47 protein-coding genes (1 of these 47 only partly in view) are annotated in these 57,447 nt (G+C 72.3%); 29 read left to right on the plus strand and 18 right to left on the minus strand.

The features are described from left to right. Positions 1 to 661: 661 nt before the first annotated feature. Positions 662 to 3,724, plus strand: a complete 3,063-nt coding sequence (locus AB0I21_RS15155; protein WP_360561475.1) for an EAL domain-containing protein — start codon at positions 662 to 664, stop codon at positions 3,722 to 3,724. Between the two features lie 23 nt (positions 3,725 to 3,747). Continuing rightward, entirely contained in the window at positions 3,748 to 4,998 is a 1,251-nt protein-coding gene (locus AB0I21_RS15160) for a pyridoxal phosphate-dependent aminotransferase family protein (RefSeq protein WP_360561476.1), read from the plus strand. Positions 4,999 to 5,509: 511 nt separating this feature from the next. Here the strand turns inward: AB0I21_RS15160 and AB0I21_RS15165 are convergent. Further along, positions 5,510 to 6,733 (minus strand): ROK family transcriptional regulator, encoded by a 1,224-nt coding sequence (locus tag AB0I21_RS15165; protein ID WP_360561478.1) that lies wholly within the window; start codon positions 6,731 to 6,733, stop codon positions 5,510 to 5,512. Between the two features lie 113 nt (positions 6,734 to 6,846). On the opposite strand from AB0I21_RS15165, the gene AB0I21_RS15170 reads away from it, so the two are divergent. The 4 genes from AB0I21_RS15170 to AB0I21_RS15185 all read left to right on the plus strand — a co-directional run bounded on the left by AB0I21_RS15170 (position 6,847) and on the right by AB0I21_RS15185 (position 9,933). After that, the gene (locus tag AB0I21_RS15170) at positions 6,847 to 7,842 is read left to right on the plus strand and encodes a PAS domain-containing sensor histidine kinase (protein WP_360561480.1); all 996 of its coding nucleotides are present in this window, start codon (positions 6,847 to 6,849) and stop codon (positions 7,840 to 7,842) included. A gap of 23 nt (positions 7,843 to 7,865) precedes the next feature. Then, entirely contained in the window at positions 7,866 to 8,399 is a 534-nt protein-coding gene (locus tag AB0I21_RS15175) for a YciI family protein (protein WP_354892742.1), read from the plus strand. An 80-nt stretch (positions 8,400 to 8,479) separates the two neighbouring features. Beyond that, a complete protein-coding gene (locus AB0I21_RS15180; protein ID WP_344498082.1) occupies positions 8,480 to 8,833 on the plus strand; it encodes a GlsB/YeaQ/YmgE family stress response membrane protein in 354 nt (117 codons plus the stop codon). Between the two features lie 107 nt (positions 8,834 to 8,940). Beyond that, the gene (locus AB0I21_RS15185) at positions 8,941 to 9,933 is read left to right on the plus strand and encodes a universal stress protein (RefSeq protein ID WP_360561482.1); all 993 of its coding nucleotides are present in this window, start codon (positions 8,941 to 8,943) and stop codon (positions 9,931 to 9,933) included. Between the two features lie 37 nt (positions 9,934 to 9,970). On the opposite strand, the gene AB0I21_RS15190 is transcribed toward AB0I21_RS15185, so the two are convergent. Next, entirely contained in the window at positions 9,971 to 11,110 is a 1,140-nt protein-coding gene (locus AB0I21_RS15190) for a monooxygenase (protein ID WP_360561484.1), read from the minus strand. A gap of 196 nt (positions 11,111 to 11,306) precedes the next feature. On the opposite strand from AB0I21_RS15190, the gene AB0I21_RS15195 reads away from it, so the two are divergent. Further along, positions 11,307 to 12,668 (plus strand): condensation domain-containing protein, encoded by a 1,362-nt coding sequence (locus AB0I21_RS15195; RefSeq protein WP_360561486.1) that lies wholly within the window; start codon positions 11,307 to 11,309, stop codon positions 12,666 to 12,668. A 270-nt stretch (positions 12,669 to 12,938) separates the two neighbouring features. Here AB0I21_RS15195 and AB0I21_RS15200 read toward each other — a convergent pair whose 3' ends face one another. Beyond that, positions 12,939 to 14,261 (minus strand): CoA transferase, encoded by a 1,323-nt coding sequence (locus tag AB0I21_RS15200; protein WP_360561488.1) that lies wholly within the window; start codon positions 14,259 to 14,261, stop codon positions 12,939 to 12,941. 55 nt (positions 14,262 to 14,316) lie between these two features. Between AB0I21_RS15200 and AB0I21_RS15205 the strand changes: the two genes are divergently transcribed. After that, positions 14,317 to 14,661, plus strand: coding sequence for a hypothetical protein (locus AB0I21_RS15205; RefSeq protein WP_354892732.1), 345 nt, complete (start codon positions 14,317 to 14,319; stop codon positions 14,659 to 14,661). A gap of 60 nt (positions 14,662 to 14,721) precedes the next feature. Continuing rightward, positions 14,722 to 15,636, plus strand: coding sequence for an SDR family oxidoreductase (locus AB0I21_RS15210; RefSeq protein WP_344498094.1), 915 nt, complete (start codon positions 14,722 to 14,724; stop codon positions 15,634 to 15,636). 693 nt (positions 15,637 to 16,329) lie between these two features. Here the strand turns inward: AB0I21_RS15210 and AB0I21_RS15215 are convergent. Together AB0I21_RS15215 and AB0I21_RS15220 are read right to left on the minus strand one after the other, a co-directional pair. Then, a complete protein-coding gene (locus AB0I21_RS15215) occupies positions 16,330 to 17,472 on the minus strand; it encodes a YafY family protein (protein WP_360561490.1) in 1,143 nt (380 codons plus the stop codon). Positions 17,473 to 17,475: 3 nt separating this feature from the next. Beyond that, positions 17,476 to 17,832 (minus strand): hypothetical protein, encoded by a 357-nt coding sequence (locus AB0I21_RS15220; RefSeq protein WP_360561491.1) that lies wholly within the window; start codon positions 17,830 to 17,832, stop codon positions 17,476 to 17,478. Positions 17,833 to 17,933: 101 nt separating this feature from the next. Between AB0I21_RS15220 and AB0I21_RS15225 the strand changes: the two genes are divergently transcribed. Together AB0I21_RS15225 and AB0I21_RS15230 are read left to right on the plus strand one after the other, a co-directional pair. Further along, positions 17,934 to 18,338 carry a transcriptional repressor gene (locus AB0I21_RS15225; protein ID WP_033358852.1) on the plus strand — a complete coding sequence of 135 codons (405 nt, stop codon included), beginning with the start codon at positions 17,934 to 17,936 and terminating at the stop codon, positions 18,336 to 18,338. Between the two features lie 228 nt (positions 18,339 to 18,566). Beyond that, positions 18,567 to 19,157 (plus strand): TMEM165/GDT1 family protein, encoded by a 591-nt coding sequence (locus AB0I21_RS15230; protein WP_360561494.1) that lies wholly within the window; start codon positions 18,567 to 18,569, stop codon positions 19,155 to 19,157. 632 nt (positions 19,158 to 19,789) lie between these two features. Here AB0I21_RS15230 and serS read toward each other — a convergent pair. Continuing rightward, positions 19,790 to 21,082: a serine--tRNA ligase gene (gene serS, locus AB0I21_RS15235; protein ID WP_360561496.1), complete on the minus strand. Its 1,293-nt coding sequence runs from the start codon at positions 21,080 to 21,082 to the stop codon at positions 19,790 to 19,792. A 150-nt stretch (positions 21,083 to 21,232) separates the two neighbouring features. Between serS and AB0I21_RS15240 the strand changes: the two genes are divergently transcribed. From AB0I21_RS15240 to AB0I21_RS15250, 3 genes are read left to right on the plus strand one after another with little or no spacing between them, the layout of a single operon-like run. After that, entirely contained in the window at positions 21,233 to 21,634 is a 402-nt protein-coding gene (locus AB0I21_RS15240; RefSeq protein ID WP_360561497.1) for a PadR family transcriptional regulator, read from the plus strand. 4 nt (positions 21,635 to 21,638) lie between these two features. Next, a complete protein-coding gene (locus AB0I21_RS15245) occupies positions 21,639 to 22,304 on the plus strand; it encodes a hypothetical protein (RefSeq protein ID WP_360561498.1) in 666 nt (221 codons plus the stop codon). Positions 22,305 to 22,314: 10 nt separating this feature from the next. Continuing rightward, positions 22,315 to 22,995, plus strand: coding sequence for a TetR/AcrR family transcriptional regulator (locus AB0I21_RS15250; protein ID WP_360561500.1), 681 nt, complete (start codon positions 22,315 to 22,317; stop codon positions 22,993 to 22,995). 897 nt (positions 22,996 to 23,892) lie between these two features. Here AB0I21_RS15250 and AB0I21_RS15255 read toward each other — a convergent pair. Together AB0I21_RS15255 and AB0I21_RS15260 are read right to left on the minus strand one after the other, a co-directional pair. Next, a complete protein-coding gene (locus AB0I21_RS15255) occupies positions 23,893 to 25,404 on the minus strand; it encodes a DHA2 family efflux MFS transporter permease subunit (RefSeq protein ID WP_360561502.1) in 1,512 nt (503 codons plus the stop codon). Positions 25,405 to 25,487: 83 nt separating this feature from the next. Beyond that, on the minus strand, positions 25,488 to 26,855 hold the full coding sequence (locus AB0I21_RS15260; RefSeq protein WP_360561504.1) for a cytochrome P450: 1,368 nt from the start codon (positions 26,853 to 26,855) through the stop codon (positions 25,488 to 25,490). Positions 26,856 to 26,945: 90 nt separating this feature from the next. Here AB0I21_RS15260 and AB0I21_RS15265 point away from each other — a divergent pair, with 90 nt between their 5' ends. After that, positions 26,946 to 27,413, plus strand: coding sequence for a GNAT family N-acetyltransferase (locus AB0I21_RS15265; RefSeq protein WP_360561506.1), 468 nt, complete (start codon positions 26,946 to 26,948; stop codon positions 27,411 to 27,413). On the opposite strand, the gene AB0I21_RS15270 is transcribed toward AB0I21_RS15265, so the two are convergent. Then, a complete protein-coding gene (locus AB0I21_RS15270) occupies positions 27,400 to 28,035 on the minus strand; it encodes a dihydrofolate reductase family protein (RefSeq protein ID WP_360561508.1) in 636 nt (211 codons plus the stop codon). The two genes, AB0I21_RS15265 and AB0I21_RS15270, sit on opposite strands and share 14 nt — an antisense overlap. A 177-nt stretch (positions 28,036 to 28,212) precedes the next feature. Here AB0I21_RS15270 and AB0I21_RS15275 point away from each other — a divergent pair, with 177 nt between their 5' ends. Together AB0I21_RS15275 and AB0I21_RS15280 are read left to right on the plus strand one after the other, a co-directional pair. Then, positions 28,213 to 29,076 (plus strand): metal ABC transporter substrate-binding protein, encoded by an 864-nt coding sequence (locus tag AB0I21_RS15275; RefSeq protein WP_360561510.1) that lies wholly within the window; start codon positions 28,213 to 28,215, stop codon positions 29,074 to 29,076. A gap of 17 nt (positions 29,077 to 29,093) precedes the next feature. Next, complete coding sequence (locus AB0I21_RS15280) at positions 29,094 to 30,530, plus strand: M1 family metallopeptidase (protein ID WP_360561512.1); 1,437 nt, start codon at positions 29,094 to 29,096, stop codon at positions 30,528 to 30,530. Positions 30,531 to 30,533: 3 nt separating this feature from the next. Here the strand turns inward: AB0I21_RS15280 and AB0I21_RS15285 are convergent, their stop codons facing one another. Then, positions 30,534 to 32,183: a substrate-binding domain-containing protein gene (locus AB0I21_RS15285; protein ID WP_360561514.1), complete on the minus strand. Its 1,650-nt coding sequence runs from the start codon at positions 32,181 to 32,183 to the stop codon at positions 30,534 to 30,536. Positions 32,184 to 32,352: 169 nt separating this feature from the next. Continuing rightward, the gene (locus AB0I21_RS15290) at positions 32,353 to 33,387 is read right to left on the minus strand and encodes a phosphatidylinositol-specific phospholipase C domain-containing protein (RefSeq protein WP_360561516.1); all 1,035 of its coding nucleotides are present in this window, start codon (positions 33,385 to 33,387) and stop codon (positions 32,353 to 32,355) included. A gap of 147 nt (positions 33,388 to 33,534) precedes the next feature. Here AB0I21_RS15290 and AB0I21_RS15295 point away from each other — a divergent pair, with 147 nt between their 5' ends. From AB0I21_RS15295 to AB0I21_RS15320, 6 genes are all read left to right on the plus strand, one after another. Further along, the gene (locus AB0I21_RS15295; protein WP_360561518.1) at positions 33,535 to 34,539 is read left to right on the plus strand and encodes a hypothetical protein; all 1,005 of its coding nucleotides are present in this window, start codon (positions 33,535 to 33,537) and stop codon (positions 34,537 to 34,539) included. Then, a complete protein-coding gene (locus tag AB0I21_RS15300; RefSeq protein ID WP_360561519.1) occupies positions 34,536 to 36,164 on the plus strand; it encodes a VWA domain-containing protein in 1,629 nt (542 codons plus the stop codon). Before AB0I21_RS15295 ends, AB0I21_RS15300 begins: the two co-directional genes overlap by 4 nt. A gap of 57 nt (positions 36,165 to 36,221) precedes the next feature. After that, positions 36,222 to 37,109 carry a polyphosphate kinase 2 gene (ppk2, locus tag AB0I21_RS15305; RefSeq protein ID WP_360561521.1) on the plus strand — a complete coding sequence of 296 codons (888 nt, stop codon included), beginning with the start codon at positions 36,222 to 36,224 and terminating at the stop codon, positions 37,107 to 37,109. Between the two features lie 40 nt (positions 37,110 to 37,149). Then, positions 37,150 to 37,974 (plus strand): MEDS domain-containing protein, encoded by an 825-nt coding sequence (locus AB0I21_RS15310; protein ID WP_360561523.1) that lies wholly within the window; start codon positions 37,150 to 37,152, stop codon positions 37,972 to 37,974. Between the two features lie 135 nt (positions 37,975 to 38,109). Next, entirely contained in the window at positions 38,110 to 39,849 is a 1,740-nt protein-coding gene (locus AB0I21_RS15315; RefSeq protein WP_360561525.1) for a 4-alpha-glucanotransferase, read from the plus strand. Positions 39,850 to 39,900: 51 nt separating this feature from the next. Further along, positions 39,901 to 41,271 (plus strand): SPFH domain-containing protein, encoded by a 1,371-nt coding sequence (locus tag AB0I21_RS15320; RefSeq protein WP_360561527.1) that lies wholly within the window; start codon positions 39,901 to 39,903, stop codon positions 41,269 to 41,271. Positions 41,272 to 41,277: 6 nt separating this feature from the next. Here AB0I21_RS15320 and AB0I21_RS15325 read toward each other — a convergent pair whose 3' ends face one another. After that, on the minus strand, positions 41,278 to 41,871 hold the full coding sequence (locus AB0I21_RS15325; RefSeq protein ID WP_344498139.1) for a GNAT family N-acetyltransferase: 594 nt from the start codon (positions 41,869 to 41,871) through the stop codon (positions 41,278 to 41,280). 67 nt (positions 41,872 to 41,938) lie between these two features. Beyond that, the gene (locus AB0I21_RS15330) at positions 41,939 to 43,003 is read right to left on the minus strand and encodes a family 43 glycosylhydrolase (protein ID WP_360561529.1); all 1,065 of its coding nucleotides are present in this window, start codon (positions 43,001 to 43,003) and stop codon (positions 41,939 to 41,941) included. A 160-nt stretch (positions 43,004 to 43,163) separates the two neighbouring features. On the opposite strand from AB0I21_RS15330, the gene AB0I21_RS15335 reads away from it, so the two are divergent. From AB0I21_RS15335 to AB0I21_RS15350, 4 genes are all read left to right on the plus strand, one after another. Beyond that, a complete protein-coding gene (locus AB0I21_RS15335) occupies positions 43,164 to 43,505 on the plus strand; it encodes a metalloregulator ArsR/SmtB family transcription factor (protein WP_360561531.1) in 342 nt (113 codons plus the stop codon). Next, positions 43,498 to 44,364, plus strand: a complete 867-nt coding sequence (locus AB0I21_RS15340; protein ID WP_360561533.1) for an SRPBCC domain-containing protein — start codon at positions 43,498 to 43,500, stop codon at positions 44,362 to 44,364. The genes AB0I21_RS15335 and AB0I21_RS15340 overlap by 8 nt, the downstream gene beginning before the upstream one ends. A gap of 74 nt (positions 44,365 to 44,438) precedes the next feature. Next, positions 44,439 to 45,008, plus strand: a complete 570-nt coding sequence (locus AB0I21_RS15345; protein WP_360561535.1) for a HEAT repeat domain-containing protein — start codon at positions 44,439 to 44,441, stop codon at positions 45,006 to 45,008. After that, positions 45,005 to 45,139 (plus strand): hypothetical protein, encoded by a 135-nt coding sequence (locus tag AB0I21_RS15350; protein ID WP_360561537.1) that lies wholly within the window; start codon positions 45,005 to 45,007, stop codon positions 45,137 to 45,139. Before AB0I21_RS15345 ends, AB0I21_RS15350 begins: the two co-directional genes overlap by 4 nt. A 1,031-nt stretch (positions 45,140 to 46,170) precedes the next feature. On the opposite strand, the gene treZ is transcribed toward AB0I21_RS15350, so the two are convergent. From treZ to glgX, 3 genes are read right to left on the minus strand one after another with little or no spacing between them, the layout of a single operon-like run. Continuing rightward, the gene (gene treZ, locus AB0I21_RS15355) at positions 46,171 to 47,883 is read right to left on the minus strand and encodes a malto-oligosyltrehalose trehalohydrolase (RefSeq protein WP_360561539.1); all 1,713 of its coding nucleotides are present in this window, start codon (positions 47,881 to 47,883) and stop codon (positions 46,171 to 46,173) included. A gap of 3 nt (positions 47,884 to 47,886) precedes the next feature. Continuing rightward, complete coding sequence (treY, locus tag AB0I21_RS15360; protein WP_360561540.1) at positions 47,887 to 50,118, minus strand: malto-oligosyltrehalose synthase; 2,232 nt, start codon at positions 50,116 to 50,118, stop codon at positions 47,887 to 47,889. A 5-nt stretch (positions 50,119 to 50,123) separates the two neighbouring features. Then, entirely contained in the window at positions 50,124 to 52,229 is a 2,106-nt protein-coding gene (glgX, locus tag AB0I21_RS15365) for a glycogen debranching protein GlgX (protein ID WP_360561542.1), read from the minus strand. Positions 52,230 to 52,470: 241 nt separating this feature from the next. Between glgX and AB0I21_RS15370 the strand changes: the two genes are divergently transcribed. After that, positions 52,471 to 54,507 carry an amylo-alpha-1,6-glucosidase gene (locus AB0I21_RS15370; protein ID WP_360561544.1) on the plus strand — a complete coding sequence of 679 codons (2,037 nt, stop codon included), beginning with the start codon at positions 52,471 to 52,473 and terminating at the stop codon, positions 54,505 to 54,507. A 100-nt stretch (positions 54,508 to 54,607) separates the two neighbouring features. After that, positions 54,608 to 56,020, plus strand: a complete 1,413-nt coding sequence (locus AB0I21_RS15375) for a glycosyltransferase family 4 protein (protein WP_360561546.1) — start codon at positions 54,608 to 54,610, stop codon at positions 56,018 to 56,020. Between the two features lie 409 nt (positions 56,021 to 56,429). Here the strand turns inward: AB0I21_RS15375 and AB0I21_RS15380 are convergent, their stop codons facing one another. Both AB0I21_RS15380 and AB0I21_RS15385 read right to left on the minus strand, forming a co-directional pair. Then, the gene (locus AB0I21_RS15380) at positions 56,430 to 57,047 is read right to left on the minus strand and encodes a DUF2461 domain-containing protein (protein ID WP_360561547.1); all 618 of its coding nucleotides are present in this window, start codon (positions 57,045 to 57,047) and stop codon (positions 56,430 to 56,432) included. A 10-nt stretch (positions 57,048 to 57,057) separates the two neighbouring features. Beyond that, positions 57,058 to 57,447, minus strand: partial view of a DJ-1/PfpI family protein gene (locus tag AB0I21_RS15385; RefSeq protein WP_360561548.1) — the 3' portion only. It continues 249 nt past the right edge of the window; only the last 390 of its 639 coding nucleotides appear in the window; its start codon lies beyond the right edge, outside the window; its stop codon occupies positions 57,058 to 57,060.

The following is a 57,447-nucleotide window of genomic DNA, read 5'->3' on the forward strand; positions in this document are numbered from 1 at the left end:
GCCCCCCGCGCCCCCCCCCCGCCCCCCGCCCCGCCCCCGCGCCGCCCCCGCGCCGCCCGCGCCGCCCGCGCCGCCCCCGCGCCGCCCGCGCCGCCCCGTGCCGTCGCTGCGTCGCCCGCCGTGCCGTCCCCGCGTCGCCCGTGCCGTCCCCGTGCCGTCCCGCGCCGTCCCGCGCCGTCCCGCGCCGTCCCTGTTCCGCCCCGCGCCGTCCGCGCCGTCCGCGCCGTCCGCGCTGCTCGCCGTCGTGCCGGTCGTCGGTGCCAGGCGCCGGGAAGAGCCGGGAAGAGCCGGGAAGCGTCGGGAGGCGGCGGTGGTGGGGTGGCTGGTCGGCGGGGAATATGGCGTGAAAGTTACCTTTTGCCGAATAAAGTGAATGAATTCGCGAACGGATGCGCACCGTAGAGGGGGTGATCGCAGCCTGTACGGGTGCGTGTGCGGCGAACTTCGCAAAGCGCTCGAATGGCGCGAAGCGGCTGGTCAGGACGTGACGGCAGGTCCTTGCAAGGTATTCCTCATTAGGCAGCAAACAATCTACGGTGAGGGCAGGCCGATGGCTCCCCTCGCCAAAAAGCCTAAATAGGACCTGCCCCATGCCGATGGGGCGTTTACGGGTGTCACTGGGTAGCGTCGGGGCCGCCACCGTGACGGTCGGGAGGGATGCGTGTCGCCGCGTAGGGTGCTGGCCGGCTACTGCGGGATCATGGCTGCCCTCGTGGTGGCCAACTTCGCGCTGCCCGCGCTGCACCTGATCCTGTGGTCGGCGATCGGCCTCACCAGCGTCGCGGCCATCCTGATCGGCGTCCACCTGCACAAGCCCCGCCGCCGCGCGCCGTGGTTCCTGCTCGCGGGCGCCGTCGCGTCGTTCATCACCGGCGACCTCATCGCCGACGTCCTCACGGTCGTGCTGGACAAGCGTGGGTTCCCGTCCGTCGCCGACGGCTTCTACCTCGCCGTCTACCTGCTGATCGCCGCCGCCATGGTGGGGCTGATCCGCATGGGTGTGGCCAGCCGCGACCCGAACGGGCTCTACGACGCCGTCACCGTCACCGCCGGGCTCGGGCTGCTGTCGTACATCTTCCTGATCCGGCCATACGTCGAGGATCCCGCGCTGTCGGTGCTGGAGAAGAGCATCTCCATCGCCTACCCCCTTGCCGACATCCTCGTGCTCGCCGTCGGTGCGCGGCTGATCACCGCCGTGCGGCGCGGCTCCGCGCTGCTGCTGCTGGCCGCCGGCGGCATCGGCCTGCTCACCGCTGACGTCGGGTACGGGCTGAAGCAGCTCAACGGCGTCTGGGAGACCGGCGGCCCGGTGGACCTCGGCTGGGCCACGTTCTACGTCCTGTGGGGCTTCGCGGCGCTGCACCCGTCGATGCGGGACCTCACCGAGCCCAAGGTCCACCGCGCCGGCGAGGAGCACTTCGGCCGCCTGCTCATGCTCGGCCTGTCCCTGTTCATCGCGCCGTGCGTCCTGTACTTCGAGATGCGCGGCGGCGAGGTCCGCGACGCCACGGTCATCGCCGGCTCGTCGGCGCTGCTGTCCGGGATGGTCCTGCTGCGCCTCGGCCGCGCGATCAACGTCCAACGGCGGGCCGCGCAGCGGGAGCGGCGGCTGCGCCGGGCCGGTGCGGCACTGCTCATGGCGACCGACGAGCCGGGCGTCACCGCGACGGTGCGGACCGCGATCGCCGAGCTGCTGCCGCTCGGCCGGCCGCACCGGGTCGTGCTCGCGCCCATGGGCGACACGACCGGCGCGGCCGACAGTGCCGTGTCGATGCCGTACACGCGGAGGCTGGCCCCGGCGCTCGCCGAGGAGCTCGGCGACTTCGAGGTCACGCTGTGCTGCCCCCTGGCGCCGGTGGAGGGCCGCGAGTCCGGGCGGGCGCTGTACGTCGCCGCCGACGAGGTCACGCTCGTCGGCGTGCAGGAGGCCGCGCAGATCCTCGCCACCCAGGCCGCCCTCGCCCTGGAGCGGATCGCGCTCGGCGAGGAGATCGGCCGGCGCAACAGCGAGGCGTACTTCCGCACCCTCGTGCTCAACACCGCCGACGTCATCCTCATCGTCGGCGACCACGACCAGATCCGTTACGCGAGCCCGTCCGCCCACGCCCTGTTCGGCAGCGACGAGCTCGACGGCACGCCGCTGCCGATGGCGTTCGCGAAGGAGAGCGTCGTCGAGGTCGACCGTCGGCTGCACGAGCTGCGCACCCGGGGCGTCGACCGGCCCGGCGACGACCTGCGCGTCGTCGGCGCCGACGGTCGGCCCGCGCTGGTCGAGGCGACGTTCCGGGACCTGCGCGGCGAGCCGACCGTCGGCGGCGTCGTGGTCACCCTCCGCGACGTCACCGAACGCAGCCGGCTGCAGGCGGAGCTGTACCAGCGTGCCACCTTCGACGCGCTGACCGGCCTGCCGAACCGGGAGGTGTTCCTCGCCCGGGTGCAGGAGGCGGTCAGCTCCGGCGCGGAGAGCGGCGCGACCGTCGGCGTGCTCATCATGGAGATCGACGACTTCAAGGTGGTCAACGACACCCTCGGCCACGGCGCCGGCGACGCGCTGCTCGTCGCGGTCGGCAACCGGCTCACCGAGGCGCTGCGGGCCGTCGACGGCTCCTACGGCGCGGCCGGCACCGTCGCCCGGCTCGGCGGCGACGAGTTCGCGGCCCTGGTCCGCCGGGCCGGCAGCGCCGCCGACGTCGAACGCGTCGCGGAGAAGGTCCTCGCCAGCTTCGCCGCGCCGTTCGAGCTGCCGCACGGGGAGGTCACCGCGTCCGCCAGCATCGGCGTCTCCACGACCGCGGAGGCCGCCGACGCGCAGGACCTGCTGCGCCACGCCGACCTCGCCGTCTACGTCGCGAAGGACGCCGGCAAGGATCGCTGGCGGCGTTACGAGTCGTCGCTGCACAGCGCCGTCGTCGAGCGGCACAAGCTGCGCGCCGACCTGGACCGGGCGATCGCCGACGGCGCGTTCCTGCTGCACTTCCAGCCGATCGTGGCGATCAGCGACGGCCGTACACACGGCTTCGAGGCGCTCGTGCGCTGGAACCACCCGACCCGCGGCATGGTGTCGCCGGCCGAGTTCATCTCCGTCGCGGAGGAGAGCGGCCTCATCGTGCCCCTCGGCGCGTGGGTGCTGCGCAACGCCGTCGAGGCCGCCGCACAGTGGCGCCTGCTGCACCCCGGCGAGGAGGTGTACGTGTCGGTCAACGTCTCCGCCCGCCAGTTCCGCGGCCGCGAGCAGGGCTTCGCCCGCTGGGTGCTCGACGAGATCGACCGGATGGGCCTGCCGCCGGCGAGCCTGCTGCTGGAGATGACCGAGAGCCTCCTGCTGCACGACGACGGCGACGTCACCGCCGAGCTCGCCGCGCTGCGCGAGGCCGGCGTGCGGATCGCCATCGACGACTTCGGCACCGGCTTCTCGTCGCTGTCCTACCTGCGCCGCCTCCCGGTGGACGTGCTGAAGCTCGACAAGAGCTTCATCGACACCATCGCGTCGTCGGCCGAGCAGCACGCCGTCGTCGACATGATTGTGCAGCTCGCAGCGATTCTGCAGTTGCAGATTGTAGCTGAAGGAATCGAGACGTCGGCTGAGCGTGATCTCCTCATGACGATGGGTTGCCATCTCGGCCAGGGGTACTTGTTCTCGCGGCCGTTGAGCTACGGTGACGCGAGTCAATGGTTGTTGGAGGAAGCGTCGGGGCTTCAACGGGGAAGTCAGACGGCGGCCTAAGCACCACGGCCCTCGGAGGATTTGTGCTCGAACACCTCGCCGCCGCTGTCGATGACGACCCCCGGTTCAGCGGTATCGCCCACCTGCGCGCCAGCAGTCGCTACTACGACGCCGTCATCGACGAGATCGACGGCCGGCGCATCCGCGTCGGGGACCACTGGCTCACCGACTGGGCGTCGTGCAACTACCTGGGCTTCGACCTCGAGCCGCAGATCATCGACGCCGTGGAGGCGCAGCTGCGCCGCTGGGGCACGCACCCGAGCTGGTCCCGGATGCTGGGGAACCCGGCGCTGTACCCGCAGATCGAGGAGCGCCTCGCGGACCTGCTCGGCGCCCCGGACACCCTGGTCCTGCCCACCATCACCCAGATCCACCTGTCGGTCATCCCGGTCCTGGTCCAGCAGGGCACGATGCTCGTCGACGCCCGCGCCCACAAGACCATCTGGGACGGCTGCGTCCACGCCCGTGGTCTCGGCGCCACCTTGAAACGGTTCAAGACGATCGACGAGCTCGCCTCGCTGCTCGCCTCGGACCTACCCGGGCCGGTCCTGGTCTGCATGGACGGCGTCAACAGCATGACCGGCAACATCCCGCGCATCGCCGAGTACCTGTCGCTGTGCCGTGCCCACGGAGCCGTGCTGTACGTCGACGACGCGCACGGCTTCGGCGTCATCGGCTCCCGCACCGCCGACGAGACCTCGCCCTACGGCTCAGGCGGCAACAGCATCGTGCGCTACTTCGGCGAGTCCTACGACGACCTGGTGCTCGTCGGTGGCTTCTCCAAGGCGTATTCGTCGCTGCTGGCGTTCCTCGCGGTGCCGACGGTCCTGAAGAACCGCCTGAAGGCGTCGGCCGCCCCGTACCTGTACTCCGGCCCGTCCCCGACCGCGTCGCTCGCCACCGTCCTGGCCGGCTTCGACGTCAACGCCGACCGCGGCGACAAGCTCCGCGCCGACCTGTACCGCATGTCCACCCGGGTCCTGCAGCACGTCCGCGGCCTGGGCATCTTCACCCCCAACGTCGACGACACGCCCATCATCGAGTTGCCGATCGCCCTGGACCGCGACCTGGTCGAGGTGTCGGAGCAGCTGTGGGACCGCGGGCTGTTCGTGACCCTCGCCCCGTACCCCGGCGTGCCCCGCGACCAGGTGGGCTTCCGCGTGCAGGTGACGGCCGCCAACACCGACGCCCAGATCGACGAGCTGAACGCCGCCATCACCGACCTGGCCGCCGCCGACGTCTTCCAGTCCGCCCGCGAAACCAGCGCCAGCTGACTGCAACTCCCCCCACCGCTGCCGCGGCGGGGCCAGGCGGGGATTCTCACCCGCGGCCCCAATGCGCCGCTCCGCGACGCACTGCCCACGCCGAGACGCGAGGCAGGGCAAGCGCCGCGTGCGCGCCGCATCCGGTGGTCGCCCGCCGTGCCTTCCGTGATCCCGAATGGTTTCGGTAGCTCTGGCTACCGGAACCGCACGGGATCACGGCGGGCCTGCCGGGTTCTCCATGATCCGGAAGACTTTGTGTACCCCTGGGTGCACAAGGTTTACCGGATCATGGGGGCGGGCGGGTGTGGCGGCTCAGTGCTGAGCATCGTTCGTCGCAAACCCGGAATGTCCGGCATCGGAAGCGAGCGGTCCGCGACTCGGTGGTGGGTTCTTCATGATCCGGAAGACTTCATGTCGCCCTGGCAGCACAAACTCTTCCGGATCATGGAATCGGGCGCTGGCGAGTCTGAAATGGCCGGCAGTGGGGCGAGGTGTGCTCGGTCGCGGTGGTTTCTCGTGATTACGGGCGGCGGAGGGTGGCGAGGATCGAGTCGCGGACGGCGGAGCGGCCGGCTTCCTGGGCGCCGAGGAGGGCGGCGTCGTCAGTGAGGGTGCTGGTGGCGATCGCCGTCTCCAGCGGCGCCGCCTCGGCCAGGGCGGTCGCGACCGCGGTGCTCAGGACGGGGCCGCCCGCCTGGCCGACCTCGCCGCCGATGACGACGAGCGGCGGGTCGAGGACGGCGACGACGGCCGACAGGCCGATCGCGATCCGGCCGGCGAGGGTGGTGACGAAGCTGCGGGCGGCCTCGTCGCGGTCGGCGGCGCGGGCGACGGCGGTGGCCATGGTGCCGGCTGCGGTGCGCTCCCGGATGCCGTACTCGGCGGCGAGGTCGAGCACGGCGCCGCCGCCGACGAGGTCCTGGAAGTCGACGCGGCCGGTGAAGCCGCGGCCACCGGTGACGCCGGGCAGCATCATCGGCATGTAGCCGATCTCGCCGGCGCCGCCGCGGGCGCCGCGCAGCAGGGTGCCGCCGAGGTCGATGGCGAGGCCGAGGCCCGCCTCGCCGAGCCACAGCAGGGCGAAGCTCTCCGCGTCGCGGCCGGCGCCGTGGGCGCGTTCGGCGACGGCGGCCAGGTTGACGTCGTTGTCGACGCCGACGGGGACGCCGAGGCGGCGGCGCAGGTCGTCGATGAGCCCGGGGCGGCTCCAGCCGGGGACCTCCACGTGGTGCAGGACGTCGGTGCGCGGGTCGAACGAGCCGGCGACCGCGATCTGCACCTGCGCGACGGGGTCCGGCGCGATCCGGGCCTCCTTGCACACGTCCTGGACGGCGTCCACGACGGCGGAGACGGGGTCGGTGCGGGTGAAGTCCACGGCCAGGTCGAGCCGGCCACGGACGGCGCCCGCGAGGTCGGTGACCGCGGCCGTGACGGCCGGCAGCGACGAGTCGGACGACTCGCCGAAGGTCCGGTCGCGCACGGACAGCGCGACGGAGTACGCCGCGTCGGGGTTCACCGCGTACACCTCGGCGTTGGGGCCCGGGCCGGCGCTGACGTAGCCGACGACCGTGACGAGCTTCGCCTCGGTGAGCCGGCGCAGTGCTTCGGAGATCGTGGGCTTGGACAGGCCGGTGAGCTCACGCAGGTCTCCGCGCGTGAGTGGGCCGCGTTCGAGGACATGACTCAGGGCCGCCGCGTCGTTCATGGCCCTGAGCAGCTTGGACGATCCGCCGAGGTGCGTCATGGTGGCTCGAACCGTATGGGCGTCCGTCGGCGGGTGTCAATCGCCACGCGCGGTCGGGTGGCCGTCACTTAAGCTCACTAACAGGGCAAAGCGACGAAAAGCGGGTCAAGAGGATGACGGTCGATCCGGAGCTGCTGGCGGCGGCGCTGGACCAGCTCGGCACCGGGCTGCTCGTCACCAGCGCCGACGGCACGGTCGTGGCGGCCAATCAGGCGACCCGCGACCTCCTCGGCGAGCAGGCGACCGGGAAGAAGGTCGGCGACACCGTCGCGGCGGCGATGGCGGCCGAGGACAGCGGACGCTGGTCGCCGCGGCCCGGGCTGGTCGTCGAGTGGACCTGGAGCGGCCCGCTGCTGCCCGGCACCCCGCACGAGGGGCGCTGCCTGGTGCTGCGGGACGTGTCGCACCGCATCGCCGACCGGGCCAGGCTCCGCCGGCAGAACCGGGCCCTCGCCGAGCTGGTCGCGATGAAGGCCGAGTTCACCGCGGCCGTGTCGCACGAGCTGCGCACCCCCGTCACGTCGATCGCCGCGATGTCGGAGCTGCTCGGCGAGGAGGTGACCGAGCCGGACCCCCTCGCCGCGCCGGTCGCGGCGGTCGCCCGCAACGCGCAGCGGCTGCTGGGCCTCATCGACAACGTGACGGAGCTGGCCCGCATCGAGAACGCCGCGCCCACCGGTACCGGCGAGAAAGTGCAACTGGAGAGCATCGTCGCCGAGGCGCTGCCCGGCTGGACCGGTGCCGCGAAGGCCGCCGCCGTGCACCTGACCGCCCACGCCGACCCCGACGCCACGGTGCAGGGCGAGCGGGTGCTGCTGCGCCGGCTGGTCGACGCCATGATCGGGATCGGGCTCGCCGCGGCCGAGCCGGGCGCGCTGCTCACCGTCGGCGTCACGGCCACCGGCAGCGGCTGGCGGGTCACCGTGCCCATCGGCGGCCGCGGCGGCGACCGGCTCTTCACGTCGTCCCCGCTGACCGGCGACGGCGTCCGGCACGACTCGACCGCGCTGATGCTGTGCCGCGCCATCATCGCCCGGCACGGCGGCCGGCTGACCACCGATACAGACCCGGAAGGCGCCACGGTGCTGGCCGCGCATCTGCCCGGTTAACAGGCATGGAAGACTGCGGCACCATGCTGCACTTCGTATGGGGCATCGACGTTCCCGGCACCGGGCCGCTGCGCGAGGAGCTCGTCGAGAAGCACTGGGCGTACATGGACGGCTACGTCAAGGAGCTCACCGCCCGCGGCCCGACACTGAGCGAGGACCGCAGCGAGGCGACCGGCAGCATCCACATCGTCGACCTGCCGGACCTGGCCGCCGCGCGGGCGTTCGCGTTCGACGAGCCCAACTACCGGGCCGGCGTCTACGATCCCGTCCTGCTGCTGCGGTACGAGGACACCCTCGGCGGCACCATGTGGCAGCACGCCTCCGGCGAGGGCTCCGGTTTCCTGCTCATCGGCCACGCCACCCCCGGCGCGTCCCCTTCCGCCGCCGTGCCGCCGAGGCCCGGCACCCTGGCCCGCGGCGAGCTGTTCTCGCACGACGACGGTGGCTGGCTCGGCACCGCCGTGCTGGTCGAGGCGTCGCGGGCCGACGGGTCGTTCCTGCCGGACGGCTACGAGGAGGTCGAGATCCACCCGTGGCAGATGGGCGGCCGCCGGTAGCGGCTCCCAATCCTGCGGATCTTGCCGCGGACGTGTACGGTGCCGGTCGATTGCTTCAACGCGAGGGGAGCGCGGGTGCCATGCACATCAACGACTTTTTGAGCGCGATCCCGATCGGTCTGCTCATCGGTGTCCTCGGCCGGCTGGTCCTGCCGGGCCGCCAGTCGATCGGCCTGTTCATCACGTTCCTCATCGGCGTGGGCGCGGCCCTGCTCGGCACGCTGGTCGCCGAGCTCGTCAACGTCGACGACAAGGCCCTCGTGAAGCTCTGGAAGATCGAGTGGAGCTGGTGGGAGCTCGGCATCCAGGTGCTGTTCGCGACGATCGGCATCGGGCTGGCCAACATGCTGACCTACACCAGGCTCGCCTCCGGCAACCCGAAGCCCCGCAAGCGCGCCAGCCGCCCCCGCCGCCGCAAGAAGGCCGAGGACTAGAGGCAGGCCCAGGCAGGCGCCGCGCGGCCGGTGCCCACCCGTCGTCCGGGCCGGTTTCCTCATCCCGAGGGGTGGTCGATGCCGATCCGGCGAGGGACGTTGGATGCATGGACAGACCAGTGGTCGCCGGCGTCGACGGGTCCATGGCGAGTCTCGGCGCGGTCAGGTGGGCCGCTGACGAGGCCGCCCGCCACGGCCGGACGCTGCGGATCGTGCACGCGATGAGCTGGGAAGGCCACGCCGACGGGCAGGGGATCGTCCTCGACGCGGCCGACGACGCCCGGGCCTGGCAGCCGGGCATCTCGGTGGAGACGGTCACGGTGGGTGGCCGGCCGGGCCGGGTCCTGCAGGAGCAGTCCCGGTCCGCGAGCCTGGTGGCGATCGGCGGCAGGACGCACGACGGCGGCCAGCTGAACTCGTCGGTCTGCGCCCAGCTCGCCGCGTACGCGCACTGCCCCGTCCTCGTCGTCAACCGCGGCGAACGCTGGATCCCCGAGTCCGCCGCCGGACCCCCGACCCCCGAGCTGCCCGAACCCAGCCAGTTCCTGAGCATGCCGGAGCTGTCACCGCACTTCGGCGGCGGTGCCGGTCACGCCGCGGCCGGGAGCGGCCAGACGAGGTACGGGCCCGGGCCGGTCAGCGCGGTCCCGCGCCGCGGCGTGCGGCACGTCGGTGGCCGGCCCGGCCCGGACCTGGCCGGCCCCGGCGCCGACCCGATGACGGCCCGGCCGGGCGCCGCCCCGGTCGTGGTCGGCGTCGACGGCTCACCGTCGTCCTGGCGCGCGCTCGAGTTCGCCTACGACGAGGCCCTGTCTCGGCACGTCCCGATGGTCGCCCTGCACGCCGGGCGGGCCCGGTCGCACGCCGCCGTCCACGCCGAGCTGACCCCGTGGCTGCGCGGGCACGGCGACGTCGACGCCAGCTTCGCCGGCTCCGACGAGCCGGTCGTGGAGGCCCTCACCGGCGCCGCCGACTCCGCCCTGCTGCTCGTCCTGGGCGCGCACCGGGACAGCTGGTTCGAGAACCCCCGCCCCAACCCCCGCACCCAGCTCATCGTCCATCACGCCGCGAGCCCCGTCCTCGTCACCCGCAGCGTGTGACCATCCCCCCGCCGCGGACCGCCGGGGCGGCCGGACGTCAGGCGCTGGGAGTCATGATGACGAGGCCGAGGCACATCTCGTCGCTGGTGCCGTCGCCCCAGACCACGTAACGGGGCGCGGTGCCCTTCAGCTGGGGCAGCTGGCCGCGCAGGGCCGCGTCGTGGGTGCAGGTGACCCGCAGCGTGTCGCCCGGCTGCAGGACGACGGGCTTGGCGAGCGGGTGGATCGCCTGGTCGTCGAAGTTGTACCGGGGGACGTCGAGCAGCGTCTGCGCGCCGGCCCGGCCGGGGTTGAGCTCGATCTTGATGGAGCGGCCCAGCAGGTGCATGTGGCCGGCCACCGCGTACACCGTGGACCTGGCGGGCACGGGGCGGTCGCAGTGCTGGGTCGGGCCCGCGGCCGGCGGGGCGCCCTTCGCGCACAGCCGCAGCAGCCGGTCGGCCTGGCCGCCGATCTCCTCGCCGAAGCGCTTGCCGACGTCGGCGACGGCCGCGGCGCGGTCGCACAGCGGGCCCGACTCGGCCGGCGTGCACGGCAGCTCGATCGGCGCCGGCAGCAGTGACGTCTGCAGCGGTGTCATCGCCGAGGTGGTGTCGTTGAGCCGCAGGCGGATGCTCGACCGGTCCGCGCCGCCCGCCGGGCCGCCGGTGGCGAGCAGGTTGTAGTGGATCTGCATGACGATCAGGCTGCCGGGCGGCATCTGGTAGCCGAGGTCGGGCGCGAGGAGCGTCTCGTCGGCGCCCGGTGCCCAGGACGCGACCCACGTGTCGCCCTCGACGCCCGAGTCGCCGAAGCACGTCCAGCCGTCGCCGGGCGTGCCGGCGTCGAGCCTGCGGGCCTCGTCGGCGGAGCCGGGCGCGATGCGGAAGAAGATCGCGTGGTGCACGATGTCGGCGTTCTGCGGCAGGAACTGGCTGCCCGTCAGGTACGCCTCGCTCGTCAGCTTCGGGTCGACCAGGAAGCACCGGTACTCGTCGGTGCCGCCGTTGGGTGCCTTCGGCGTGTACGACGCCGGCATCGAGAGGCTCTGGAAGCGTTCCCCGGCCCGGAGCGGCTCGGCGGGCGGAGCGGAGAGGTGCCCGCCGTGCGCCCCGCTCGCCGGCGCCGATACCGGCTTCTCCGGCCCGCCGCACGCCGTGAGCAGGACCACCGCCGCGAGCGTGATCAGCCTCTTCATCGTTGCCTCCCCGTGGACGGCGCCGGTTATGAATCGATGTTGATGATTCTCTCCGGATTCGGGCGACACATCCGGGGTTCTCCCTGATAGTGCCCCTCGGGGTCAATCGACTCGATGGGTAATGGTGGATGAGGACTTCTTGCGGCACGATGTGGAAACTTTGCCGCCGAAAGTCGAAAACTGAGGAGGGCCGGCGATGGTTGTTGCGCCGGAACGGGTGGTCGTGCGGTTCGAAGGTGACGGCGCCGGCACCGGGCCGCTGTCATGGGGGCAGCTGGAGAACTGGTCGGCGATCGTCAAGCAGGGCACCTGGCTGCCGCTCGGCGGGGTCCGGCCGCTGCCGGAGGGGACGACGCTCGACGAGGTCGTCGACGAGGTCCGGTACCTGATGGGCCGATACCAGCCGATGCGGACCCGGGTGCACACCGGCGCCGGCGGCCGGCCCGAGCAGGTCGTGCACGCGTCGGGCGAGCTCACGGTCGAGGTCCACGACGCCGATGCGCCTGGCGCCGCCGGTACCGACGCCGGAAACGACCCAGGAGGGACCGTCGCGGGACCGGACCGCGCGGATCTGGTCGCCGCGGCCGTGCACGAGCGGCTCAGGGACACGCCGATGGACTTCGCCGCCGAGTGGCCGGTGCGGTACGCCGTCGTCCGGCAGGGCGGCCGGCTCACCCACGTGGTGCTGCTGGTGAGCCACTTCGTCACCGACGCCGCCGGGGCCGTCACGATGATGACCGAGGTCGCCGCCCGCACCGCCACGCCGGTCGCCGGGCTGCAGCCCCTCGCGCAGGCCGGATGGCAGACGTCACCGGCCGGCCGCCGGCACAACGAGCACGCCCAGCGCCACTGGGAGCGGATCGTCCGGGACGTCGACCCGGTCAGGTTCCCGCCGCCCGCCGAGGTGGTTTCGCCACGGTACCGGCAGGGCGAGCTCACTTCCCCGTCGCTGCCGGCGGCGGTGCGGGCGATCAGCGACCGCAGCGGCGTCGAGTCCGCGACGGTCCTGCTCACCCTGTACGCGGCCGCTCTGCACAGCGTCCTCGGCGTCGACCCGGTGGTGATCCGGCCGATCACCAGCAACCGGTTCAGGCCCGGCCTCGCCGACGTCGTCTGCACCCTCGCGCAGGCCGGCCTGTTCCGCATCGACGTCGGCGGCGGCTCGTTCGAGGACCTGCTGCCCCGCGCGGGCCGGGCGGCGCTGTCGGCGTACAAGTACGCGTACTTCCACCAGGCGGAGATGGCCGACCTCGTCGACCGCGTCGGCCGCGAGCGCGGCGCGCCGATCGAGCTCGGCTGCTACTTCAACGACCGCCGCGGCGCCGGTCCCGCCCCTGACGCGCCGGCGGCGTTCCGGTGGGTGGCCGCGCAGGAGGCGCCGACGTTCGAGCCGCTGTTCGTGCACGTCGACGACGCGACCAGCGACGGCGCCGAGGCGCTGCGGCTCACCGCGTACCTGGACACGGCCCACGTCACCCCGGCGTCCGCGGCCGCGGTCCTGCAGGCGATGGACGAGCTCGCGTCGAAGGCCGCCGCCCTTCAGCCCGCGGCGCTGTAGGAACGCCCGCCGGGGGCTCGTGGAGACCTTCGTGGCGGCTCGACGCGGTGGCGGCAGGGGCTTCCACCCGGCCGCTGCGGCGAATTCCGCGGCGGTCGTTGCGGGGCTTCCGTGGCGGCCGTCGTGGGGCTTCCGTGGCGACCAGGGTGGGCTTCCGCGGCGGTCGGGGTGGGGCTTCCGTGGCGGCCGGGGTGGGCTTTCGCGGCGACCGGGATGGCTTCCGTGGCGGTCGTTGCGGGGCTTTCCGTGGCGGCCGGGGTGGCGGGGCGGTCAGCTCCAGGCGGCGGGTGCGGTGCCGTAGGACGGGGGAAGGCGGGGCCAGCTGAGCGGCACGCCGTCCAGCGCGCCGGGCGGGGCGACGCCGGTCCAGCCGTTGCCGAGCGGCACCAGGTACGGCGCGACCGGCGTCTCCACCGGCGGCGTCCCGTCGAGCGGCGCACCGATCAGCCAGGCGGCGGTCCGGGCCAGGGACACCTCGACGTGCGCGGCGACCCCGGTGCGCGCCCGCTCGGCGAGGGCGGCCAGGGCTCCGGCGGCGACAAGGTATCCGGTCGCGTGGTCGAGCAGCTGGCACGGCAGCGCCCCGGGCCGGCCGGACGCGTCCCTCGTCAGCCAGCCGATCCCGGTCGCGACCTGGACCAGACTGTCGAAGCCGCGCCGCGCGCCCCACGGCCCGCCGGTGCCCCACGCGGACAGTGTCACCACGACCGTGCCGGGGTGCCGCTCGGCGATCTGGTCGGCGTCCAGGCCGAGCCGGCGGAGGGCGCCCGGCCGGTACCCGGTGACGAGCACGTCGGCGCCGTCCAGCAGCCTGTGCAGCGCCGCCGGGTCCTCGCCGGCGTCCAGCAGCGCGCTGGCCTTCCCCAGGACCCCGTCGACGGCGAGTCCGGGCAGCTCGGGCCGCGCGGGGTGGTCGATGCGCAGGACGTCGGCGCCGAGCGCGGCGAGCATCCGCGTGCCGACGGGACCGGCGATGACCCGGGTCAGGTCCAGGACCCGGATCCCGGCGGCCGGCAGCGGCCCTCGCGCACCGGTGCCCTCCGGCCGCCCGGTCGCGGTGCCGAGGGGTGTGGCGCGCACCAGCGGGCCGTTCGGTTCCGGCAGTTCGCCGGGTCGGCGGGCGGCGACGGCGAGCCCGCCCGCCTCGTACACCAGACGCTCCACCACCAAGGCGGGCATTCCGGCGATCGTCGCGGCCACGCTCTCCACACCCGCGCTGTCCGTGTCGAGGGCGGCCTTGCCCGTGTCGAGGGCGGCCTTGTCCGTGTCGAGGGCGGCGAGGAGTGCGGCGCGGTGCCACGGGTAGTTGGCGTGGGTGCGGACCCAGCCGTCGGCGGCGCGCCACAGGCGTGACAGCGGCGCGAACCCGTCGATGCCGCGCCCCTCCGGGTCCCGCAGCAGGGCCTCGGCGCGGACGGCCGCGGCGACGTGCCCGGTGTCGAGGGAGACGGCGGGGCGGCGGCCGGTGCGCGCCTCGGCGAGGTCCGCGGCCGCCTCCAGGCACATGGTCACGGCCGCGGTCGCGCACCCGGCGACGGCCAGGGGCGACGCCAGTACAGCAGGAACAGCGGGACCGGAGATCTCAACGCTCACGGTCGCCATTCTCGCTCGACGCCGCCGCGGGGGCGGGTGCATGCTGATGGGCACGATGGGTGCTCTCGACATGGTCGCCGCCCGGGTCGCCGGCGGCGCGACGGTGCAGTTCCGGCCCAGTGGGTCGTCGATGGTGCCGCTGGTGCGCAGCCGCCAGCTGGTGACGGTCAACCCGGTCGACCCGGCGCTGGTCGAGGTCGGCGACATCGTCCTGGCGAAGGTGGCCGGCACGGTGTACCTGCACCTGGTGTCCGCCGTCGACGCCGCGGGCCGCCGGGTGCAGATCAGCAACAACCGCGGCAGGGTCAACGGCTGGACCGGCCACGCCAAGGTGTACGGCATCTGCGTCTCCGTCGACGGCGTCCCCCGCCCGCGCACCGCCGGCAAGAGCCTTCTCTGAAGTCGGCCTTTCTCTGAAGTCGGACACGGGTTGTCAGGTTTTTCTGGCACGGTCGTCTGTATGGAACAACCACTGAAAGGCAAGGTCGCCCTGGTCGCCGGCGCGACGAGGGGCGCGGGCAGGCAGATCGCGGTGCAGCTCGGCGCGGCGGGCGCCACGGTGTACGCGACGGGACGCACCACCCGCGAGCAACCCTCGGAGATCGACCGGCCCGAGACCATCGAGGAGACCGCCGAGCTGGTGACCGCCGCGGGTGGCACCGGGATCGCCGTGCAGGTCGACCACCTGGTGCCCGACCAGGTGCGCTCGCTCGTCGCCCGCATCGACGCCGAGCAGGGCCGGCTCGACGTCCTCGTCAACGACATCTGGGGCGCCGAGAAGCTGTTCACCTGGGACAAGCCGCTGTGGGAGGACTCGCTCGACACCGGCCTGCACATCCTGCGCCTGGCGATCGACACGCACATCATCACCAGCTACCACGCTCTGCCCCTCCTCATCCGCAACCCCGGCGGCCTGGTCGTCGAGATGACGGACGGCACCCTCGCGTACAACCTGGACAACTACCGCGTCTCGTTCTTCTACGACCTGGCGAAGATGTCCGTCCTGCGGCTCGCGTTCGCCCAGGCCCACGAACTCCGCCCACACGGCGCGACCGCGGTCTCCCTCACCCCCGGCTGGCTACGCTCGGAGCAGATGCTCGACCACTTCGGCGTCACCGAGTCCAACTGGCTCGACGCGACGGCCAAGGAACCGCACTTCGTCATCTCGGAGTCCCCGGCGTACGTCGGCCGCGCCGTCGCCGCCCTCGCCGCCGACCCTGACGTCGCCCGCTGGACCGGCCAGTCCCTGTCCAGCGGCCAGCTGTCGCAGGTGTACGGCTTCACCGACCTCGACGGCAGCCGCCCCGACTGGTGGCGCTACTTCCGCGAGGTCCACGAACCGGGCAAGCCCGCCGACGCCACCGGCTACCGGTAGCCGCACGCTGTCCTGGAGGTCGCGGTGACGGGGCGGCGGTGGCCTGCCTTCCCGGGTTAGCTCTGACCGGCGCCGGTGACCTGCTTCCCTGGGATTGCGGTGACCGGCTACTGGCCAGCGCTCGGTGCGCGACGACCGCTGGTGGCGAACTGTCCGCGGGTTCGCGGCGGTGACCGGCTGCTTGTCAGCGCTCGGTGCGTGACGACCGCCGGCGGCGAACTGTCCGCGGGTTTGCGGCGGCCGGCTGCCGGCGGAGCGCTGCCCGGGATCCCATTGGGTGGCCGGCGCCGCCCGATCCGGTCCGCGCCGAATTGCCGTGGGTCGCCTGCCCGCGGGGCGCTGCCTGGGATCTGCCGGGACCGGCTGCCGGTGGAGGGCCGCCATCTCGTCCGTCGCGATCACGGCCGCGCCTGTCCCTCACGCGGCCGTGGGTCACAGGGTCTGACCTGCCCTTCACGCTCGCTGCTGGTGGGGCTGTCTCGCCTGTTTCGGGTGCGCGGCCGTGGGTCACAGGGTCCGACTGCCCTTCACACTGCTGGTGGGGCTGTCTCGCCTGCTTCGGGCACGCGGCCGTGGGTCACAGGGTCCGACTGCCCTTCACACTCGCTGCTGGTGAGGCTGTCTCGCCTGCTTCGGGCACGCGGCCTTGCGTGACGGGTCCGACCTCCACCGCACGCGGGAGACGTGGGTGCCCTACGCCGCGTCGTCTACATCTGCGTCGTCGCCACCAGGTTTGCCAGGCGCGACGGCGTTCGGCTGCTCCGGCGACCGGTAGAGGGCAGCCATCCTGTCCGCGGCGCTGCGCATGAGGTCGCGTAACGGCTCGGGCTCGAGCACCTCGACGTCGGGCCCGAGCCGCAGTAACTGTGTGTACGCCACGGCGACCGACTCCACGGGCAGGTCCACCACCACCCGGCCCTGCTCGTCGGGCGGGTGGAAGTGGGCCTCCCGCACCGCGAGGGCCTCCACCGCGTGCCGCAGCGTCCGCAGCCCGGCCGGCGTGAGCCTGATCGTGACCCGCTCGGCGAGGACCCGCCGCACGAACTCGTCGGCGCGCTCCGCCCAGAACGCGCCCAGGTCGAACTCCACGTCCCGCGTGAACCCCGCCTCGTCGACGGTCAGCTCGGCGATCTTGTCCACCCGGTACACCCGCAGGTCGCCGGCCACGCGCCCGACGAGATACCACCCTCCGTTCTTGAGCACGAGCCCATACGGCTCCACGGTCCGCGCGACGACCTCCCGCCGCCCCGCCACCGTGCGGTCGTCGGTGCGCCCGCCCGAGTCGGTGCGTCCGCCCGAGTCGGTGCGTCCGCCCGTGTCGGTCCGTCCGCCCGTGTCGGGTCGGCCGGCGCGGCGCTCATACCGCAGCTGGACGACCCGGTCGTCCCAGACGGCGCGGGCCAGGTCGGCCAGCCAGGGCGGCGGCTGGGCCGGGTCCTCGAACCACCCGGGCACGTCCAGGTGGAACCGCTGCCGGGCGCGGCTGGACGCGTCGCGGATCGGGGCGGGCAGCGCCGCGGCCACCTTCAGCTCGGCCACGGCGAGCACGTCGCCGAGGCCCATGTCGCGGGCAGGGCCGGGCAGCCCCGACAGGAACAGCGCCTCCGCCTCGGCGCGGCTGAGACCGGTGAGCTTCGTGCGATACCCGTCGAGGAGCCGGTAACCGCCGGCGCGGCCCTGCTCCGAATACACGGGAACGCCGGCCGCGGACAGGGCGAGCATGTCGCGGTAGATGGTGCGCTCGGAGACCTCCAGGGCCTCGGCCAGCTCAGCCGCCGTCACCGTGCCGCCGGCCTGGAGCAGCAGCACGAGCGAGATGAGCCGCGACGCGCGCATCGCCTACGCCGGGTCCTGATCGGGCGCGGCCGGTGGGTCGAGCGTTTCGACGATTCGCCGGATGTCCTCGGGGGAGGAGGAGCCGTCCAGCTCGACGACCACGTCGCCGCGCCGGATCCGCACCCGCGGCGGCCGGGGCCGGGTCCCGCGCCACGTCACCACCGCCATCAGCAGCCCGCCGAGCGCGATCCCGTTGCTCACCAGGGCGTTGACGACCTCGAAGGCGCCGCCCATCTCCCCGGGCCGCGGCGCCGTCGGCGTCAGGCTCACCCGGACCGTGCGAATGATCTCGTCGTCGCGCAGCCACTGGTACAGCTGACGCAACGACTCCTCGTCGTCGACCTCAAGGCGAATCTCCACGACGGCACGGTACCTCGCAGGTACGACAATTTTCGCCGCCGCTCCAGCTGGCTCTCGGCTCCGCTGCAGCGCTTTGGTGAGGTCACGCTAAGCTTTTTCGGGTGAACGACGTGGAGCAGCACCCTGCCCGGCGCAACACCCGCCAGCGTGACGCCGTGATGACGCTGCTCAGCAACGTCGACGGGTTCCACAGCGCCCAGGAGCTGCACGTCATGCTCCGTGAACGCGGCGCCAACGTCGGCCTCACCACCGTCTACCGGACCCTGCAGCTGCTCGCCGAGACCAACGAGATCGACGTCATGCAGGTCCCGGGCAGCGACACCCGGTACCGGCGCTGCAGCGACCGCCACCACCATCACCTCGTGTGCCGCGGCTGCGGGCGTACCGTCGAGGTCCTCGGACCCGCCGTCGAGCGCTGGGCGGACCGCATCGGCGAGGAGCACGGCTTCACCGACGTGAGCCACACGCTTGAGATCTTCGGCACGTGCGGACGCTGCGCGCGCTGATGTCTGCGTCGGTTACCCTGGTGGGGCGCGAAGGGGAGTAGTCCTCCAACTGCGTGGTCGACATACTGGGGCGCTCGCGTCCCCGGCCACGCGGCCCAGTGTTCATGGCGTCCGGATCCGTCCGGTGCCGCACAGGGCGGACGAGACCTTCGACTCAGGCTGAACAAGCCGGGTCGAGGTCGTCCGTGCCCTCTTCCCGGCCATCTCCGGGAAGGTATCTGCAACCACATGAGCGGTTTCCTCGCTGCCCTGGCCATCAGCTTCGGCGTCATCTTCGTCGCCGAGCTGGGCGACAAGTCGCAGCTGATGGCGCTGACGTTCGCCACCAGGTTCAAGACCGTTCCGGTCCTGATCGGTATTACCGTCGCCACGGCCCTGGTCCACCTGGTTTCCGTCGCCGTGGGGTACGGCCTGGGCGCCGCCCTCCCGACCGCCTGGATCTCCCTGGTGGCGGCGCTCGCCTTCTTCGCGTTCGGCGCCTGGACGCTGCGCGGCGACTCCCTCACCGACGAGGAGCGCGACAAGGTCAACCAGCCCACCACCCGCTCCGCCATCTTCACCGTCGGCGTCGCGTTCTTCCTGGCCGAGCTCGGCGACAAGACCATGCTCGCCACGATCACCCTCGCCACCCAGCACGGCTGGTTCGGCACCTGGCTGGGCTCCACCGTCGGCATGGTCGCCGCCGACGCACTCGCCATCCTCGCCGGCCGCCTCCTCGGCAAGCACCTTCCGGAACGCACCATCAAGTACGGCGCCGCCGCCCTGTTCGTCCTCTTCGGCGTCTGGCTGCTCATCGAGGCCCTCGGCGAGCTCCTGTAACCACGAACGCCGCCCGCGCCCCAGTACCTCGCCGAAGGAAGCGCTCGTGTACTGGGGCGCAAGGCGCTCCGCCGCGCAGTGCGCCGGTGTCACAGGGAGGGCCGACGCCGCAGGGCTGCGACCCGGCGGCGTGGGCAACTGCGGCGCGGCGTCGTGGGCAGGGGTGTGGCGAAAGGCGCGGGACGAGCAGCCCGGCGGCGGGGCGAGTGGCGTGCCGGGCTGGAGAAGAGCGGAGCGAGGCCCGTTCAGCATGCAGGCCGACCTGGACGAGCCGTGGCCCTGCGGTCGAGCGGCCTGCACCACGCCGCGTGCCGACCAAGCGACCAGGCGACCAGGCGCGCCGGCAGCCAGGAGCCCTGGCCAGCCAGGAGCCCTGGCCAGCCAGGTGCGCCCCGCCAGGTCAGGAATCCCCGCCAGCCCAGGATTTACCGGCCCGACCGAGGAAACTCGGCCAGCCCAGGATCACCGACCCGACCGAGGAAACCTCGGCCGGGTCAGGAGCGCCGGCCCGGCCAGGACCCTCGGCGCGAGTCCGCCGATGGGCATGGCGCCGGGCGGCGGGGCGTAGTCGGGCGGGTCCGGCGGGTCGGTGCCGGCCGGACCTGCCCGGGAAGCGGAAGGCCTCCGGAGCGTCAGCGTCGCTTGGTCGGCTTGACGATGCGGTCAGTGCCGACCTTGTCGCGGAGGACCTCGGGGACGAGGACCGAGCCGTCAGCCTGCTGGAACTGCTCGAGGATCGCCGGGAAGATGCGGCTGGTGGCCAGGGCGGAACCGTTCAGGGTGTGGACGAAGCGGTTGTTCTTCGAGCCCGGGACGCGGTAGCGGATGCCGGCGCGGCGGGCCTGGTAGTCGCCGGCCCAGGAGACCGAGGAGACCTCCTTGTACTTGCCGGTGCTCGGCATCCAGACCTCGATGTCGATGGTCTTGCGCATCGAGGCGCTGGAGTCGCCGGCGGCGAGCAGCGAGCGCCGGAAGTGCAGGCCGAGCGAGCTGACCAGGTCCTCCGCGTAGTCGACCATCTCCTCGAGGGTCTTCTCGCCGTCCTCGGGAGTGGTGAACTGGAAGATCTCGACCTTGTTGAACTGGTGGCCGCGGACCGTGCCGCGCTCGTCGGAGTGCGAGCCGGCCTTCTCGCTGCGGTAGCAGGGCGTGTACGCATACGCCTTGTGCGGCAGGTCGGCGGTATCGAAGATCTCGTTCTGGTACGCGCCGAGGATCGCGGTCTCCGACGTCGGCAGCAGGAAGCGGCCGCGCTCGTCGTCGTCGGTGGCGATGTGGAACACGTCGTCGTAGAACTTCGGGAACTGGCCCGCTGCATAGCCCGCCGAGTCCAGCAGCAGGTGCGGCGGCAGCATGAACTGGTAGCCCGCGGTGAAGTGGCGGTCGATGAACCAGTTGACCAGGGCCCACTCGAGGCGGGCGCCCCAGCCCGTGTAGATCCAGAAGCCGGAGCCGCCGAGCTTCACGCCGCGCTCGAAGTCGACGAGGCCCAGCTCGTTGGCGAGGGTGACGTGGTCGCGGACGTTGTCGATCTTCGGCGCCTCACCGAAGACCTTGACGACGACATTCGCCTCCTTGCCGCCCGCCACGACGTCCTCGGCCGGCAGGTTGGGCAGCTCGCTCATCGCGGTCGTGAGCTGCTCCTGCACCGCGGCGAGGCGCTCCTCGAGCTCCTGCAGCGCGGCCTTCGCGTCGCGGGTGGTCGGCTCGACCGCCTGGCCGGCCGCTTTCGCGGCGCCGAAGGCGCGGGCCTCCTCCTTGCGGCGGGCCCGCTCGGCGTCGATGTCGCCGATGAGCTCGCGGCGCTGCTTGTCCAGCTCGGCGATGGCACTCAGCGAGCGGGACACCTCAGACGGATCGAGCCTCTTGGACAGTGCGGCCTCGACGGAGGCCCGGTCCTTGCGAATCAACTCGATGTCGAGCATGTCTGCCGCGCACCTTTGCCTAGATTTTCTGGACGCTCAGGATGTTACCGGTTGGGTCCGACACAATTTCCGACCCGCCGCCGCGGTACACCCGCAACTCCAAGTGAACGCTACTTGGCGTCACCTAGTACCGGAGCTATTATGTGACGCATGGTAGTGGCCGAGGACGGTGACCGGCAGACCCAGCTGCTCCGCGGCGCGCTCGACATGTGCCTGCTCGCGCTGCTGGCGAAGGAGCCCGCGCACGGCTACGACCTGGTCCGCCGGGTCGAGGCTGCCGGGTTCGAGGCGGTCGGCTACGGCACGGTCTACCCGCTGCTCACCCGGATGCGCCGCCTCGGGCTGGTTGCCGACGAGCTGCAGCCGAGCCCGAGTGGGCCGCCCCGCAAGGTGTACGCCCTGACCGACGCCGGCACCGCGCGCCTGGACGCGTGGCGCCGGCAGTGGAGGCGGTTCGTGGAGATCGTCGACGCCACCCTGACCGACCAGGACACCAGCCGGGCGTCCGGGGACGCCGGCGCCGACACGCCGACCGACACGCCGAGGAGCTGACGCCGTGGACACCATCGACGACGCCATCGCGACCGCCGACCGCACCTGGCGCGCGCAGGGGGTGAGCGGCGCCGACCGTGCCAGCCTCGCCGCCGACCTCAGGGCGGACCTCGCCGCCGCCGCGGAGGACGGGATCGGGCCCGCCGAGCTCCTCGGCCCCGACGTGCCCGGCTTCGCCCGCCGGCTCGCCGACGAGGCGGGTGTCCGGCGCGCCCCGCGGGAGTACCTGCGCTTCCTGCGGACCTCCATCGCCGGCTCGCTGCTCGGCGGCGCCGCCGGCTTCGCGCTGATCACCATGGTGGTGCACCCGCTGCTGGTGGCCCTGTTCGACCTGCCGAGGTCCGTGAAGGTGCCGATCCTGCTGGCCGCCGGAGTGTTCTACGGCGCCGCGGTGGCGTTCGCGGTCGCCGGATCGGTCGCGGCCGTCCGGATTCGACTGCGGCATCTCCCGTACACCAGAAACACCGCCAACGCGATGGCCGTCCTCATCCCGGCCGCGGCGCTCGTCGCGGCTCCGCTGGCGGTGGGGTTCGCCCGGCTGACCGGCTACAGCACCAGCCCGTGGGTCGTGCTCACCGAGTGCGCCCTCGTCGTCGCCGCCCACATCGGCGCCGTCCTGCTCGCTCGCCGCTGGGCGCTGCGCGAACCGGGAACATCGTTCGCGATTTAAGCTGGTCGCCATGGACACGATCTGGACCCGCCCCGACCGCGGGTCCCGGGGGCCTGTCCCGCAGCACAGCCGGGCCGAGATCGTCGCAGCGGCCGTTGTACTGGCAGACGCCGGCGGCCTGTCCGCGGTCTCGATGCGGGCCGTCGCCTCGGCTCTGTCCACGGGTGCCGGCTCGCTGTACCGCTACCTGTCGTCCCGCGACGACCTGCTCGACCTCATGTCCGACGCGGTCCTCACCGAGCTCCCGCTGGACCGGCCGCTCACCGGCGACTGGCTCGACGACCTGGTGGAGGTCGCCCGCGAGCAGCTCGCCCTGTACCGCCGCCACCCCTGGCTCACCGAAGCCGCCCGCCGCGGCGCCTTCGGACCGCGCGCCGTCAACTACTTCGAGCGCTGCATGGCCATCATGGCGCCGCTGCCCGCCGCCGCCAGCACGAAGATGGAGACGATGGGTGTCCTGACCGGCGTGGTGTCGCTGTTCGCCCAGCCGGTGCCGGGCAACCCGCCGCCCGGCGACCCGGCCGCCGAGGAGCGGAAGCGCGCCTCTGCCGCGCAGCTGTTCTCCCTGGTGGACCCGCAGGCGCATCCGCACCTGACGGCCGCGTTCACCAGCCCCGCCCAGCCGCCGGCCGCCTCCGACCTCTTCGAACGCACCGTCCGCAGCGTCCTCCGAGGCCTCCTCACCCCCTGACCGCCCGACGAGAGCCTTCCTCATGATCCGGTAGACCTCGTGCAGTCAGAGGTGCACAAGGTCTACCGGATCATGAGAACTGGCCTGGCCCAGATAGGGGAACCGCACCATAACCACGGCCCGGGCAGCATGGAGTCTGCGCGGAGCCGCAGGTAGAGGCGGACGCGCTTGCTGTGCCCCAGGGGCAGGCGGCTCTAAGGCCCGTCGCAGCAGGCGACCGGTTTGGCGCTGACCTGATCCAGAGTGGCAGGCGAGTTCGGGTGAGGGCTCGCCGGCAGCAGTGGGGGTTGAGGCTGGAGGCGGTGGGAGCAATCGGAGCAGCGGGCGCGACGGCGCCAGCTGGAGCGGGTCGGGTGGGTTGCGAGTTGTGGTGGCGGGGCAGCAGCGGCGAGTCGGCGCTGCCCCGACTCAGAGAGGTAGATGCGTCGGGTGAGGGCCTGCCAGCAGGGCGGGGTCAGTGGTTGGTGGGTGGCTGTTGCCGGGTCGGGGTCAAGGCCACAGGTGGTGGGGAACGTCGGCGACGCAAAGCCCGCGTTGCTTCTTTGGCGTGGCGGGTGCAGCGGCCGCTGGGGCGCCGGGGTGGCAGGCGAGTTCGGGATGGGTTGCGGGCGAGTCAGGGCTGACCGATCCAGGGCGGCAGGCGAGTTCGGGTGAGGGCTCGCCGGCCGGGGTGGGGTTGAGGCTGGGGGTGGTGGGGAGCGTCGATGGTGCAGTGCCGCAACGGCTTCCCTGGCCTGGTGGACGCGGTGGCGTTGGCTGGGGCGGCGGTAGGAGTGGGTCGGCGAGCCGCACTGATCCGATCCATAGCGGCAGGCGGGTTTGGCGGGGACTTGCTGGTGGCGTGGTCCGACGCAGAGTGGCAGGCGGGTTTGGGTGGGGCCTACCGGCGGGGTGAGGTCAGTGGTGGTGGGTGGTTGTTGTCGGGGTGGGGGCCGAGGCCGGGGGCGGTGGGGGAGCGTCGACGGCGCAGTGCCGCAGCGGCTTCTCCAACACGGCGGGGGCGGCTGCGGCCGGTGTGGGGCGGGGTGGGTTGCGGATCGTGGTGGCGGCGACGGCGGAGGCCAGGAGGCACAGGGCGGCGCAGATGAGGACGGCGGTGTGGAAGCCGGCGGAGAGGCGGGGTGGGTCCAGGTAGGCGGTGCCCGTGATGCCGGCGGCGGCGGGGAGGACGGCGACGGCGATCAGGCCGGCGGCGCGCGCGACGTCGTTGTTCACGGCGGAGGCCATGCCGGCGTGGCTGGAGCGGGCGGAGGACAGGGCGGTGGACGTGAGCGGGGCGACGGTGGTGGCGAGGCCCAGGCCGAGCACGACGACGGCGGGCAGGACCGAGGTGACGTAGGAGCCGGAAGCGTCGATCCGGGCGAACAGCGCCATGCCGAGGCCGACCACGACGGGGCCGGCGCTCATCTGCAGGCGCGGGCCGATGCGGCTGGCGAGCGCGCCGGAGCGGGCGGACAGCAGCAGCATGATGACGGTGACCGGCAGGAGGGAGACGCCGGCCTGCAGGGCGGTGTAGCCGGCGACCTGCTGGAGCTGGATCGGCAGCAGGAACAGGGCGCCGCCGATGGCGCCGTAGACGACGAACGTGACGACGTTGGTGGCGCTGAACTGCGGGGACGCGAACAGGTCCAGCGGCAGCATCGGGTGGGCGGTGCGGCGCTCCCACCAGACGAACGCGCCGAGCATCAGCACGCCCCCGACGAGGGCGGTGAGCACCAGGGGGCTGGTCCAGCCGAGGGAGTGGCCCTCGATCAGGCCATAGGTGATGCCGATCAGGCCGAGCGTGACCAGGGTGCCGCCGGGCACGTCGACGCGGCCGGTGGCGGTGGTGTCACGGGACTCGGGGACGTGGCGCCAGGTGAGCAGGACGACGGCGGCGGCGATCGGGACGTTGATCGCGAAGATGAGCCGCCAGGAGGCGGCGCCGACGAGCCAGCCGCCGAGGAACGGGCCGATCGCGGTGGCGACGCCGCCGAGGCCGGACCAGGCGCCGATGGCGCGGCTGCGGTCCTCGGGGCGGAACGACGCCTGCAGGATGGCGAGGCTGCCGGGGGTGAGCAGGGCCGCGCCGACGCCCTGCAGGGCGCGGGCGGCGATGAGGGTCGGCGCGTCGGGCGCGGCGCCGCACAGGACGGACGCGACGGCGAACCAGACGACGCCGACGAGGAAGAACTTCCGACGCCCGTATCGGTCGCCGAGCGCGCCCGCGATGAGCAGCAGCCCGGCCAGGGCGAGCGTGTAGGAGGTGACGACCCACTGCAACGTCTCGAGGTCGGTGTCGAACGAGCGACCGATCGCCGGCAGAGCGATGCCGACGACGGTCGCGTCGATCGCGGCGATGCCGGAGCCGAGGATCGTCGCGGTGAGGACCCAGCGCCCGGACGCGGTGCCGTACGACAGCGTTGCCATGCAGAGAACCTAGCCCGAGGGTCTGACAAAAAGACGGCAAGAAACGACGACAAGAACGACGGCAAGAAACGACGGCAAGAAACTCAGTGCCGGTAGCCGCGCACCTTCACCTTGAAGCTCATCGCCGGCCCAGGCGTCGGCGCGGTCTTCGTCACGAGCGTGTAGCCGGGCGGGTCGAGCGCGAGGTCCAGCCGGTGGAACAGCCGCGCCATCGACAGTGCCATCTGCACGTCGGCGAAGCTCTTGCCGAGGCACGTGTGCGGCCCGCGCCCGTACGGCGAGTACGCGCCCGGCCGCAGGTGCTCCGACCGCGGCTTCTCGTACCGCCCGATGTCGAAGGTCTCCGGCGAAGGGTAGTACTCCTCCATGAAGTGCGGCACGGTCGTGCCGACGTAGACCATCTCGCCTTCCTTGATGGTGTACCCCGCGAACTCGAAGTCCCGCGTCGCGGTGCGGTTCAGCGCGACCGCGATCGGATAGAGCCGCATCGTCTCCATCAGCGCGTACCGGATCGACGGGATCTTGCGCAGGTCGTCGTCGGTGATCGGGCCGCCGGCGAACAGCGCGTCGGCCTCGGCCTGCACCCGCTCGAGCACTGACGGGTGCTTGAGGACGGAGTAGATGAAGGCCGCGGTCGTGTTCGCGACCGTGTCCAGCCCGGCGACGTACGGGCCGGTGAGCGCGAGCACCAGATCGTTGGCCGGCAGGACACCCTCGCGGTTGAGGTGCACGTCCATGAGGTCCTCGACCAGGTTGCGCTCCTGCGGAGGCTTGCTGCCGGCGCTCGCGCGCAGCGAAGCGACCATCGTGTCGCTGAGCTCGAACACGCGGCTGCGGGCCTTCCTGTACCGGGGATTCTGCAGCAGGATCTTCGGCCGCTGCTTCGTGACCAGGACGTTGAGCACGTAGAGCGTCATGGTGCGGATGTCCGGCACGTACTCCAGGGGCGCGTTGCCGGTCAGGATCGTGCCGAGCTGGTCGGTCACCATGTACTGCAGCGCGTGCACGACCGGGACGGACGCGCCGGCCTTCCAGTCCCGTGCGAGGACCCGGTCGGTGATCTCGACGAGCTCGTTGCCGCGGCCCTTGATCGCGTCGCGGGAGTAGCCGCGGCGCATGATCTCGCGCAGCTCCTTGTGACTGTCGCCGTCCTCGCCGAGGATCGTGCGGGTGCCGCCGTACTCGTCGAGGAAGCCCTGCCAGAACTCCTTCGACCGCAGACATTCGCGGCCTTCCTTCGAGCCCATGAAGTCGGCCGCCTCGGCGCCGGCGATGACCGTGTAGGACTTGTTGAACACCCTGATCTTGAAGACGGGGCCGTTCTCCCGGTACGCCTGGGCGAAGAACCGTGCGGGGTCCTTCGCCAGCTCCAGCACGTTGCCGACGATGGGCCGGCCCTTCGCCACGGGGATCGGGCGCGCGGCTGCCGGGGCGGTTTCGGTGACAGTCATCGAGCGTCGACCCTCCGTGGTCTGTCGCAACGCGTCGCGGAAATCGAAGCGATGCTATCCAAAGAGCGGCCGCCTGCCATCATGGCGGGCATGCTGCTGCGGCGATGGACCGAAGGCGACGTCGAGGCGTTCTACGACATCTACTCGCGCTGGGAGGTGATGCGGCACCTGGGCGCGCACCCCCGCCGGGTCGTCGCGGACCGCGACGAGGCTCTCGGCAGGCTGGCCAGGTTGCGCGAGCGGGAGGACGGCCCACGGGGCTTCTGGGCGATCGAGGAGGCTGGTGTACCGGTGGGCACGGTCCTCCTGGTGCCCCTCGCCGACTCCGACGAGATCGAGGTCGGCTGGCACCTGCACCCGGCGCACCACGGCAAGGGGCTCGCCACCCGCGCCGCCCGCGAGCTGCTGTCCCGCACGAGCGGCCGGGTCCTGGCGCTCACGGACGAGGACAACCTCGCGTCGCAGGCGGTCGCGAAGCGTCTCGGCATGACCGACGAGGGCCTGACCGACCGCTGGTTCGGCCTGACCGCCCGTCAGTTCGCCATCATGCTCGGCTGAGGATCATGTGGGTCGCCGCGTCGGAGGCGACCATGCGCGTACACACGTAGCCGTCGGTGAGGCCGTCGGTGAAGAGCCGCTCGCCCCGCCCGAGCACGATCGGGATGATCGCCACGTGCAGCTGGTCGACCAGGCCGGCGCGCAGGTACTGCTGGACCGTCGAGACGCCGCCGCCGAGCCGCACGTCGAGCCCGCCGGCGGCGTCGGTGGCCCGTTCCAGGGCCGCCTCGATGCCGTCGGTGACGAAGTGGAAGACGGTGCCGCCCTCCATCGTGATGCTGGGCCGGGCGTGCCGGGTCAGGACGAAGACCGGGTGGTGGTAGGGCGGGTCGGCGCCCCACCAGCCGGACCAGGACTCGCCGGGGGACCAGGGCCCGCGGAGCGGGCCGAACATGTTGCGGCCCATGATGGTCGCGCCGAGGCCGGTCTGGCCGGCGGCGACCATCTCGTCGTCGATGCCCTCGCTGCCGCCGTCGCGGCCGGACATCTGCCGGCCGGTGCGGGTCTCGAAGAGCCAGTCGTGCAGCCGCTCCCCGCCGGTGCCGATCGGGTCCTCGAGCCGCTGGTCCGGCCCTGCGCCGTAACCGTCGACCGAGATGCAGAAGTTGTGCACACGCAGCATGGCGGGTCCCTTCGAAGACGATGTCATCACCAGGTCGGACCACGACACCCCGGATCGACATCACCAGGGAAAGCTAGGTTCCTAGGAAGCCTACACCCCGTGACGTGCGCCACGTGGGTGAGCCGGGTCATCCATGCGTTTTTGACAATCATTGTCAACTGGCGACAGGATGGGATCATGCTGCGTCGCGCCGTCCTCGCCGGTCTCACCGCCGGGTCCCTGTTGCTGAGCACCGCCGGCTGCGGCGGTGAGGGGGCCCCGCAGGGCGGGAGCGACGGCCGGCTGCGGATCGTGGCGGGGTTCTACCCGCTGCAGTACGTGGCGGAGCGCCTCGGCGAGGAGAACGCCAAGGTCACCAACCTCACCCAGGCCGGCGCGGAGCCGCACGACCTGGAGCTCAAGCCGAGCCAGCTGGCGCAGATCACGGACGCGGCCCTGGTGGTGTACCTGTCGGGGTTCCAGCCGTCCGTCGACGAGGCCGTCAAGCTGCAGGCGAAGGACAGGGCGTTCGACGTCGCCCCCGACCACGGCGACGACCCGCACGTCTGGCTCGACCCGGTCCGGTTCGCCGAGATCGCCGGGAAGCTCGCGGAGCGGCTCGCCACGCTCGACCCGGCCAACGCCGGCGCGATCCGGGCGCGGGCCGGCCAGCTGCGGGACGAGCTGCACCGCCTCGACGAGGAGTACACCGCCGGGCTGCGCACGTGCGCGCGGCGTGACATCGTGACGAGCCACGCGGCGTTCGGGTATCTCGCGTCCCGGTATCACCTGACGCAGGTGCCGATCTCGGGCCTGGACCCGGAGGGGGAGCCGAGCCCGCAGCGGGTGTCGGAGGTCGCGGCGCTGGCGAAGGCGAAGGGCGTGACGACGATCTTCTTCGAGGCGCTGGTCAGCCCCAAGCTGTCGGAGACGGTGGCGAAGGAGGTCGGCGCGAAGGCGGCGGTGCTCGACCCGATCGAGGGCGTCGAGGAGGGCAGCGACTACGTGTCGGTCATGGTGCGCAACCTCGCAGCCCTGCGCGAGGCGCTCGGGTGCACCTGAGTCCTATCCTTGGCCGGGTGCGTCGCCCCCAATTGCGCGTCCTGAGCGTCCTGACCACCGCCGTCCTGCTGGCGGGTTGCACGTCGACCGGCGCGGTCGACCTGGACCGGCCGCCGCAGCCGCTGGCGGTGGGCAACGTCGACGGCACGTCCACCCCGGTCGCCGATCCGGTCTATCCGGCGTACGGCAACCCGTCGGTCGACGTGCTGCACTACGGGCTGGCGCTGGCGTGGGCGCCGCAGACGAAGACGCTCACCGGGAAGGCGACGGTGAAGCTGCGGGTGCTGCGCGCCGAGCCGGCTCTGAAGCTCGACCTGAGCAGCCCGTATACGCTGAGCTCCACCAGCGTCGACGGGGTCGCGGCACAGGGCCGGGTCGCGGGCGGGAAGCTGACCGTGGACCGGGCGCTGACGGCGGGCACCACGGTGACGCTGGTGGTGGAGTATCAGGGGACGCCGGCGCCGGTGCCGATGCCGTCGCACCGCGGTGACGCCGAGCCGCTGGGGCTGACCGTGACCGACGCGGGTGAGCTGTGGACGATGCAGGAGCCGTTCGGCGCGTCGACCTGGTACCCGTCGAACGACCAGCCGTCGGACAAGGCGCTGTACGACATCTCGATCACGGTCCCGGAGGGCTGGGAGGCGGTCGCGAGCGGCACGCCGGGGCCGGTGACGGGCAGCACGTACACGTACAGGTCGACCCAGCCGGTGGCGACCTACCTGACGACCCTGGCGGTCGGGCAGGACTATCAGGTGGCGAGGCTGACCGGCCCGCGTGACCTGCCGATCTCGCTGTGGACGCGGCCGGGGAAGGACGACCGGTTCCTGCCGGTGCTGCGCAAGGCGCCGCAGCAGCTGCAGTGGCTGGAGGCGCGGTTCGGGCAGTACCCGTTCCCGAGCGCGGGTGCGGTGATCGTGCCGTCGCGGTCGGCGATGGAGACGCAGCAGATGGTGACGATCGGCGGTGACGTGCTGTCGCAGGGCACGAACGTGTCGGCGCTGGACGGGATCATGCTGCACGAGTACGCGCACCAGTGGTTCGGTGACGCGGTCGGCCCGGCGGTGTGGAAGGACGTGTGGCTCAACGAGGGCTGGGCGACGTACGCGGAGGCGCTGTACACGGCGGAGCGCGACGGTTACGACATCGAGGACTGGGCGCGGCGGGCACGTAAGAGCGACGCGGACGCGCGGCAGCGGCTGGGGCCGCCCGGCAGCCCGCGGGCGGACAGTTTCGCGGAGAGCAACGTGTACGTGTGCCCGGCGCTGATGCTGCACGAGCTGCACCGGGCGTTGGGTGACTCGGCGTTCTTCGCCCTGGCCCGGGCATGGGTGTCGCAGCACGCGGGGACGGCGCAGGACCGGGCGGCGTTCACCGCGTTCGTGAACAAGCAGACGGGCCGCGACTTCACGAAGCTGATCGACGCCTGGCTGGACTCCCCGACGACCCCCGCGTAGCCGCTATTCGTGCAGGCCGCCGGCGACGACGTGGATGAACGCGGCCTGCACGTCATCGGAGTTGAGGGCGTTGTCGACGTACGCGTCGATGGGTTTGAGGGCGGTCTTGAGCCGGTCCGCGGAGTCCTTCTTGCCGAGCACGACGATGCTGACCGTGACGGGCTTGTTGGGGTCCTGCAGGTCGGTGAGCTTCTGCACGAGGGCGTCGACGGCGGCGGTGTTGGCGCTGTCCTTGTTCTGGTCGTCGGTGAAGACGAGGACCTGATTGAACATGTCGTCGTGGTGGTCGTCGCGGACCGACTGGTAGGCGGCGGCGATCGTGTCGAAGAGCCCGGGTCCGGTGCGGTGGGCGGCGAGCTTGCCGACCTGCTTCTCGAACGAGGCGCGGGTGGCGTCGTCGAGGCGGTCGGTCGGCATGAGCTTGCGGTAGCCGGGGTTGCCGGGGTTGATCTCCCACAGGCCGAGGCGGGACCCGACGGGCATGAGGCCGGACAGGACGAGGCAGCCGTTGCGGAGGACCTCGATCGGCTGGGTGACCTGCTTGCCGGGTGGCGGTGAGGTGGGTGCGCCGCTGCTGGTGCCGTTGGTGGCGAGGTCGACGACGATGAGCAGGTTGCTGCGCCGGTCCTCGGGGTCCCAGGTGGCGAAGATGTGCTGCACGTGGTGCGGCTGGAGGACCTCGAACGGTTTGGCGGTGGGTTCGGGCAGGACGTTGGCGCCGTCGAAGACGGGCCGGATGTTGTCGGGGCCGCGCAGGCCGGCCTCGGCGATGGCGCGGCTGCCTTCGGCGCTGGTGAACGCGGCGTAGAGGCGGCGCAGCGCGGCGGCCTTCTTCGGGTTGGCGGCGGCGGTCGCGGCCGGCAGCCATGTGTAGCGCAGCAGCGCCGTGTGGTCGGTGCCGACGATGTACCGGCGGTCGGTCTTCGCCAGCCGGAGCGTGGCCAGCAGCGCGTATTCGGGGATGAGCCCGACCTCGCCGGGGGCCTCGGGGATGGCGGCGAGGTCGTGGTTGACGGTGCGGGTGACGTTGAGGACGTTGGTGAGCACGAGCGAGGAGGCGTCCATGCCCTTCTCCAGCCAGACGGCCTCGCCGACGGCGCCGGCGGCGACCATGCCGTCGCCGGACATGGCTGGGTTGCGCACGACCAGCTTGACGCCGGAGTTCTTGGTGTTGAGCAGGCCGGACAGGGCGAGCCAGCCGCCGCCGCCGGCGTTGATGCGGTCGCCGGTGGCGGGGTCGGTGACCATGTAGATGGGGCTGGACGCGAGGGTCGCGTAGGCGTTGAGGGTGTCCTTCTTGGCCACGAACTGCGGTGGGGCGATCACGTCCCAGGAGGCGTCGTCGGGGATCCACAGGTCGGCGCGGCTCTGGGTGAGCTGCCCGGCGGCGGGGCGGCCGTCGGTGCTGGTGGTGTCGACGAGGACGCAGTCGTCGCCGCCGCGCAGGGTGCGGCCGGCGGCGGAGACCACGGTCGCGAAGGACGACGCGGTGACGACGTGCAGGGTGGTGGGGCAGCCGCCTTCGGCGCCGTTGGCGCTGTTGTTGCGCAGCGCGTACCAGCCGGCGCCGGCGACGAGTCCGACGGCGAGGAGGAGCACGAGCCCGCGCAGCAGTGTGCCGACGAGGCGGGTGCCGGCTATGTGCTTGCCCATCGTGGCAACCATCCGCGAGGTCAGTGGGGGTGGAAACGCGGAAAGTATGCCATTGAGCAAGGATGATTCCGGTCCCGGTCGACCGTCCGGCCGTGACCCTGAGCCGTTCAGCCAGGGTGTCCGTCCGGACGGTCGATCACGTGGCCGTCTGCCACCAGGTGGGTAGCGGTCAGCCGCGCGGGACGACGGTGCCGAGGACGCCGGTGCTCGGGGCCCAGTCGGCGGAGACGATGGTGGCGCCGCGGCCGGCGAGGAGGTTGATCCTGGCGAGGGCCTGGGCGTTGGTGGGCGCGGTCGGGTCGATCGGCGGCGGGACCGCGGAGGCGTCGGTCATGACGAGGAGGTAGTGGTTGGTGTTGTACCAGGTGGTGTCGATGGACCCGTTGAGGTAGGTGCTGGCGCTGCCGTCGAAGATCACGAACCAGGGCCGGATGTTGGTCTCGCTGTAGCGGGTGCGCGGGTCGCCGGCGGCGGCGTCGAGGACGGACGGGAAGGACTGGGCCCGGGCGAGGTTCCCGGCGGCGGCGAGGTCGCGCAGGTGGCGGCTGTATTCGACGTCGGTGTCGAGGTTGTCGAACGGGTTGCCGCGTTCGAACGTGCCGGGGATGATCTCGAGCATGACCTTGCCGGCGAGGGCGGCGCGGGTCGGCCAGTTGTCGGCCTTCGCGGCGGCGTCGAGGGTGGCGTAGGAGCCCTTCAGGTCGGCGGGCTTGAACACCTTGGTGCCGAGCTTGCTCGCGACGAGGGTGTCGAAGTCGGCGGGGCCCAGGCCGTACCGGCTGTCGAAGCCGGCCTTGAGCTCGATCTTGAGGTGCAGGGGCTGGTGCCCGGGGTGGGCGTCGCTCCAGATGCGGATGTCGTCGAGGCAGACGCCGAACTGCTGGTCGCGGGCGCCGGTGCGCAGCTGGGCGGCGGTGGTCGCGGCGGTGCAGTTGTTGCTGGTGCCGAAGAGCTCGTGGTTGACGCGCCAGCGGCGGCTCGCGGTGTCGACCCAGATGTCGAACTCGAGCAGGGACACGCCGGTGTCGAGGGCGTCGGCGAGGTAGGCGTACTTCGCCTTGTCGTAGGTGTTGTGGACGCCGACGGCGGTGGTGTGGGAGAGCTTGAGGGCGTCGGCCGGGCCGGCGGCGTGGGCCGTGGACGGGGTGACGAGGGCGGCGGCGACGACCGTGAGTGTGACAGCGGTCAATGACTTCCAGCGCATGCGGAGCACGATAGTCATCGATGGAGTCCGGGCGGAACCGGCGATGTGAACAGCTGTCGAACGATCATCCACTGTGGACTAAATGAACACGGTCTGAACAGCAGATATACGGCAAGGGCCTTGCGGCGGCGGGGCACAATCACGGGCGTGAGACGGACCGGATGGCTCATCGTCCTCGTGGTGCTGCTCGTCGTCGCCGGCGCCTCGATCGGCCACCTCCTCGGCCGCGACGCCGACCCTCGCGAGGTCACCGGGGTGATCGGCTCGGAGAAGGCCGGCTTCTTCGCCGACCCCGAGGTCAAGGCCGCCCTCGCCGAGCACGGCCTCCGGCTGCGGCTCGACCCGGCCGGCTCCCGCCGGATGGCCGGGATGCCGCTGGACAGCTACGACTTCGCGTTCCCCGGCAGCGCCCCGGCGGCCGCGGAGATCGCCCGGCACCGCCGGCCCGCCGCCCCCGCCGTCACGGTGTTCAGCTCACCCCTCGCGGTCGCCAGCACCAGCCCGATCGTCGACCTGCTGCAGAGCGCCGGCCTCGCCCGCCGCGCCGCCGCCGGCGGGCACTGGACCCTGGACGTGAAGGCGCTCGTCGAGGCGAACCAGCGGCAGCTGCGCTGGGACCAGATCCCCGGCAACGCCACGTTCCAGGTCAAGCAGGCCGTCCTCGTCGCCACCACCCGGCCCGCCGACTCGAACTCCGCCGCGCTCTACGCCGCGATCCTCAACCAGGTCACCGGCGGAAACCTCAACGCGGTCACGAAGCTCTTCGCCGACCAGGGCGCGGTCGACACCACCACCGAGGAGCCCTTCGAGAGCTGGCTGAGCCGCACCACCGACTTCGCGCCGCTGGTGCTCGTCTACGAGGCCCAGTTCCTGGATCGCGGCAAGGGCGAGAACCACGTCCTGCTCTACCCGCAGCCGACGATCGTCAGCGAGCACACGGTGGTGCCGTTCACCGCCGCCGGCGCCGAGCTGGCGAAGCTGCTGCAGACGGACCCGCAGCTGCAGCGCCTCGCCGCCGCGCACGGGTTCCGCACCGCCGGCGCGCCCCTCGCGCCCGGCGCGGCCGCCCTCGGCGGCCCCGACGTCATCCCGTCCCCGGACGAACCCACTTTGCAAGCGCTGCTCGACGCGCTGGAAGAGAGACTCGCATGAGGAAGCTCCTGGTGGCCTCCCTGGCCCTGGTCGTCGTCGGTTCCCTGGCCGCCTGCACGGACCCGCCGCAGGCCGCGAAGGGGGAGCAGCCGTTCGTCAAGGGTGACGGCGTGCTGCGGGTCCTGGCCGGCAGCGAGCTCGCCGACCTGCAACCGATCCTCGACGAGGCGGCCGCGGCGACCGGTGTCACCGTCAAGCTGACCCCCACCGGCACCCTCGACGGCGTCGAGTCGGTGGTGCAGGGCGGGGCGGCGAAGCAGTACGACGCCACCTGGTTCGCCAGCAACCGGTACCTGCAGCTGCACCCGGACGCCGCGTCCCGCACCGGCACCGCCACGAAGATCGCGACCTCGCCGGTCGTGCTCGGCCTGCGCCGCTCCGTCGCGCAGAAGCTGGGCTGGTCGGTGCAGGACGGCGGCACCCGCCCCACCTGGAGCGAGATCGCGGTCGCCGCCGGCGAGCGGAAGTTCAGCTACGGGATGACGAACCCGGCCGCGTCCAACTCCGGGTTCGCGGCGCTGGTCGGGGTCGCCGCCGCGATCGCCGGGACCGGCGCCGCCCTCACCGCCGACCAGATCGGGCCGATCACGCCGCGGCTGCGGGCGTTCTTCGCCGGGCAGATCCTCACCGCCGGCTCGTCCGGCTGGCTCATGGACGCCTACCTGCGCGCCGGCACCGAGGGCCGGCCCGTCGACGGTCTCGTCAACTACGAGTCGGTGATCCTGTCGCTCAACGCGTCCGGGAAGCTCACCGAGCCGCTCACCGTCGTCTACCCGGCCGACGGGGTCGTCACCGCCGACTACCCGCTGACGCTGCTGTCCGGGGCGTCGGAGCAGGCCCGCACCAACTACGCGGCGGTGACGGACTACCTGCGCCGGCCGTCGGTGCAGCGGCAGATCATGCAGCGGACGTGGCGCCGCCCGGCCGTGCCAGACCCGTCGCTGACCCTGGACGCCGCGTTCGGGCCGAAGAGCGGCAACCTGCCGGAGCTGCCGTTCCCCGGCAAGCTCGACGCCGCCGACGCGCTCATCGGCGCGTTCGGCGACTCGCTGCGCCGCCCCGCCCGCACCATCTACGTGCTGGACCTGTCCGGGTCGATGAAGGGTGAGCGGCTGGCCGGGCTCAAGACCGCGCTGACCGGGCTCACCGGCGCCGACACGAGCCTGTCCGGGCAGTTCAGCCGGTTCAACGGCCGCGAACAGGTGATCCTGCTGCCGTTCAGCACCCGCCCCGGCACCCCGACGACGTTCGACCTGCCGGAGGCCGGGTTCGAGCCGACCCTCGCGCAGATCCGCACCCACGTGCAGCAGCTCAAGGCCGACGGCGACACCGCCATCTACGACGCGCTGCTCGCCGCGTACGGCATGGTCGGCGCGGGCGGCGACGACCGGGTCACGTCGATCGTGCTGCTCACCGACGGTGCCCGCACCGCCGGCGCCGACCTCGCCGCGTTCCGGGCGAAGGTGCCGCAGCTGCCGCGGGTGCCGGTGTTCACCGTCCTGTTCGGCGAGAGCAACACCGGCGAGATGACCGAGGTAAGCAACCTCACCGGCGGCCGCACCTTCGACGCCCGGGCGACCGGCGCCCTCGCCGGCGCGTTCAAGGAGATCCGGGGGTACCAGTAACGTGCTGTTCAAACTGCCGCAGTGGTGAAACGGCGGGGGAGAGGGTACATCCATGGGATGGCTGACCTCTCTCTCGACGACTACCTGGTCGAGGACGACGACGATGACGACCCGGTGCTGCTGCGCAAGGACGGGCAGCCGGTCGACACCTGGCGGGAGGACTACCCGTACGACGAGCGGATGACCCGCGACGAGTACGACCGCACCAAACGCCTCCTGCAGATCGAGCTGCTGAAGCTGCAGTACACGCTGAAGGCCCGCGGCGACCGGCTCGTCATCCTGTTCGAGGGGCGCGACGCCGCCGGCAAGGGCGGCACCATCAAACGGTTCATGGAGCACCTCAACCCGCGCGGCGCCCGGGTCGTCGCCCTGGAGAAGCCCAGCGAACGCGAGTCGACGCAGTGGTACTTCCAGCGGTACGTGCACCACCTGCCGGCCGCCGGCGAGTTCGTGCTGTTCGACCGGTCCTGGTACAACCGGGCCGGCGTCGAGCGGGTGATGGGCTTCTGCACCCGCGCCGAATACCTGGAGTTCATGCGGGAGGCGCCGGAGCTGGAGCGGATGCTCGTGCGGTCCGGGATCAACCTCGTCAAGTTCTGGTTCTCCGTGTCGCGCAACGAGCAGAAGACCCGGTTCCTGATCCGGCAGGTCGACCCGGTCCGGCAGTGGAAGCTGTCGCCGATGGACCTCGCGTCCCTGGACAAGTGGGACGACTACACGGACGCGAAGGAGGCGATGTTCTTCTACACCGACACCGCCGACGCGCCGTGGACCGTGGTCAAGTCCAACGACAAGAAACGCGCCCGCATCGAGGCGATGCGGCACGTGCTGAGCCGCTTCGACTACGACGGCAAGGACGCCGACCTGGTCCGCAACCCCGACCCGCTGATCATCGGCGCGGCCGCGCTCGCCGACGAGTCGACCGGTGACGCACCTCGGCTGTAGCGGTCTAGCCTGGGCGGTTGATTGTCCATAGGCTTGTGCGGTGTCGGAGGGGCGGACGGTGCCGTCGTGGCGGCTGGGTGAGCACGTCAGCGCCACCTACGCCGCCACCGACGAGTGCCGCGACCTGCTCGCCGGGTTCGTGCGGACCGGGGTCCGCCCAGGCCGGCGGGTGGTCGTGTTCCTCGACGCGGACGACACCGACCTGGCGCGGCAGCTCGTCGCGGCCGCGCCCGACGCGGCGGCCGGGCAGCTGCTCGTCCTGCTGTACGGCATCGGCTTCACCGCGTCCGGCGACGGCCGGGTCCAGCAGATGCTCGACGGGCTCACCACCGTCCGCGACGAGGCGTTCGCCGACGGGTTCCAGACGGTGTTCGTCGCCGGGAAGATGACGTGGACGCTGCGGGCCGGGTTCGCCGCCGCCGACCTCGTCGCCTACGAGTCGGCGGTCAACGCGTTCTTCGGCGACGCCCGGATCGGCGGGCTCTGCCTGTACGACCGCCGCAGCTTCGACAAGGCGACCATCGGCGCGGTCGCGGCCGCGCACGCCGGGCCGCTGCTGCGCTTCACCGTCGGCGGCTGGGGTGCGCACCTGCGGCTGTCCGGTGAGCTCGACGCCTCCAACACCGGCGCGCTGCCGTCGATCCTCGGCATGGTCACCGAGGCCGACAGCACTGTGCTGCTCGACGCCAGCGACCTGCAGTTCCTCGACGCGGCCGCGGCCCGCGCGATCGTCGGGTTCGCCGCGTCCCGGCCCAACCGGCACACCGTCGTGCGGTGCCCCCGCGGCGTCCGGCAGGCACTCGACCTCGTCGGCGCCGACGAGGTGCCGACCCTCGTGCTCCGCGACCGGGTCGGCGGCACATGACCGACCCGGAGCGTAGCGGAGGGTCGGGCATCATGGGCTCAGTGTGGAGGTCAGGTCGACGCCGGAGCGCAGCGGAGGTGGCGGCATGACCGGTCGGGCGCTTCGCCGCCGGGCCGGCGGGGTATGACTGTGCGCGTGCCTGCCTTTCCCCGCGGTGTAGCGACCTACTACGAGACCTCCGGCCACGAGCGCGTCGACATCGCGCCCGAGGTCGTGCAGACGGTGCTGGCGCTGCTCGGGCCGCCCGCCGCGGTGCCGGGCCCGGCGGCGGGCGGGGCGCCGGTGGTGCCGTCCGGGCCGCTGCCGGCGGTGCCGCGCACCTGGGGGTGGATGCTGCAGCTGTACGGGGTGCGCTCGGCCGGCTCGTGGGGTGTCGGCGACTTCGCCGACCTCGCCGCCTTCACCCGCTGGGCCGCGTCGACGGGCGCCGGGGCGATCCTCGTCAACCCGCTGCACGCCGTCGCGCCCGTCGATCCGCTGCCGTCCTCGCCGTATTCGCCGTCGTCGCGCCGGTTCGTGAACCCGCTGTACCTGCGGATCACCGACCTGCCCGAGTACCGCTCCGCCGCGCCGGACGTCCGCGCCGCCGTCGACGCGCTGCGCCCCGCCGGACCGGCCGGCGAGCTGATCGACTACGACGGCGTGTGGCGGGCGAAACGCGCGGCGCTGGCCCTGCTGTGCCCGGCGGCCGGGGGTGCCGCCGGGAGTCCGGAGCGTCCGGAGCGTTCCGAGCTGGCGGACTTCGCCGTGTACTGCGCGCTCGTCGCCGACCACGGCCCCGACTGGCGGACCTGGCCCGCCGAGCTGCGGCAGCCCGGACCGGCCGCGTACGCGGTCGCCGACCCCGCGGCGGTCGCGTTCCACATCTGGTTGCAGCGGCGCTGCGCGGAGCAGCTGGCGGCCGCGAACGCCGCCGCCGCCGGGATGACCGTCGGGATCATCCACGACCTCGCCGTCGGCATCGACCCCGGCGGCGCCGACGCGTGGACGATGCAGGACGTCGTCGCCGCCGGGGCGAAGATCGGCGCGCCGCCGGACGCGTTCAACCAGCAGGGCCAGGACTGGGGGCTCGCCACGTGGAGCCCCGACCGGCTCGCCGACACCGGCTACGCCGCCTGGCGGACCCTGCTGCGCGACATCTTCCGGCACGCCGGCGGGCTGCGCGTCGACCACGTCGCCGGCCTGTGGCGGCTGTGGTGGGTGCCGCCGGGCCAGACCCCGGCGCAGGGCACGTACGTGTACTACGACGACGAGGCGATGCTCGGCATCCTCGTCGAGGAGGCGAAGCTCGCCGGCGCGGTCGTCGTCGGCGAGGACCTCGGCACCGTCGAAGAGGTCGTCACCACCACCCTGCAGGACCGCAACGTCCTCGGCTCGGCCGTGCTGTGGTTCACCCGCGACGACGACGGCCGGTTCCTGCCGCCCGGCGACTGGCCCGAGAACGCGCTCGCCAGCATCTCCACCCACGACCTGCCGACCGCCGCCGGGTTCCTGTCCGGCGAGCACGTCCTGTCCCGCGCCGAGGCCGGCGTCCTCACCCGCGACGTGAAGCTCGAGTGGGCCGCCGCCACCGCCGACCGCACGGCGCTGCTGGACCTGCTGGACGCCGAAGGGCTCACCGGCCCCGACAGCACCGACGAGGAGATCGTCCTCGCCATGCACCAGCTGCTGCTGCGCACCCCGTGCCGGATCGTGCTCGCGTCCCCGTACGACGTCCTCGGCGAGGTCCGCCAGCCGAACCTGCCGGGGACGACCACGCAGTACCCGAACTGGCGGATCCCGCTGCCGCTGCCGCTGGAGGAGCTGACCACCGACGCGCGGATGAAGCAGATCGCGGACCTGTTCTCTGGCGACATATCGGTGGCGCGCCCTTGACGGGGTCGCCCAAGATGGGTGCCCGGAATCCCACGATCAGGGAGCGGGCGGATGTCGAGCGGGAACAGCTACCTTCAGCAGGTCGTCGCGCAGCAGGAGCGCCTCGAGAGTGACCTGAGGTCCAAGCGCAGCGTCGCGGCACCGGCCCCCGCCGCGCCGGGCGGCCCGACCCGCGGCGGCGGCCGGCAGCAGGCGAGCCAGCCGGCGCCGAACGCCGTCGAGGTCCGCGTCACCGGGTTCGGCCGGTGGAAGACCGTCATCGTCCCGCCGAACGCGTTCGTCGTGCACACCCGCCGCGGCCGCAGCGAACCCCTGCACGTCGGGCTCGGCGTGTCGTTCCGGTACAACCCCGCGACCGACTCCTACCTCGTCGTGCCCGGCGCCATGCAGACCATCCTGATCAACGCCTTCTGCATCTGCCGGGAGCTACAGGGCGTCCTCGTCCAGGCGTACGTGCAGTGGATCATCGAGGACTTCTCCACCGCGTACCGCAAGCTCGACTTCGGCGACGCCGAGGACCCGATGCGCCTCGTCAACCTGCAGCTCAAGGAGCAGGCCGAGGCCGCGATCAAGGACAAGGTCGCCACCCTCGGCGTCAGCGACGTCCTCAGCGACAAGCAGCCCATCATCGAGGAGCTCACCGCCCGGCTGCGGGCCGTCGCCGAAGGCACCTCCGGCAACTCCGCCGCCGACCCCTCCGCCGGTCTCGGCCTGCGGATCGTCACCGTGCAGATCAAGGAGGCCGTGGTCAGCTCGTCGCGGCTGTGGGAGAACCTGCAGAAGCCGTACCGCTCCGAGCAGGGACGCATCGCCCGGCTCGCCGAGCTCGCCGCCGACGAGGCGATCGGCGCCCGCGAGCTCGCCGCGTCCCGGCTGCGGCAGACCCAGCAGATCGAGAGCGACCGGGAGCTGGCCGAGCTGCGCGCCCGCAACGCCGCCGTGCAGTTCGACCAGGAGGCGCAGGAGCAGCTGCGCCGCTCGCAACGGCAGGAGGAGGACAGCCGCGCCCTCGCCGACCTGCAGGACGCCACCGCCCGGCACGCCATGGCGCTGGAGCGGTCCCGGGCCGCGGAGGAGGCGGAGATCGGCCGGCTGCGGATCGAACGCGACACCGAGCTGCGCCGCCTCACCGTCAACGGCGAGCTGGCCGTCGAGGCGATCCGCGCCCAGGCCGTCCACGAGCAGGGGCTGCTCGAACTGGACCGGGCCCGGCTGCGCGGCGAGATCGACAACTCGCAGTCCGCGGAGGCGATCCAGGCGAAGCTCGTCGGCTCCCTGCCCGAGATCGTCGCGAAGCTGCCGAAGCCCGCCGAGCTGCGCACCGTCACCATCGGCGGCAACGACACCTCCACCGTCGGCGGTCTCCTCGCGGAGCTCGCCGGCGTCGTCGGCGCGCTCCAGGCGACCCTGAAGAAGCCGTAACCCGGTCTACTCGACGGGCATGAACGGGCGCTTGCACCGGCGGCGGGCCGTCGGGTCGAGGTGCCGCCACCGGATCGTCGCCATGCTCCGCCCGTCCGGCAGCGTGTGCATGAACACCCCTTCAACCGGCAGGAACCCGGCCGAGGCGAGCCAGCGGCGGCTCGCCTCGTTGTCGGTCTCGCACCTGGCCCGCAGCTCCGTGACGCCGAAGTGCCGGTGGGCGAAGGCGCACACGACCTGCAGGGCCTCCCGGCCGAAGCCGAACCGGCGGAACGCCGGGTGGACGAGGCCGCTGACCTCCATGTAGCCGTCGTCGGCCCGGCCGAAGCCGGCGCTGACGACGGCGACACCCGTCTGCGGGTCGCGGCCGATGAACTCGGCGCCCTCGTCGGCGATGACCATCGGGTCCGTGTCGTCCTGGTCGACCCACGGCCCGTCCTCGCCCCAGCCGAGCCGGAACCTCGCCTCGGCGTCGGCCAGGTCGGCCCACACGTCGATCAGCTCCTGCCGGCGCGGCACCGACACCTCCAGCCGCGCCGTCGTCGCGGTGTGCGCCCCGCCGAACCCGCACCGCAGTACCGGCGCCGCCGTGTCGACCATGGTTGTCGACGGTACCCGACGGCGCCGGCCTGGGTTTTGCCCTGACGCTCGGTCAGGGCTTCAGCGTCTAGCTCAGGCGGAACTGCTGGGCGGCGGAGCCGTTGCAGTCCCAGATCCGCAGGGCGGTGCCGTTGGCGGTGGCGCCGTTGGGGGAGTCCAGGCAGCGGCCGGACTGCGGGTTGCGCAGCGAGCCGTTGGCCTGCGGCGCCCACTGCTGCGCGCCGCCGCCGTTGCAGTCCCACAGCTGGACGAGGGCGCCGTTGGCGGTCGAGCCGCCCGTGACGTCGAGGCAGCGGCCCAGGGTGCGCAGCGTGCCGCCGGACGCCGTCCAGTGCTGGTCGCCGGCCGACGCCAGGCAGTCCCACAGCTGGACCGCGGCGCCGTTACCGCCGGAGTCGTCGCCGGACACGTCGACGCACTTGCCGCCCGGGCCGGTGAGGAGCCCGCCGGCGGCCGGGGCGGGGCGGGCCTCGACACCCGTCGCCGTCATCGTGACCCGGGCGATCGTGCCGTCACCGTTGAAGTACATGCGGTCCAGCGCCGCGTACCGCTTGCTGTAGTCGCCGTTCTGGTAGCGGTGGTAGACCATGTACCAGTCGTCGGTGCCCGGGTACTGCAGCATGCCGTTGTGGCCGGGACCGTTGTAGGCGCCGGCCGCGGACAGGATCTGGCCGCCGTAGGTCCACGGGCCGAGCGGGCCCGGGCCGGTGGAGTACTGCACGTTGTAGCTGTTGTCGGCGTACGAGCCGTTGGAGTACTGCAGGTAGTAGCGGCCGGCCCGCTTGAACACGAACGGCGCCTCGGTGAAGTTCTGCGGCCGCTGGACGGTGACCGTGCCGCTGACCGAGGTCATGTCGGCGTTGAGCCGGAAGACGCCCATGTTGCCGCCGCCGGCGGAGCCACCGAAGTACAGGTACGCCTGGCCGTCGTCGTCGACGAACACCATCGGGTCGATCGCCTCGATGCCGCTCGCGGTCGTGTACACGTAGTAAGCGCCGTTGAACAGCTCGATCGAGGGGGCCGGGTGATCCCCGGGGAGGATCGGGTTCCCTGAGGCGGCGGCGACTGCGGGCGGCACGGGGGCCACGAGCAGCCCCACGAGCAGCGCCGCCAGGGCGAGGACACGTTTCATCGCAAACTCCTGACCTGGCACATGGCGGTGTGTCGATGCCCGACTATGCGTACCCGCGACGCCTTATGAAATATCTTGTTGGAAAGTGTTCGGCTTGACTTCGGTACACCGGCGGCATTAAATAACCGAGAGGTTAGATAACCAAGTGGTGAGGTAACCCATGGTCACCGATCAGCTCAGCATGACCTTCGCGGCGCTCGCCGACCCGACCCGGCGGGCGATCCTGGCCCGGCTGACCCGCGGCGAGGCGACCGTGAAGGAGCTGTCCGCGCCGTTCGCCATGAGCGGCCCGGCGATCTCCAAGCACCTGCGGGTCCTGGAGCACGCCGGTCTGATCAGCCGCGGCCGCGAGGCGCAGTGGCGCCCTTGCCGGCTGGAGGCGGCCCCCATGCGCGAGGTGACGGAGTTCGCCGAGCAGTACCGGCGGTTCTGGGACGAGAGCTACGCCCGACTCGACAGCTACCTGCAGACCCTGCAGCAGAAGGACGGCACCGATGATTGACGCCAACGCCACCGCGTTCGACCTGCCCAGCGACGTGGAGATCCAGATCCGGCGGACCCTCGCGGCGCCGCGGGCCCTCGTCTTCGACTGCTACACCAACCCCGAGCACCTGCCCAACTGGATGACCGGCCCGCCCGGGTGGACCATGCCGGTCTGCGAGATCGACCTGCGCCCCGGCGGCGGCTACCGGTACGTGCTGCGCGGCGAGGGCGCCGCCGAGATGACGCTCACCGGCACGTTCACCGAGGTGCGGCGCCCGCTGCGGATCGTGGCGACCGAGACGTGGGGCCCCGGCTTCCCCGAGACGCTCAACACCGTGACGTTCGAGGCCGCCGGCAGCCACACCACCGTCACCACCCTCGTGCGTTACCCGTCGCAGTCGGCGCGCGACGCCGCTCTGCAGTCCGGGATGAAGGAAGGTCTCGAGGCCGGCTTCAGCAGCCTGGAGTCCTACGCGCAGGGCGTCACCCTCCCGCCGGTGCCCGACATGCGCCTCGAGCTGGTGCCGGTGCCCGTCGCCGACGTCGACCGCGCCATCGGGTTCTACGTCGACCTGCTGGGCTTCCACCTCGACCACGACATCAAGCCCAACGACGACGTCCGCGTCACGCAGCTCACCCCGCCCGGCTCGGCGTGCTCGATCGTGCTGTACAAGAACCTGCCGGGCCTCGACCTGCCCGCGGGCACGCTGCGCGGCCTGCACCTCGTCGTCGCCGACATCCACAAGTCCCGGGAGCTGCTGCTCGCCCGCGGCGTCGAGGTCGCCGGCGTCGACGACATGGGCGGCATCCTGTACGCCGCCCTCACCGACCCCGACGGCAACACCTGGCTGCTGCAGGAGATCCCACCACGCCCCTGACGCTTCGTTCCCGTCTGTGGTCGGCTTCGCTTGTGGTCGGCTTCGTTTGTGGTCGGCTTCGTTATGGTCGTCGGATGGACCGGCTCGAGCGCCTGCTGCACGCCATGCGGGACGTGCGGGACTGCGCCGACCCGGTCGCCGACGAGATCGACGAGCTCGTCGCCGCCGACCCCGCCCACAGCCGCGCCGTGATCCTCGCCCACACCGGCGACGAGGTGACGCGGCTGTGGGCGCTCGGCCGGCTCGGCGACCCGCTGGACCTGCCCGCGGTGGCCGCAGCCCTCACCGACCCGGCCCTGCGGCACGTCGCCATGGAGGCGCTCGGCGGCATCCGCGATGCCGCCGGCGTCGACGCGGTGGCCCGCCCCCTGCTCGCCGACCCCGACCCCGTCATCCGCGCCATGGCCGTCGGCATCGTCGCGTTCCACGCCAGGCCGGGCGCCGTCGCCGCGCTGGTCCCGCTCGCCGCCGACCCCGACCCCGACGTGCGCATGCGGCTGGCCTGGCGGCTCGGCGCGCTTCCCGGCCCCGAGCCGGAGCTCGCCCTGCGCACCCTGCTCACCGACCCGGTCCGCCGCGTCCGCACCTTCGCCGCCCGCGGCCTCGCCCGCCGCACTGCTCGGGGGCTCACCGGAGGCCCATGACGGTCCCGTCCCACGCGGCGGCCGTCCTGCCGACCCTCTGGTGGCGCGTGCTGCACCACGGCTCAACCGTCGTCGGCGAGCTGCTGGTCCTGGCCTGGTTCACCGGCCGGGTTCTTGTCGTACCCCTGTGATGGAGTGTCGGTACCGCCAGCTGCAGCGACGTTTTCGGGGGGACGACCAGGAAGGGGGTGGCGGATTCGAGAGGACCAGTCGCGTTCGCCAGACACGCGACGCGTGTCGCTGAGCTGGGTCCAACGGGCGGACCTGATCCACGCTCGCAGTGCGACGTCGCGCGGCTCGCCAGACCGCCGCGGCGGCCAGAGCGGCCTGGCGGCCAGCAGCCGATTCTGGCGTGCAAGCGTCGGCGCGGACGGCTCCGGCGGTCGGTCAGCCGCGGTCGGTCAGCCGCGGTCGGTCGAGGCTGACGCTGCGACGCCGGGCAACCGGGCGCGGCGGACACACGTTCCGGACAGTCCGGCCGGTCGGCAGCGTTCAGGTCCGCGGCCGCTGGCTTTCGTGCGGCGACTGTGGCGGGTCGGCGTCGGCAGGTTGCCAGATGGGCCCGTGCAGGTGTCGCTGTGGTCGGCCAGCGTGGTGGGAGGTCCGGGTGGCTGGGCCTGTGGTGGTGGGCGGTCCGGTGCGACGCTCGGGTGTTGTTGTGGTCGGCCAGGGTGGTGGGAGGTCCGGGTGGCTGGGCCTGTGGTGGTGGGTGGCCCGGTGCGACGCTCGGGTGTTGTTGTGGTCGGCCAGGGTGGTGGGAGGTCCGGGTGGCTGGGCCTGTGGTGGTGGGCGGTCCGGTGCGACGCTCGGGTGTTGCTGTGGTCGGCCAGGGTGGTGGGAGGTCCGGGTGGCTGGGCCTGTGGTGGTGGGCGGTCCGGTGCGACGCTCGGGTGTTGCTGTGGTCGGCCAGGGTGGTGGGAGGTCCGGGTGGCTGAGCCTGTGGTGGTGGGCGGTCCGGTGCGACGCTCAAGTATCGCTGCGGTCGGCCAGGGTGGCCGGGGCTCTGAGTTGCGGCGGCGACAGACTGCGGCGGCCACGGGATGCGGCGCGCACGCGCGATCCCAGCCACGCGCGCGAGCGCGGGCTGTGCGTCGCGGAGCGGCGCATTGGGGTGCGGGTGAGAATCCCCGCCGGGGCCCCGCCGCGGCAGCGGTGGGGGTGATTACAGGATGGCGGCGGATTCTGGGGGGAGGGTGAGGGAGTCGGACTGGAGGATGGTTGCTTCGTCGGTGGTGAAGAGGAGGCAGGGCGCGGAGAGGGGGACGGTGCGGGGGGTTGATGTCAGGTTCGCCGCCACGGTGTGGGGGCCGCGGCGGATCAGCAGGACGCCGTCGTCGTGGGTGACCTCGATCAAGGGGAGGCGTGGGTCGGACAGGGCGGGGTGGCGTTTGCGGAGGGCGATCAGCGACCGGTACACCGCCAGCATCGACGGGTCCTGGGCGGACCAGTCCAGGTGGGAGTGTTCGAACGTGGCCGGGTCCTGCGGGTCGGGGACGTCGCCGGGGGGCCAGCCGTGGGCGGCGAACTCCTCGCGGCGGCCCTCGCGGACGGCCGTGGCCAGTGCGGGCTCCGGGTGGCTGGTGAAGAACTGCCACGGGGTGCGGGCGGCGAACTCCTCGCCCATGAAGAGCATCGGGGTGAAGGGGGACGTGAGCAGCAGCGTCGCGCCCACCTTGAGCAGGCCGTCGGACAGGGTCGCGGTCAGGCGGTCGCCGGTGGCGCGATTGCCGATCTGGTCGTGGTTCTGCAGGCAGACCACGAAACGGTGGCCCGGGATGCGGAGCGTGTCGACCGGGCGGCCGTGCACCCTGCCCCGGAAGGACGACCAGGTGCCGGCGTGGAAGAAGGCCGACGTCCAGACGGTGGCGAAGCAGGCGGGGGAGCCGAAGTCGCCGTAGTAGCCCTGCCGTTCGCCGGTGAGCAGGGCGTGTAGGGCGTGGTGCACGTCGTCGTCCCACTGGGCGTGCAGGCCGTAGCCACCGGCCTCGCGGGCCGTCACGAGCTTGGCGTCGTTGAGGTCGGACTCGGCGATGAGCGACAGGGGGCGGCCGACGGCGGTGGACAGCGCGTCCACCGCGACGGCGAGCTCCTCCAGCAGATGGGTGGCGCCGCGGTCGACGAGGGCGTGGACGGCGTCGAGGCGCAGGCCGTCGGCGTGGTAGTCGCGCAGCCACTGCAGGGCGCTGTCGATGATGAAGCGGCGGACCTCGCCGGAGTGGGCCTCGTCGAGGTTCAGCGAGCGGCCCCACGTGTTCGCGCCCGAGGACAGGTAGGGGCCGAAGGCCGGCGTGTACGCGCCGGACGGGCCGAAGTGGTTGTAGACCGCGTCGATGATCACGCCCAGGCCGTGGGTGTGCGCGGCGTCGATGAAGCGTTTGAGGCCGTCGGGGCCGCCGTAGGACTCCTGGACGGCGTGCCAGCCGACGCCGTCGTAGCCCCAGTTGTAGGTGCCGTTGAACGTGTTGACGGGCAGCAGCTCGATCATGTCGATGCCGAGGTCCCGCAGGTAGGGGAGCTTCTCGATGGCGGCGTCGAACGTGCCGCCGGGGGTGAACGTGCCGACGTGCAGTTCGTAGATCACGCTGCCGGGTAGCTGCCGGCCCTTCCATTCGCCGTCGTTCCAGGTGTACGAGGCATGGTCGTACACCTGACTCAGGCCATGCACGCCTGACGGCTGCCGCCTGGAGCGGGGGTCGGGCAGGACCTCGCCGCCGTCGAGGACGAACCCGTAGTCGGTGCCGTGACCGGCGTCCGGCACGGTCAGCGTCCACCAGCCGTCATGGGCAGCCGCCATCGGCAAGGAAGGCGAGGACGGGTCGCCGATGGACAGTGAGACGGTGGAAGCGGACGGGGCCCAGACGCGGAACTCGTGCACAGGCTACTCCCTCACCAAGAGCGCGACAGGGTACGTCGAGAGGATGTCGCCGACCCGCGTGGAGGCGATCGCGCGGCCGGTCAGGACGTCGGTCCAGGCGCCGCCGGGCAGCACCAGGGTTTCGCTGTCCCAGCCGCCGGCGGCGGCGAGGCGCAGCGGCAGCCGCGTGGCGACGGTCAGTGCGCCGCCCCGGTCGAAGGCGATCGTGTGGCCGGCGCTGTCACCGGTGGTGGGCACCGGCTGGTAGCCGCGGAACAGCTCCGGCCGGTCCCGCCGCAGCCGTAGCGCCCGGCTGACGACGAGGAGCTTCGCCACCCCGGAGGAGTCGACGGGCGGCTGTACAGCGGCGGCATCCAGCGCGGCGAGGAGGTCACGCCGCTCGGCGAAGTCGACGGGGCGGCGGTTGTCGGGGTCGACGAGCGAGTCCTCCCACAGCTCCGTGCCCTGGTAGACGTCAGGGACGCCGGGCATGGTCAGCTGCACCAGCTTCTGCCCGAGGGCGTTGGACCAGCCGAAGGGGCGGATCCCCGCCACGATCGTGTCGACCTCGGCGCGCAGGGCGGCATCCTCGGACAGCAGGCGCACGGCGGCGGCGAACGTCGCCTCGAAGGACGGGTCGGGGTTGTTCCACGAGGTCGAGCGGTTCGCCTCCCGGGCCGCCTTCGTCAGGTACGCCTGCAGCCGCTCGGCGGTCAGCGGCCACGCGCCGACCACGGTCTGCCAGAACAGCGCCTCGAACGACGGGTCGGGGATGCCGGCCCGGCCGATCAGCGGCGTGAGCAGGTCCGGCGCCTCGGACAGGACCGCGAGGCGGGCCCGGACGTCCTCGCCGCGCTTCGTGTCGTGGGTCGACAGGGTCGTCATCCCGGCCGGCCACTCCTCGAGGCGGCGGACCGCGGCGGCGTGGAACTCCTGCGGCGGCACTCCGAAGCGGGACGGGTCGCCGCCGACCTCGTTGAGGGCGATGAACCGGTTCCACCGGTACATGGCGGTGTCCTCGACGCCCTTCGCCATGACGGCGCCGGTGAGCTGCTGGAAGCGGGCGCACAGCTCGTCGGCGGGGTCGGTGAGGCGGGGGACGAGGCCGTCCAGCGCCTCGGCGAGGTCGGGCCGGCGGCGCTTCGTCTCCGCGACGGCGGCGTCGAAGTCGTCCCGGCCGTACGGCAGGTACGTGCGGTACACGTGGAAGTTCGAGGCGAGCTCCGCCAGGACGTCGACCGTCAGGGGGCCGGGCGCGAGGGCGGCGAGGCGGCGCAGCTCCGCCGGGAACAGCCGCCGGGTCACGTCCAGCTTCTGCTCGTGCGCCTCCTCGGGCCAGTCCGCGCCGTCGACCGGCGGGGCGCCGGCCGGGTCGATGAACAGGCCGCACACGTCGCCGAGGGCGTCGTAGCCGGTGGTGCCGTCGACGGGCCAGTGCGGCGGGAGCGGCTCGCCGCGCTCCAGGATCTTCTCCACGAGCAGCCACGCGTCCGGGGCCCGTTCGCGCAGCGTGGCGAGGTACCCGCCGGGGTCGCTCAGCCCGTCGGGGTGGTCGACCCGGATGCCGTCGACGTCGCCGTCGGCCACCCAGCGCAGCACCTCCTGGTGGGTGGCGTCGAACACGGCCGGGTCCTCCACCCGTACACCCGCCAACTCCGTCACGGCGAAGAACCGGCGGTAGTTGAGCAGCTCGTTGCCGCGCCGCCAGTCGACGAGCCGGTAGTGCTGCCGGTCGTGCACCTCCTGCGGGGTGCCTCCGCCGGTGCCCGGGGCGATCGGGAAGCGGTGCTCGTAGTAGCGCAGCTCGCCGTCTATAACCGACAAATCAAAAATGTCGGACTCGGCGCCCAGCACCGGCACGACGAGCCGGCCGGCATCCCAGTCGATGTCGAACCAGGACGCATAGCGGGAGGACGGGCCGTGCGTCAGGACGTCCCACCAGGCCGGGTTCGCGGCCGGCTGGAACAGGCCCATGTGGTTGGGCACGATGTCGACGACCAGGCCCAGCCCCTGCTGCCGCAGCGCCTCGACCAGCCGCCGCAGCGCCTCCCGGCCGCCCAGCTCCGGGTTGACGAGGGTCGGGTCGACCACGTCGTAGCCGTGCGGGGAGCCGGGTGTCGCGGCGAGCAGCGGCGCCGAGTACAGGTGGCTCACGCCGAGGTCGTGCAGGTAGCCGGCGAGCCCGGCGGTCGCGTCGAGGTCGAAGTCGGGGCGCACCTGGACGCGGTACGTCCCGGACGGGATGTTCGCCACCATGCCGGTCACACGGTCCGGTCGAGCACGACGAGGGACCGGTCCGGCACCACGAGGGTCCCGCCGGCGGTGTACGACACGCCGCCGCGGGCCGACCCGGGCGCGGTCGCGATCACCAGCTCCCACTCCTTGCCGTAGTCCGGCTGCGGGATGACGAAGTCGACCGGCTCGTAGTGCGCGTTGAAGCACAGCAGGAACGAGTCATCGACGTGCCGCTCGCCGTGCGACCCGCGCTCGGTGATCGACTGGCCGTTGACGAACAGCATGAGCGCCTTGCCGAACTGGTTGTCCCAGTCCTCCTCGGTCATCTGCCGGCCGTCGGTGGCGAACCACGCCACGTCCGGGATGGGCGTGCCCTCCTGCCGGGCCACGGGCCGCCCGGTGAAGAACCGCCGGCGGCGGAACACCCGGTGCCGTTCCCGGAACGCGGCGAGGCCCCGGGTGAAGGCGAGCAGCTGCTCGTCGACGTCGTCCCAGTCGATCCAGCTGATGTCGTTGTCCTGGCAGTACGCGTTGTTGTTGCCGCCCTGGGTGCGGCCGAGCTCGTCGCCGGCGGCGATCATCGGCACGCCCTGCGACAGCATCAGCGTGGTCAGGAAGTTGCGCCGCTGCTTCGCCCGCAGCGCGTTGATGTCGGGGTTGTCGGTGGGACCCTCGACGCCACAGTTCCACGACCGGTTGTGGCTCTCCCCGTCGCGGTTGTCCTCGGTGTTCGCCTCGTTGTGCTTCTCGTTGTACGACACCAGGTCGTTGAGCGTGAAGCCGTCGTGGCAGGTGACGAAGTTGATGCTGGCGAACGGTAGCCGGCCGTCGTCCTGGTAGAGGTCCGCCGAGCCGCAGATCCGCGACGCGAACTCGCTGAGCGTCGCGGGCTCCCCGCGCCAGAAGTCGCGGACCGTGTCGCGGAACTTGCCGTTCCACTCCGTCCACAGCGGCGGGAAGTTGCCGACCTGGTAGCCGCCCGGGCCGACGTCCCACGGCTCCGCGATCAGCTTCACCTGGTTGACGACCGGGTCCTGCTGCACGACCTCGAAGAACGTCGACAGGCGGTCGACCTCGTAGAACTCGCGGGCCAGGGTCGAGGCGAGGTCGAAGCGGAACCCGTCGACGCGCATCTCCGTCACCCAGTAGCGCAGCGAGTCCATGATGAGCTGCAGGGTGTGCGGGTTGCGCACGTTGAGGCTGTTGCCGGTGCCCGTGTAGTCGGTGTAGTAGCGGTTGTCGTCGTCCTCGAGCTTGTAGTAGTGCCCGTTGTCCAGGCCCTTGAAGCCGAGCGTCGGGCCGAGGTGGTTGCCCTCGGCGGTGTGGTTGTAGACGACGTCGAGGATGACCTCGATGCCGGCCGCGTGCAGGGCCTTGACCATGCCGCGGAACTCCTGGACCTGCTGGCCGCGGTGCCGCCGCGCGTAGCCGTGGTACGGGGCGAAGAAGCCGATCGTGTTGTAGCCCCAGTAGTTGGACAGGCCGAGCTCCACCAGGCGCTGGTCGTGCACGAAGTGGTGCACCGGCAGCAGCTCCAGGGCGGTGACGCCGAGCCGGCGCAGGTGCTCGATGATCGCCGGGTGGGCGATGCCGGAGTACGTGCCGCGCAGCTCCTCCGGCACGTCCGGGTGGCGCATCGTCAGGCCCTTCACGTGCGCCTCGTACACCACGGTGTGGTGGTACGGGATGCGCGGCGCGGCGTCGTTGCCCCAGTCGAACCACGGGTTCACCACGACGGCCTTCGGCATGAACGGCGCGGAGTCGGCGGTGGACATCTGTTCGGGGTCGTTGAAGTCGTACCCGTAGACGGCCGGGTCCCAGGTGATGTCGCCGTCGATCGCCTTGGCGTACGGGTCCAGCAGCAGCTTGTGGGGGTTGCAGCGCAGCCCCCGTGCCGGATCGTAGTCACCGTGCACGCGGAAGCCGTAGCGCTGTCCCGGGTCGACACCAGGCAGGTAGGCGTGCCACACGAAGGCGTCGACCTCGACGAGCTTGATGCGCTCCTCGACGTCGTTGTCGTCGAACAGGCACAGTTCGACGGCTGTTGCCACCTCGGAGAAGATCGCGAAGTTCGTGCCCTGCCCGTCGTACGTAGCACCCAACGGGTACCGGTTGCCCGGCCAAACCTGCATCTCAACTCCTGATCCATCAGCCGGCACCGGTGTTCAACGGGTGCGGCGTTGCCACAGTGTTACGTGCGTCGAAAGTTCACGCGCGGGTACGCGCGAAGCTGGCTGCCATATGCCCAGTGCCATCAATAATGAATCGTGCGCCGGGGCGCGTCGGCTTTCCGACAGGTGCCCGGGATGAATCACACCCGAAATTCGTGTGGCGCACGTTTCAAACAAGGGGGATTGGATCATAGTTGGGCACATGCCCCCGGGATCGGTCATGACCTTCGGCCCCCATGTCTGCGGCTCGGCTTCCGGGTTCGAACACGAGTGGCTCGTCACCGACGGGACCGGCGGTTACGCGACCGGGACGGTCGCGGGTCTCCGCACCCGGCGGTATCACGGCCTGCTCGTGACCCCGGACCGGCACCTCGCGCTCGCCGCCCTCGACCCCGTCGTCACCCTGCCCGGCGGAGCCGCCGTGCGCCTCGCCGTGCACGAGTGGGCGTCCGGCGCGATCGATCCGGCCGGCCACCACCACCTCGAGCACTTCGAGCTCGCCGACGGCGTGCCGCGCTGGCGCTGGCGGATCGGCGAGGTCGTGATCGAGCGCGAGGTCGCGATGACGCACGGGCGCAACAGCGTCGCCGTCGTGCACCGGCTCGTCGACGCGCCCGCCGGCGTCACGGTCGAGCTGACGCTGACCGCGCTGTGCACGTGGCGCGACGCCGACGGCGAACGGGACCGGACGACCGAGCCGCCGGCGGTCGAGCTCGCCGGGGGCGGCGGGTTCACCGTCGACGGCGCCTACCGCGTCGACGGGCCGGACTTCCGGCCGGTCGGCGAGTGGTACCTCGACGCGTACGCCCGCGAGGAGGCGGCCCGGGGCCTGAACCCGGTCGAGGACCTGTGGGCCGCCGGCACGTTCCAGGCCACCCTGGCCCTCGACGAGACGCTCTCGGTGTCCGCCTGGTCCGGCGACCTCGACGCCGTGCCTCCCGCGGCGGCCACCGTCGTGGCCGACACGCGGCGCCGGGCGCGGAAGCTGCTGCGGACCGCCGCCACCGCCGGTGCCCGCGACGCCGTCGACAAGGCGCTCGTGCTCGCCGCCGACCAGTGCATCGTCACGAAGCCCGACGGGACGCCCGACGTCGTCGCCGGGTACCCGTGGTTCGGCAGCTACCTGCGCGACACGATGACCGCCTACGAGGGACTGTTCCTCGCCACCGGACGGTTCGACGAGGGCGCCCGGCTGCTGCGGGCCCACGCCGACCTCCCCGAGCGGATGCGCGCCTCCCGGCTGGGCGACTGCGACGGGCCGCTGTGGTTCGTGCACGCCGCCGAGCGGCACGTCGCCCGTACCGGCGACGACGCCCTCGCCGCGGAGCTGCTGCCGGTGCTGGAGGGCGTGATCGCGGCGTACACCAAAGGCACCCGCGACGGCGTGCGCGCCGACACCTCCGACGGGCTGCTCGCCGTCGAGGCCGACGAGTCCGGCCTCACCTGGATGAACGCGCGGCTGCCCCGCGGCCCCGTCACCCCGCGCGACGGCAAGCCCGTCGAGCTCAACGCCCTGTGGGCCAACGCCCTCGGCGCCGTCGGCGCGCTGCGGGAGCGCTGCGGCCGCGACGCCTCCGTCGTGCACTCCCGCCGGGAGGCGGTGAAGGCCCAGGTCGTCAAGCGGTTCCGGGCCCCCGACGGGTGGCTCTTCGACCTCGTCGACGCCCGGCCGGCCGCCTACCCGAAGGGCGGCGGCAGCATCCACGACGACGCCGTGCTGCGCCCCAACCAGCTGCTGGCGTTCAGCCTGCCGTACGCGCCGGCCGCCGACGAGCCGCGGCTGCGCACGCAGGTGCTGCAGGCGATCGGGGCGACCCTCGTCACGCCGCTCGGGCTGCGCAGCCTCGCCCCGGCCGAGTACGGCTACCACGGCACCCACCGCGGCGGCGTGGTCGCCCGCGACACGGCGTATCACCAGGGGACCGCGTGGCTGTGGCTGCTGGGGCCGTATGTCGAGGCGCGGATCGCGGCCGGGCTGCCGGTGGACACCGTGCTCACCGCCGTCGAGGCGCACCTCGGCGAGTGCGGCCTCGGCTCCGTCAGCGAGATCGCGGAGGGTGACGCCCCGCACCGCGCGACCGGCGCCCCGTTCTCCGCCCGCTCGGTCGCCGCGGTGCTGCACGCGAGGGCCGCCATCAGGGCGAATCGCAAGTTGCAAACGGCATCTTCCGGCAAGACCGAAAAGTTGAAATTGGCCCGCGATGCTGCTCCGCGCAAGCGCCGGAACGCGCTACGGTGACAGTCGGCGACGAGAGGTATCCGCAATGCGCGTCTTGATGATCGCCTGGGATTTTCAGAGTCCGTCGACAGATGGTGCGCCCCGCGGGCGCATCGCAGCGTTGTCAGCAGCACTGGCCGCCGCCGGTCACTCGGTGACCGTGGTGACCCGCCATGGTCCTGTCCCGGAGTCCGTCGTCGACGGCGTACGGGTGGTCCGCGCCGCGCCGCTGCCTTCGGCCGACGGGGTGGGCGGGGCCGGCGCGCTCGCCGACACGATGGCCGTCAACCACCTGCTCGCCGAGGCCGCGGTCCGCACCGTGCCCGCCGAGGGGTATGACATCATCCACGCCCACGACTGGTTTGTCACCCACGCCGCGGTCACCCTCAAGGAGGCGCTCGGGGTGCCGTTCGTCGCCTCGATGCAGGCGACCGAGGCGGGCCGGCGGCAGGGCTACCTCACCGGCGACACCAGCCGCTCCGTGCACTCCGTCGAGTGGTGGCTGGGCTCCGAGGCGTGCCGGGTGATCGTGCCCACCGAGTACCTGCGGTGGGAGGTCCAGCACCTCTTCGACGTCCCCGACGAGCGGGTCGACGTCGTGCCCAACGGCATCGACCCCGACAGGTGGACGGCGAGCGCCCGCGAGGTCCTCGCCGCCCGGCTCCGCTTCGCCGGCGAGGGGCCGCTGCTCGTCTCCGCGGGCCGGCTCATCGCCGAGAAGGGCGTCCAGGACCTGCTCGAGGCCCTCCCGGCGATCCGCGACCGGCACCCCGGCACGCGCGCCGTCGTCGTCGGCGACGGTGACTACCGGGCCACCCTCATCGAGGAGGCGCGCAAGCGCAAGCTGCACCGCGCCGTCAGCTTCCCCGGCCAGCTCGACCAGCGCACCCTCGCCGCGGTCCTCGCCGCCGCCGACGCGTTCGTCGTGCCCAGCCGGTATGAGCCGACCGGCACCGTCGCCCTCGAAGCGGCGGCCTCGGGTGCGGCGCTCGTCGTCGCGTCGACGGGTGGGCTCGCCTCGATCGTGGAGCACGGCGTCACCGGCGTCCGCTTCCCCGTCGGTGAGCCCGACGGCCTCGCCGACGCCGTCGACGCGTTGCTGCAGGACCCGATGTTCGCGCAGGGCCTGGCGACGAAGGCCCGGCAGATGGTCCGGGACCGGCACTCGTGGGAGGCGATCGCGGCCCGCACCGCCGCCGTCTACGCCGACGCGGTGGCCTCCGCGCCGGACTTCGAGGCGCGCCGGCACGCGGCGGTGGTCGGCTCCGGCCTGCCCGTCGTCTTCGTCCCGCCGGGCAACCTGCTGGCCGACCCGCCGGAGGTCCCGGTCGGCGAGCGTCCCGCCACGCTGCTGCGCGCCGCCGCCGAGGAGGCCGCCTGGCAGGCCGGCGCGTCGGCCGCCCGCGAGGCGATGCGCACCGAGGGCGCCCTGTGGCACGACGCCGTCGAGCGGGAAGCCGCTGACCGCGCCGAGGCCGCCCGGGCCGCCGCAGCCCCGTTCGACGTCGTCATGGCCGCCGTCGAACGCCGCTGACCCAGCCCGACACCGTTGTCCGCCCCGACAAGACCCAGCGCCTCGTGATCCGGAAGACCTTGTGCCCCTGTAGCCGCACGAAGTCTTCCGGATCATGTTGTATGCCGCGCTTCGGCTGAGTCCGGTCGGCGTCTCGTGATCCGGTAGACCTTGTGCACCTGTGACCGCACGAAGTCTTCCGGATCATGTTGTATGCCGCGCTACGGCTGAGTCCGGTCGGCTTCTCGTGATCCGGTAGACCTTGTGCACCTGTGACCGCACGAAGTCTTCCGGATCATGGTGTACGCCGCGCTTCGGCTGAGTCCGGTCGGCGTCTCGTGATCCGGTAGTCCTTGTGCGCCTGTGACCGCACGAAGTCTTCCGGATCATGGTGTACGCCCTGCCGCGGCCGAGGCCGCTCAGCGGCGGGTCAGGTGTGGGTGGCGAGCCACTCCTGGAGCGGGGCGCACGAGCGGAAGAACGTCACCAGGTGCGTCTTCGCCTTCGCGGTGCCCAGCCAGGGGCGCAGCTCGAACTGGTGCCACGCGATCAGGCCCTTCTGCCGCAGCAGGTCCGCGCGCGGGTGGTCCTTCGGGAAGCCGCGCGGGACGGTCTTCAGCTGCTCGTGCGAGGTGACCGAGGTGCCCTTCGCCTCCAGGGCGGCGACGATCTCGGTGAGCGGGGCGCCGCTGGAGTCGTCGGCGACCGCCTGGCGGAACTTCGCCAGCCGTGGGGAGTCCATCATGTACGCGCCGGCTCCCGCCGCCAGGCCGGCCGCCGTCAGCTGGACGTAGCCGCCCTGCTCGAACGAGGCCGCGCACGAGGTCTTGTACGGCGACTTGTCGGCGCTGAACCGGACGTCACGGTACGGGCGGAAGATCTTCGCCGGGCCGAACTCCGGCGCGAGCTCCTCCAGCAGGGCGAGCATCGGGGCACGGACCTGCTCCTCGTACACCGCCTTGTGGGCGGTCCAGTACGTCTTGGAGTTGTCGGCCTCGAGGCCGTCGTAGAAGTCGAGGGCCTCGGCGGGCCAGCCACGGAACGCCACGACCAGCAGTCTATGTCGTCAGCACGAGGTGGGCGTCCGCGCGCAGCCGCGACACGAGGGCCGGGGGAGCGGTCAGCGGTGAGCCGGCGGCGAACGGCGGCCGGGGGTCGTACTCGCAGGCGAGCTGGATCGACTGGGCCACCTGCGGCCCGGCGATCGTGGCCGCCAGGGTGAGCGCCAGGTCGATGCCGGCCGAGACGCCCGCGCCGGTCACGTACTTGCCGTCCTGCACGACCCGCTCGGCGACGGGGGTCACGCCGTACATCGGCAGCAGATCCAACGCGAGCCAGTGCGACGTCGCGGTCCGGCCCCGCAGCAGGCCCGCGGCCGCGAGGATGAGCGAACCGGTGCAGACCGACGTCGTCCAGGTCGTGGCGGGATCGACGGCGCGCAGCCAGTC

Origin of the sequence: Dactylosporangium sp. NPDC050588 (assembly GCF_040654975.1) — a bacterium.
Classification (GTDB): Bacteria; Actinomycetota; Actinomycetes; order Mycobacteriales; family Micromonosporaceae; genus Dactylosporangium; species Dactylosporangium maewongense.

Coding starts and splice junctions, on each gene's coding strand:
- serS (WP_360561496.1), bottom strand. CDS start 21,082: ATGCTCGACATCGAGTTGATTCGCAAGGACCGGGCCTCCGTCGAGGCC.
- AB0I21_RS15210 (WP_344498094.1), top strand. CDS start 14,722: ATGGAACAACCACTGAAAGGCAAGGTCGCCCTGGTCGCCGGCGCGACG.
- AB0I21_RS15345 (WP_360561535.1), top strand. CDS start 44,439: ATGGACCGGCTCGAGCGCCTGCTGCACGCCATGCGGGACGTGCGGGAC.
- AB0I21_RS15290 (WP_360561516.1), bottom strand. CDS start 33,387: ATGCGCTGGAAGTCATTGACCGCTGTCACACTCACGGTCGTCGCCGCC.
- AB0I21_RS15270 (WP_360561508.1), bottom strand. CDS start 28,035: ATGCTGCGTGTGCACAACTTCTGCATCTCGGTCGACGGTTACGGCGCA.
- AB0I21_RS15330 (WP_360561529.1), bottom strand. CDS start 43,003: ATGAAACGTGTCCTCGCCCTGGCGGCGCTGCTCGTGGGGCTGCTCGTG.
- AB0I21_RS15370 (WP_360561544.1), top strand. CDS start 52,471: ATGCCCCCGGGATCGGTCATGACCTTCGGCCCCCATGTCTGCGGCTCG.
- AB0I21_RS15325 (WP_344498139.1), bottom strand. CDS start 41,871: ATGGTCGACACGGCGGCGCCGGTACTGCGGTGCGGGTTCGGCGGGGCG.
- glgX (WP_360561542.1), bottom strand. CDS start 52,229: ATGCAGGTTTGGCCGGGCAACCGGTACCCGTTGGGTGCTACGTACGAC.
- AB0I21_RS15350 (WP_360561537.1), top strand. CDS start 45,005: ATGACGGTCCCGTCCCACGCGGCGGCCGTCCTGCCGACCCTCTGGTGG.
- AB0I21_RS15300 (WP_360561519.1), top strand. CDS start 34,536: ATGAGGAAGCTCCTGGTGGCCTCCCTGGCCCTGGTCGTCGTCGGTTCC.
- ppk2 (WP_360561521.1), top strand. CDS start 36,222: ATGGCTGACCTCTCTCTCGACGACTACCTGGTCGAGGACGACGACGAT.
- AB0I21_RS15335 (WP_360561531.1), top strand. CDS start 43,164: ATGGTCACCGATCAGCTCAGCATGACCTTCGCGGCGCTCGCCGACCCG.
- AB0I21_RS15255 (WP_360561502.1), bottom strand. CDS start 25,404: ATGGCAACGCTGTCGTACGGCACCGCGTCCGGGCGCTGGGTCCTCACC.
- AB0I21_RS15250 (WP_360561500.1), top strand. CDS start 22,315: ATGGACACGATCTGGACCCGCCCCGACCGCGGGTCCCGGGGGCCTGTC.
- AB0I21_RS15170 (WP_360561480.1), top strand. CDS start 6,847: ATGACGGTCGATCCGGAGCTGCTGGCGGCGGCGCTGGACCAGCTCGGC.
- AB0I21_RS15340 (WP_360561533.1), top strand. CDS start 43,498: ATGATTGACGCCAACGCCACCGCGTTCGACCTGCCCAGCGACGTGGAG.
- AB0I21_RS15215 (WP_360561490.1), bottom strand. CDS start 17,472: ATGCGCGCGTCGCGGCTCATCTCGCTCGTGCTGCTGCTCCAGGCCGGC.
- AB0I21_RS15265 (WP_360561506.1), top strand. CDS start 26,946: ATGCTGCTGCGGCGATGGACCGAAGGCGACGTCGAGGCGTTCTACGAC.
- AB0I21_RS15285 (WP_360561514.1), bottom strand. CDS start 32,183: ATGGGCAAGCACATAGCCGGCACCCGCCTCGTCGGCACACTGCTGCGC.
- AB0I21_RS15175 (WP_354892742.1), top strand. CDS start 7,866: ATGCTGCACTTCGTATGGGGCATCGACGTTCCCGGCACCGGGCCGCTG.
- AB0I21_RS15230 (WP_360561494.1), top strand. CDS start 18,567: ATGAGCGGTTTCCTCGCTGCCCTGGCCATCAGCTTCGGCGTCATCTTC.
- AB0I21_RS15240 (WP_360561497.1), top strand. CDS start 21,233: ATGGTAGTGGCCGAGGACGGTGACCGGCAGACCCAGCTGCTCCGCGGC.
- AB0I21_RS15180 (WP_344498082.1), top strand. CDS start 8,480: ATGCACATCAACGACTTTTTGAGCGCGATCCCGATCGGTCTGCTCATC.
- AB0I21_RS15195 (WP_360561486.1), top strand. CDS start 11,307: ATGGTTGTTGCGCCGGAACGGGTGGTCGTGCGGTTCGAAGGTGACGGC.
- treY (WP_360561540.1), bottom strand. CDS start 50,118: ATGGTGGCGAACATCCCGTCCGGGACGTACCGCGTCCAGGTGCGCCCC.
- AB0I21_RS15185 (WP_360561482.1), top strand. CDS start 8,941: ATGGACAGACCAGTGGTCGCCGGCGTCGACGGGTCCATGGCGAGTCTC.
- AB0I21_RS15190 (WP_360561484.1), bottom strand. CDS start 11,110: ATGAAGAGGCTGATCACGCTCGCGGCGGTGGTCCTGCTCACGGCGTGC.
- AB0I21_RS15275 (WP_360561510.1), top strand. CDS start 28,213: ATGCTGCGTCGCGCCGTCCTCGCCGGTCTCACCGCCGGGTCCCTGTTG.
- AB0I21_RS15320 (WP_360561527.1), top strand. CDS start 39,901: ATGTCGAGCGGGAACAGCTACCTTCAGCAGGTCGTCGCGCAGCAGGAG.
- AB0I21_RS15205 (WP_354892732.1), top strand. CDS start 14,317: ATGGGTGCTCTCGACATGGTCGCCGCCCGGGTCGCCGGCGGCGCGACG.
- AB0I21_RS15260 (WP_360561504.1), bottom strand. CDS start 26,855: ATGACTGTCACCGAAACCGCCCCGGCAGCCGCGCGCCCGATCCCCGTG.
- AB0I21_RS15165 (WP_360561478.1), bottom strand. CDS start 6,733: ATGACGCACCTCGGCGGATCGTCCAAGCTGCTCAGGGCCATGAACGAC.